At 61.5% G+C, this 49574-nt stretch carries 42 protein-coding genes and 1 pseudogene (1 of these 43 only partly in view); 15 read left to right on the forward strand and 28 right to left on the reverse strand.

What is annotated here, in order from left to right:
- The 3 genes from BX591_RS21365 to BX591_RS21375 all read right to left on the reverse strand — a co-directional run.
- Positions 1-630 carry the 5' portion of an efflux RND transporter periplasmic adaptor subunit gene (locus tag BX591_RS21365; protein ID WP_111933296.1) on the reverse strand. Its footprint begins 594 nt before the window's first position, so 630 of the gene's 1224 nt are visible here — the first part of the coding sequence; its start codon is at positions 628-630; its stop codon lies off the left edge, out of view.
- Between the two features lie 22 nt (positions 631-652).
- Positions 653-3907 carry an efflux RND transporter permease subunit gene (locus tag BX591_RS21370; protein WP_111933297.1) on the reverse strand — a complete coding sequence of 1085 codons (3255 nt, stop codon included), beginning with the start codon at positions 3905-3907 and terminating at the stop codon, positions 653-655.
- Between the two features lie 327 nt (positions 3908-4234).
- On the reverse strand, positions 4235-4669 hold the full coding sequence (locus BX591_RS21375) for a VOC family protein (protein ID WP_111933298.1): 435 nt from the start codon (positions 4667-4669) through the stop codon (positions 4235-4237).
- A 108-nt stretch (positions 4670-4777) separates the two neighbouring features.
- Between BX591_RS21375 and BX591_RS21380 the strand changes: the two genes are divergently transcribed.
- From BX591_RS21380 to BX591_RS21390, 3 genes are all read left to right on the forward strand, one after another.
- Positions 4778-5653 (forward strand): LysR family transcriptional regulator, encoded by an 876-nt coding sequence (locus tag BX591_RS21380; protein WP_111933299.1) that lies wholly within the window; start codon positions 4778-4780, stop codon positions 5651-5653.
- 176 nt (positions 5654-5829) lie between these two features.
- Positions 5830-6468, forward strand: a complete 639-nt coding sequence (locus BX591_RS21385) for a LysE family translocator (protein WP_111933300.1) — start codon at positions 5830-5832, stop codon at positions 6466-6468.
- An 80-nt stretch (positions 6469-6548) separates the two neighbouring features.
- On the forward strand, positions 6549-6908 hold the full coding sequence (locus tag BX591_RS21390; protein ID WP_111933301.1) for a hypothetical protein: 360 nt from the start codon (positions 6549-6551) through the stop codon (positions 6906-6908).
- A gap of 13 nt (positions 6909-6921) precedes the next feature.
- On the opposite strand, the gene BX591_RS21395 is transcribed toward BX591_RS21390, so the two are convergent.
- Positions 6922-8634, reverse strand: coding sequence for a SulP family inorganic anion transporter (locus BX591_RS21395; RefSeq protein ID WP_176343106.1), 1713 nt, complete (start codon positions 8632-8634; stop codon positions 6922-6924).
- Between the two features lie 488 nt (positions 8635-9122).
- Between BX591_RS21395 and BX591_RS21400 the strand changes: the two genes are divergently transcribed.
- From BX591_RS21400 to BX591_RS21410, 3 genes are all read left to right on the forward strand, one after another.
- Positions 9123-9506: a helix-turn-helix domain-containing protein gene (locus BX591_RS21400; RefSeq protein WP_111933303.1), complete on the forward strand. Its 384-nt coding sequence runs from the start codon at positions 9123-9125 to the stop codon at positions 9504-9506.
- Positions 9493-10749 carry a type II toxin-antitoxin system HipA family toxin gene (locus BX591_RS21405; RefSeq protein ID WP_111933304.1) on the forward strand — a complete coding sequence of 419 codons (1257 nt, stop codon included), beginning with the start codon at positions 9493-9495 and terminating at the stop codon, positions 10747-10749. The genes BX591_RS21400 and BX591_RS21405 overlap by 14 nt, the downstream gene beginning before the upstream one ends.
- A gap of 169 nt (positions 10750-10918) precedes the next feature.
- Positions 10919-11776, forward strand: coding sequence for a PA4780 family RIO1-like protein kinase (locus BX591_RS21410; protein ID WP_111933305.1), 858 nt, complete (start codon positions 10919-10921; stop codon positions 11774-11776).
- Here BX591_RS21410 and BX591_RS21415 read toward each other — a convergent pair.
- The 13 genes and pseudogenes from BX591_RS21415 to BX591_RS21475 all read right to left on the reverse strand — a co-directional run bounded on the left by BX591_RS21415 (position 11773) and on the right by BX591_RS21475 (position 25259).
- Complete coding sequence (locus tag BX591_RS21415; RefSeq protein ID WP_111933306.1) at positions 11773-12789, reverse strand: LacI family DNA-binding transcriptional regulator; 1017 nt, start codon at positions 12787-12789, stop codon at positions 11773-11775. The genes BX591_RS21410 and BX591_RS21415 overlap by 4 nt on opposite strands.
- Before the next feature lie 57 nt (positions 12790-12846).
- A complete protein-coding gene (locus BX591_RS21420; protein WP_111933307.1) occupies positions 12847-14001 on the reverse strand; it encodes an ABC transporter ATP-binding protein in 1155 nt (384 codons plus the stop codon).
- A 6-nt stretch (positions 14002-14007) separates the two neighbouring features.
- Entirely contained in the window at positions 14008-14925 is a 918-nt protein-coding gene (locus BX591_RS21425) for a carbohydrate ABC transporter permease (protein ID WP_111933308.1), read from the reverse strand.
- Entirely contained in the window at positions 14925-15890 is a 966-nt protein-coding gene (locus BX591_RS21430; RefSeq protein ID WP_111933309.1) for a carbohydrate ABC transporter permease, read from the reverse strand. The genes BX591_RS21425 and BX591_RS21430 overlap by 1 nt, the downstream gene beginning before the upstream one ends.
- An 11-nt stretch (positions 15891-15901) precedes the next feature.
- Complete coding sequence (locus BX591_RS21435; protein WP_111933310.1) at positions 15902-17140, reverse strand: ABC transporter substrate-binding protein; 1239 nt, start codon at positions 17138-17140, stop codon at positions 15902-15904.
- A 157-nt stretch (positions 17141-17297) separates the two neighbouring features.
- Positions 17298-18701 (reverse strand): GH1 family beta-glucosidase, encoded by a 1404-nt coding sequence (locus tag BX591_RS21440; protein WP_111933311.1) that lies wholly within the window; start codon positions 18699-18701, stop codon positions 17298-17300.
- 297 nt (positions 18702-18998) lie between these two features.
- Positions 18999-20213: a DUF2252 domain-containing protein gene (locus BX591_RS21445; protein WP_111933312.1), complete on the reverse strand. Its 1215-nt coding sequence runs from the start codon at positions 20211-20213 to the stop codon at positions 18999-19001.
- A 64-nt stretch (positions 20214-20277) separates the two neighbouring features.
- Entirely contained in the window at positions 20278-21045 is a 768-nt protein-coding gene (locus BX591_RS21450) for a bestrophin-like domain (RefSeq protein ID WP_111933313.1), read from the reverse strand.
- Positions 21046-21196: 151 nt separating this feature from the next.
- The gene (locus BX591_RS21455) at positions 21197-22129 is read right to left on the reverse strand and encodes a hypothetical protein (RefSeq protein ID WP_111933314.1); all 933 of its coding nucleotides are present in this window, start codon (positions 22127-22129) and stop codon (positions 21197-21199) included.
- A 180-nt stretch (positions 22130-22309) separates the two neighbouring features.
- A complete protein-coding gene (gene ftrA, locus BX591_RS21460; RefSeq protein WP_111933315.1) occupies positions 22310-23281 on the reverse strand; it encodes a transcriptional regulator FtrA in 972 nt (323 codons plus the stop codon).
- Between the two features lie 98 nt (positions 23282-23379).
- Positions 23380-23616, reverse strand: a complete 237-nt coding sequence (locus tag BX591_RS36175; RefSeq protein ID WP_146749805.1) for an NAD(P)-binding domain-containing protein — start codon at positions 23614-23616, stop codon at positions 23380-23382.
- 264 nt (positions 23617-23880) lie between these two features.
- A pseudogene (locus BX591_RS21470) lies at positions 23881-24687 on the reverse strand (PhzF family phenazine biosynthesis protein); the annotation flags it as partial.
- Between the two features lie 164 nt (positions 24688-24851).
- Complete coding sequence (locus BX591_RS21475) at positions 24852-25259, reverse strand: rhodanese-like domain-containing protein (RefSeq protein WP_111933318.1); 408 nt, start codon at positions 25257-25259, stop codon at positions 24852-24854.
- 468 nt (positions 25260-25727) lie between these two features.
- Here BX591_RS21475 and BX591_RS21480 point away from each other — a divergent pair, with 468 nt between their 5' ends.
- A complete protein-coding gene (locus BX591_RS21480) occupies positions 25728-27797 on the forward strand; it encodes a putative bifunctional diguanylate cyclase/phosphodiesterase (RefSeq protein WP_111933319.1) in 2070 nt (689 codons plus the stop codon).
- Between the two features lie 96 nt (positions 27798-27893).
- Positions 27894-28700 carry a hypothetical protein gene (locus BX591_RS21485; protein ID WP_111933320.1) on the forward strand — a complete coding sequence of 269 codons (807 nt, stop codon included), beginning with the start codon at positions 27894-27896 and terminating at the stop codon, positions 28698-28700.
- Here the strand turns inward: BX591_RS21485 and dapA are convergent.
- Positions 28697-29599, reverse strand: a complete 903-nt coding sequence (dapA, locus tag BX591_RS21490; protein ID WP_111933321.1) for a 4-hydroxy-tetrahydrodipicolinate synthase — start codon at positions 29597-29599, stop codon at positions 28697-28699. The two genes, BX591_RS21485 and dapA, sit on opposite strands and share 4 nt — an antisense overlap.
- 432 nt (positions 29600-30031) lie before the next feature.
- Between dapA and BX591_RS21495 the strand changes: the two genes are divergently transcribed.
- Positions 30032-31324 (forward strand): aspartate carbamoyltransferase, encoded by a 1293-nt coding sequence (locus tag BX591_RS21495; protein WP_111933322.1) that lies wholly within the window; start codon positions 30032-30034, stop codon positions 31322-31324.
- A 26-nt stretch (positions 31325-31350) separates the two neighbouring features.
- On the opposite strand, the gene BX591_RS21500 is transcribed toward BX591_RS21495, so the two are convergent.
- From BX591_RS21500 to BX591_RS21510, 3 genes are all read right to left on the reverse strand, one after another.
- Positions 31351-32202, reverse strand: a complete 852-nt coding sequence (locus BX591_RS21500; RefSeq protein ID WP_111933323.1) for an alpha/beta hydrolase — start codon at positions 32200-32202, stop codon at positions 31351-31353.
- Positions 32203-32404: 202 nt separating this feature from the next.
- Entirely contained in the window at positions 32405-33181 is a 777-nt protein-coding gene (locus BX591_RS21505) for an NAD(P)H-dependent oxidoreductase (protein WP_111933324.1), read from the reverse strand.
- Between the two features lie 1064 nt (positions 33182-34245).
- Positions 34246-35901: an ATP-dependent nuclease gene (locus tag BX591_RS21510; protein WP_111933325.1), complete on the reverse strand. Its 1656-nt coding sequence runs from the start codon at positions 35899-35901 to the stop codon at positions 34246-34248.
- A gap of 815 nt (positions 35902-36716) precedes the next feature.
- Here BX591_RS21510 and BX591_RS21515 point away from each other — a divergent pair.
- The 3 genes from BX591_RS21515 to BX591_RS21520 all read left to right on the forward strand — a co-directional run bounded on the left by BX591_RS21515 (position 36717) and on the right by BX591_RS21520 (position 41136).
- Positions 36717-39257 (forward strand): AAA family ATPase, encoded by a 2541-nt coding sequence (locus tag BX591_RS21515; RefSeq protein ID WP_167444592.1) that lies wholly within the window; start codon positions 36717-36719, stop codon positions 39255-39257.
- A 13-nt stretch (positions 39258-39270) separates the two neighbouring features.
- Entirely contained in the window at positions 39271-40041 is a 771-nt protein-coding gene (locus BX591_RS36180) for an HNH endonuclease (protein ID WP_146749806.1), read from the forward strand.
- Positions 40042-40605: 564 nt separating this feature from the next.
- On the forward strand, positions 40606-41136 hold the full coding sequence (locus tag BX591_RS21520) for an IS21 family transposase (RefSeq protein WP_111933327.1): 531 nt from the start codon (positions 40606-40608) through the stop codon (positions 41134-41136).
- 37 nt (positions 41137-41173) lie between these two features.
- On the opposite strand, the gene BX591_RS21525 is transcribed toward BX591_RS21520, so the two are convergent.
- The 6 genes from BX591_RS21525 to BX591_RS21550 all read right to left on the reverse strand — a co-directional run bounded on the left by BX591_RS21525 (position 41174) and on the right by BX591_RS21550 (position 46436).
- The gene (locus BX591_RS21525) at positions 41174-41500 is read right to left on the reverse strand and encodes a helix-turn-helix domain-containing protein (RefSeq protein ID WP_111933328.1); all 327 of its coding nucleotides are present in this window, start codon (positions 41498-41500) and stop codon (positions 41174-41176) included.
- Positions 41484-41738: a type II toxin-antitoxin system RelE family toxin gene (locus BX591_RS21530; RefSeq protein WP_111933329.1), complete on the reverse strand. Its 255-nt coding sequence runs from the start codon at positions 41736-41738 to the stop codon at positions 41484-41486. The genes BX591_RS21525 and BX591_RS21530 overlap by 17 nt, the downstream gene beginning before the upstream one ends.
- 450 nt (positions 41739-42188) lie before the next feature.
- Complete coding sequence (locus tag BX591_RS21535) at positions 42189-43094, reverse strand: LysR family transcriptional regulator (protein WP_111933330.1); 906 nt, start codon at positions 43092-43094, stop codon at positions 42189-42191.
- Between the two features lie 169 nt (positions 43095-43263).
- Complete coding sequence (locus BX591_RS21540) at positions 43264-44100, reverse strand: alpha/beta hydrolase (protein ID WP_244147078.1); 837 nt, start codon at positions 44098-44100, stop codon at positions 43264-43266.
- Positions 44101-44247: 147 nt separating this feature from the next.
- Complete coding sequence (locus BX591_RS21545; RefSeq protein ID WP_244147077.1) at positions 44248-45084, reverse strand: MBL fold metallo-hydrolase; 837 nt, start codon at positions 45082-45084, stop codon at positions 44248-44250.
- Between the two features lie 308 nt (positions 45085-45392).
- Entirely contained in the window at positions 45393-46436 is a 1044-nt protein-coding gene (locus BX591_RS21550) for a LysR family transcriptional regulator (RefSeq protein WP_244147076.1), read from the reverse strand.
- 83 nt (positions 46437-46519) lie between these two features.
- On the opposite strand from BX591_RS21550, the gene BX591_RS21555 reads away from it, so the two are divergent.
- From BX591_RS21555 to BX591_RS36185, 3 genes are all read left to right on the forward strand, one after another.
- Positions 46520-47488 carry an SMP-30/gluconolactonase/LRE family protein gene (locus BX591_RS21555; protein WP_111933333.1) on the forward strand — a complete coding sequence of 323 codons (969 nt, stop codon included), beginning with the start codon at positions 46520-46522 and terminating at the stop codon, positions 47486-47488.
- Between the two features lie 33 nt (positions 47489-47521).
- Complete coding sequence (locus BX591_RS21560; RefSeq protein ID WP_208459634.1) at positions 47522-48193, forward strand: glutathione S-transferase family protein; 672 nt, start codon at positions 47522-47524, stop codon at positions 48191-48193.
- Positions 48194-48380: 187 nt separating this feature from the next.
- On the forward strand, positions 48381-48644 hold the full coding sequence (locus BX591_RS36185) for a hypothetical protein (RefSeq protein ID WP_146749807.1): 264 nt from the start codon (positions 48381-48383) through the stop codon (positions 48642-48644).
- 430 nt (positions 48645-49074) lie between these two features.
- Here BX591_RS36185 and BX591_RS21570 read toward each other — a convergent pair whose 3' ends face one another.
- Complete coding sequence (locus BX591_RS21570; RefSeq protein ID WP_244147075.1) at positions 49075-49323, reverse strand: DUF790 family protein; 249 nt, start codon at positions 49321-49323, stop codon at positions 49075-49077.
- Positions 49324-49574 lie beyond the last annotated feature (251 nt).

Here is a 49574-nt window from a genome sequence, read left to right on the forward strand (position 1 = left end):
GACGATGCGCTTGAACGATTCCAGCTGCTGCAGACGTTTGACATTGGCATCAGCGGCGGCGAGGTTGGCGAGGTCTTGCGTGTACGTGCTCTGCCGTTCGTCCAGCTCCTGTTGCGACACCGCGTCGCGCTGCCGCAATTGCTGCCAGCGGTCCAGCGAACTCTTCGCAAGGCCGAGACTCGAGCTGGTTTGCTGACGCTGCGCCAACGCCTGCGCCAACTCCTGATCGATTTCCGGCGTGTCCAGATCGGCCAGCAGTTGCCCCTGCTTCACTCGCGCGCCGATATCGGCGTACCAGTGCAGCAGATAACCGGTCGAGCGCGCATAGATCGGCGACTCCACGTTGCCGCGCAAGGTGCCCGGCAACAGCGTGTCGCCGCCACCCGCGGTCTGCGTTGGGCTCACCACGTTCACGTATTGCGTGGCGTTCTGTTTGGTCGTCTCCGCCACCGAGCGGCTTTGCAGCACGTCCGCGATCACGGTACGCAACGCGCCCACGGCGAGCAGCACCAGCACGATCCAGATGGCGATTTTGGCGCGCTTCCATTCGCGATGGCGCGGCGGTAATGCGTGCCCGCCTTCGGTCTCTCGCGCGGGGATCGCTAGCGATGCATGGGTTTTTTCGGTCATTTCAGTCAGCCGTCATTTAACTTTACGCGGGCTTGGCAGCGCCGCCGTGGTCCGGCGCGGGGCCGTCGTTGCCATTACCGTTACCGTTGTCATGGTCGCCGTCGTGGCGGCCCGAGTGAGGCGTATCGTCGTCGTTGCCATGGCGCCGTGCGAGCCGGGTATGGATACCTGCGAACACCAGCGGCACGAAAAACAGCGTGGACACCGTGGCAAACAGCAGACCGCCGATCACCGCGCGGCCGAGCGGCGCGTTCTGCTCGGCGCCTTCGCCGAGACCGAGCGCCATCGGAATCATGCCGATGATCATGGCGAAGGCGGTCATCAGCACCGGCCGGATCCGGCTGGCGCCGGCTTCGAGCGCGGCGGTAAGCGGCGGTGCGCCGGCCGAGAGCCGCTGGCGCGCGAACGAGACCATCAGAATACTGTTGGCGGTCGCCACGCCCATCGTCATGATCGCGCCGGTCAGCGCCGGCACGCTCAGATGCGTGCCGGTCAGAAACAGCATCCACACAATGCCCGCGAGCGCCGCCGGCAACGCGCTGACGATGATCAGCGGATCGACCCACGACTGGAAGTTCACCACGATCAACAGGTACACCAGCACGATCGCCATCGCCACGCCAATACCTAGCCCGAAGAACGAACTACGCATGGTCTGAACCTGGCCACGTACGACGATCTGACTGCCGCGCGGCAGCGACGCGCGCGCGTCGTTCACCAGCTTGTCGACCTGGCTCGCCACGCTGCCCAGGTCGCGGTTTTCCACGCTCACGTACAAATCGATCACCGGCTTGATGTTGTAGTGCGTGACTTCCGCGAACTGGCTCTGCGGCGACACGCGCACCAGGTTGCCCAGCAGTTGCGTCGGACCGTTGGCCGAGCCCGACACCGGCGTGCGCAGCAATTCGTCGATCGACGAAACCTGGTACTGCGGCGTCTGCACCGCGACGCTATATTCGACCCCGTTGCGGTTGTTGAACCAGAAACCCGGCGACGTTTGCGAACTGCCCGACAATGAAATGAGCACGTTTTGCGCCACGTTGCTCGCGCTCAGATTGAGCTGCTGCAAACGGGTGCGATCCATCTGAAGATTGATGGTCGGTTCATCCAGTTTCTGCTGGACGTGCGTGTCCACCGTACCCGGAATCATGCGCACCTGCTTGAGCAGTTTGCGCGCGACGTCGAAGTTGCCCTGCTGATCCGCACCGGAAATCTGCACGTCCACGGCGGCGGGCAGACCGAAGTTCAGGATCTGCGTGACGATGTCGGCCGGCTGGAAGAAAAACTCCACGCCCGGAAAACGTTGCGGCAGGATCGTGCGCAACTTGTCCATATAGATTTGCGTCGGCTTATGGTCTTCGTTCAGCGCCACCTGGATCTCGCCGTCGAGCGTGCCGATCGTGCCGGCGTTGCTGTACGAGAGATTGATACCGCTATACGGCAAGCCGAGGTTGTCGAGAATCGTGCCCAGTTCCTTCGCGGGGACGACCTCGCGAATCGTCTTCTCGACTTCGTCCGCGAGACGCGCCGTTTCCTCGATCCGGGTGCCGGTCGGCGCACGCATATGCAGGCGGATATCGCCCGCGTCGACACTCGGGAAGAAGTCTTCGCCGAGCACGAAAATCAGCCCCATCGAGACGACGCAGAAGCCGAGGAACAGGCTGCCGAAGCGCCCGCGCCGCACCAGCACGCTGCTCAGAATCATGATGTAGCCGGCCCGCATGCGCTCGAAGCCCTGGTCGAAGCGGTGATAGATGCGCATGAACGGATTCGGTTTCGCGCCTGCTTTCGGCTTGTGCGCGTGCCCCATCAGCAGCATCGCGAGCGTCGGCACCAGCGTGCGCGACAGAACGTACGAGGCGAGCATCGCGAACACCACCGCTTCGGCGAGCGGCACGAACAGATAACGCGCCACGCCAGTCAGGAAAAACATCGGCACGAACACGATACAGATACACAACGTCGACACCAGCGCCGGAATGGCGATTTCGCCGGCGCCGTCGAGAATCGCGTCGTGCAGATTCGTGCCCATATGCAGATGCCGTTCGATATTCTCGATCGTCACCGTCGCATCGTCGACCAGAATCCCCACGGCGAGCGCCAGGCCGCCGAGCGTCATGATGTTGATGGTCTGCCCGAGCGCATGCAACGCAATCAGCGAGGACAGAATCGACAAGGGAATCGAGATCGCGATGATGCAGGTGCTGCGCCAGTTGCCGAGGAACAGCAGAATCATCGCGGCGGTCAGCGCGGCGGCCACCAGCGCCTCGCGCACCACGCCCTGCACGGCCGCCTTCACGAACACCGACTGGTCGAACAGCGCCGTCACGTTCAGGTCCGCCGGCAACGACGCGCGCGCGTTCGGCAGCAGATCGCGCAGCGTATTGACGATCGACAGCGTCGATGCACTGCCGTTCTTGAGTACCGAGATCAACACGCCGCGGTGGCCGTCCTGACGCACGATATTGGTCTGCGGCGAGAAACCGTCGCGCACGTGCGCGACCTCGCGCAGATAGGTGGTCGCGCCGTTGAGCGTACGCACCGGAATGTCGTTGAGCCCTTCCACCGTGGCGGGCGAGCCGTTCATGTTGATGGTGTATTCCTTCGGCCCGATCTTGGCTGTACCGGTCGGCAGAATCAGGTTCTGCGCGTTGAAGGCGCTGACCACGTCCGAAGGCGTCAGGCCTTTGGCCAGCAACGCGCGCGTATCGAGGTCGACCGAGATCAGACGCGATTTGCCGCCGTACGGATACGGCACGGCCGCGCCGGGAATCGTGACGAGTTGCGGACGCAGGAAGTTCAGCGCGGTGTCGTTGAGCGCCTGCTCCGAAAGCTTCGGGCTCGACAGGCCGAGCTGGATCACCGGAATGCTCGAGGCCGAATAGCTGATCACGAGCGGCGGCGTCGCGCCCGGCGGCATCTGCTTGAGCTGCGCCTGCTCCACCGCGACGGTCTGCGCGATCGCGGTCTGGATGTTCGCAGTGGGTTGCAGAAAGATCTTCAGAATCGCGATGCCCGCCAGCGACTGCGACTCGATGTGCTCGATGTCGTTGACGGTGGTGGTCAGACTGCGCTCATTGACCGAGGTGATACGGTTGGCCATGTCTTCGGCCGACAAACCGGTGTAATTCCAGATGATGCTGACCACCGGAATATTGATTTCCGGCAACACGTCGACCGGCGTGGTGAACAGCACGAACGGCGTCGCCAGCAAGATCAGAATGGCCATCACGATGAACGTGTATGGCCGTTTAAGCGCAACGTTGACGATCCACATGAAACGCGCCCGAGAGAATGCTGGTAAGGGATGGTTGAATCCAGCGCATATGCTAGATCGGTAGCACCAACACCTGCATGGCGTGAAAATGGCGGAACTGTCAGGAAGGTTAATGTAAGGCGAAATGCGTTTGAAACACGGCCGAAGTTGGCCATTCGCAAACGTTTGTTGAATGAAGATGGGCGCCGTTGGCGCGATTTGAAATCGCCTGCCTCGCGCGCAAACGGCGAGACAGGCGCTCAGAACAAATTATGACAAGCAAATACTTAATCCGTCTTTCAAAACGGGTTCAGTCTCGAAGCCGAACTGCATTACATCCGTAAGAAACTACTTCGCGAACAACGACGACATATCGGCAAACGCCTTGAATTCCAGCGCATTGCCCGACGGATCGAGAAAGAACATGGTCGCCTGCTCGCCGACTTCGCCCTTGAAACGCACATGCGGTTCGATGATGAAATCGATGCCCGCCTGTTGCAGCTTGTCCGCGGCGGCCTGCCATTGCGCCATGGACAGCACGGCGCCGAAGTGACGGACCGGCACGGCGTCGCCGTCCACCTTACTGGTGTGACGGTGGCCGATTTCCTCCGGCGCGAGGTGCGCGACGATCTGATGACCGTAGAAGTTGAAATCGACCCACGCCTCCGAACTGCGGCCTTCCGGACAACCCAGCAGGTCGCCGTAAAACTCGCGCGCGGCGGCGAGGCTATGAACAGGAAACGCCAGATGGAACGGCGGCAGACTGGTTTCGGCAACGCTCATGGCAGGAAGGCTCTCGGTTGATATGGGAAGGCCATTTTAACCATGACCAAATTTGCTTGAAAACCATATATATTTGATCTGACCAACACTAAAATCGATCAATCGAGCATGCTGAGGGAACTCAAAACCTTTATCGCCGTCAGCCAGTACGGCACGTTTTCCGGCGCGGGCGCGCGTATCGGCCTGACGCAATCCGCCGTGAGCGCGCAGATGCAGCGGCTCGAGGAAGAACTCGGCTTCGCGCTGTTCGACCGGACCGGGCGCTCCGCCACGTTGAACGACGCGGGCCGCGAAACGCTGGCGCTCGCCGGGGAAATGATGACGCTGTACGCGCGGCTCTCGGAACGCGGCGCGGTAGCGGCCGAAAGCGGCATGCTGCGGGTGGGCGCGATCGCGTCCGCGCAGGTGTCGTTTCTGGCCGATGCGCTCGCGCGCTTTCGCGACGACCGCCCCGGCTGGCGAATTCGCGTGGTGCCGGGCGTGTCGCTGGGCTTGCTGGGCCAGGTGGATTCCGGCGAACTCGATCTGGCGGTCATCATCCGGCCGCCATTCGCGCTGCCGTCCGAACTCGAATGGCGCACGCTCGCCAGCGAGCCGTTCGTGCTGCTCGCGCCGAAGGCGCTCGCGCGCAACCAGCCCGCCTGGCGCGAACTGCTTAGGAGCGCGCCGTTTATCCGCTACGACCGCGCGTCGTTCGGCGGGAGGCTGGTCGACCGGTTTCTGCGGCGCGCGCGGCTGAATGTGCAGGACGTGATCGAGCTCGACGAGTTGCAGGGGATCGTCCAACTCGTCGCGCGCGGCATCGGCGTGGCGTTGATTCCGAAGACGGCCGGCCTGGGCAAGTGGCCCGCCAATGTCGTCGCGCTCGAACTCGGCGACGCGACTTTTCACCGTGAGATTGGCCTCGTGCAGCGTCCGCGGCACAGCCGGCAGGCGGTGGCGGATGCGCTCGCCGACTGTATCGGCACGGCGGCCTGCGCGTGAACGATCACGCCGACACCGGCATCGACGCACACGTGCGATTGTGCTGTTGCGCTCCATGACAACTGTATCTGTAAGCGTGGCGTGGAAGCGCTCAGAATCGTTGCTCGCGCATCGAGTCGCCGTTTTCCCAAGTTCGTGTCGAGCGGCACGGTTTGCCCGCCATCGAGGTTTAACCCATGATCACCAGCCCCCTCCTCAGCGCCGATGTCCTGATCGCCTACGGCGCGTACTTCGTCGGCACCGCCAGCCCCGGGCCGAGCAACCTCGCGATCATGTCGCTGGCCATGAGCGCGGGCAGGCGCGCCGCCCTTACTTTCGCGCTCGGCGTGGTGTCGGGTTCGTTCTTCTGGGCGCTGCTGGCCTCGCTGGGGTTGTCGGCCGTGCTGGCCTCTTACTCGGAGGGTCTGGTCGCGATCAAGATTGCCGGCGGACTCTATCTGCTGTGGCTCGGTTTCAAGTCCGCACGCTCCGCCTTCAGCACCGAAGCATTGCCGACCTCCTCGGCACGCCCGGACGAGCCGCCGCAACGTCTCTATCTGCGCGGACTGTTGCTGCACCTCACCAATCCGAAGGCGGTTCTGGTCTGGCTATCGATCGTGTCGCTGGCCATGTCGCCCGCCGGCGGCGGCTCGCATACCTTGCCGGTGGTGTTGGGGTGCATGTGCATCGGCGTTTCGGTGTTCAGCAGCTACGCGGTGCTGTTCTCGACCGCGTCGGCACGCCGTATCTATCTGGCAATCCGGCGCTGGCTCGACGGTTCGCTGGCGATCATGTTCGGGATTGCCGGTCTCAAGATGCTGACGTCGAAAAGCTAGCCGCGCGCCGGGCGTTCATGACGCGCAGCGCTGCTCTGCGATACTGTCGCCACGAAAAGCCAAGCGGATGCACGAACACCATGAGCGGTAACGACGATTCAAACCCGGGCGCGCAACGCCCGTCATCGCGGAAGCGGTTTTATCTGGCGGGTGCCGCGGTGCTGACCGGCAGTCTGATCGCCGCGCTGATTCTCCATGCAACCGCCGCGCCGCCCGACAGCGCCGTCTCCCAGTACGGCATCGCCGATCCGCGCTACCAGATCGAGTTGCAGCGTATTGGCGGCACGGCCGAAGTGCTGATGGCGCAGCTTCACGACTGGTTCGACGGACTGTGGCACGGCCCCACGCTCGCTTATACGGTGGCCGTGCTGGGCGCCGCCGTTGCCGGTGCGTGCTTCTTTATCGGCCATTTCTTTTTCGACGACGAACCGCAGCGCTAAACGGAACCGGCCGCTAGGTGGCTTCCTTGACGTGACGATCCGGCTTCTCCACGCCCGCCGAGCGCAGCGCCTCATGCAACGTGCTGAAAATGCAGCTCGTGTGGATCACCGGTGTGATGCCATGCCGGTCCATGTCCGCGCGCAGATAACGGTTCACGCGGGCAAAGATCACCTCGATGCCGCTGGCCTTCAACGCCTGGCACAGCTCCCCGACCGAACGCGCCGCCGAATAGTCGAGGTCGGTGATCGCGCTCGCGTCGACCACGAACCAGCGCACCTTGCTCGGCGCGTGATCGATCAGACGGCGCGAATCGTCGACGAAAAAGTGGTCGTTCGCGTAGAACAGATCGGCGCCGAAGCGATAAACGATCAACCCCGGCGCGGTCTGCATGCCGGGGGCGGCTGGCACCGGCACCCAGACGCCGTCGTCGCCGGGCGCGAGGATCATCGTGTGCGGCCGGTAGCTGTGGCGCACGTGGCGCAGCAGCGAGAGCGCCACGGCCACCAGAATGCCGTGCTCGACGCCGATCAGCACGACAGCCAGCGCGGTGAACACCGCCAGCGCGAATTCACCCGGACTTTCACGGCGAATCGAAAACAGCGCCTGCACGTTGATCAGGCCGACGGCGATCGTGAAGACGATGCTGGCGAGAATGCAATGCGGCAGATACTGCAGAAAACGACTGAAAAATAGTAGTACGACCACCACCACCGCCGCGAATACGACCTGCGCGAACTGGCTGCGCGTCCCCGCGCGATCGCCCATGGCCGTTTGCGTCGGGCTGCCGTTGACCACGAAGGCGCCCGTGAACGCCGCCGCCGCGTTGGCCGCGGCAATGCCCAGCAGGTCGGCGTTGGTGTCCACGGGTTCGTGATAGCGCTCCGCGAACACGCGGCTCGCGGCGGCGCTCTGCGCGACGATCATCACGAAACAGGAGGCCGCGACGGGTAACAGATCGAGCATCTGCTGCCAGCTTACTGAAGGCATACGCAACGGCGGCAGTCCGCCCGCCACCGGCCCCAGCACGGAGATGCCATGTGCCGCGAAACCGTAGATATCGCTGGCGGCGATGCCCGCCACGACCGCGAACAGCGGCATCGGCGCACGCGGCAAAAAGCGTTTGCACGCAAGAATGGCGACGACCACCAGCAGCGAAATGGCGAGGGTCGGCAGATGGATCTGCGCCGCTTCGCGCACCACCAGCGCCAACTGCGCGACGCTGCTGGCCGCATGGCCGGGCACGCCGAACATGTCGCCGAGCATGGCGATGCCGACCTGCACGCCGACCCCCGCAAGGAAGCCGACCAGCACGGTGCGCGACAGGAAGTCGGCCAGAAAGCCCAGTTTGAAAATACGCGCGACGAGCAGCAACGCGGCGGTCAGCAACGCGACCATCGCGGCGAGCGACGCATATTCCACGCTCGACGCCGGCGCCATGGTGGAGAGCCGGCTCGCAAAGATGGTGGCGGTCGCGGAATCGGCGGCGACCACGAGATGCCGTGAGGCGCCGAAAAACGCGAAGGCGAGCAAGGGCAGGAAAACGGTGTAGAGCCCGGCCACCGCGGGCATGCCGGCGATACGCGCGTAGCCCAGCACTTGTGGAATGTCCATCGACGCGAGTTGCACGCCCGCCAGCGCATCGCGCGCGGCGCCACCGCGCGTCAACGGAAGGACGCCCTTCAGCACGCTTATCCGCGCCGTCATACCCGCCAGAAAATCTCGCATACGCGATGCTGCCCCATTCTTGATGGTAATCGCGCATCGTGCTGCGATTCGGCACACAAAGGCAAGCGCCGGGCTATCCGGCTTCTGGATTTAACGCTTGAAGTGGCCCGTGACCGGATCGACATGACGCGCGAAATTGAACAGCACGACGATGCAAAGCGGACAGGCAATGAAGAATGCGGTCAACATCTCGGGCCCCGTAACAAATTGTTACCGGCAAGTTTAAGCTGGGCAAAAACAAACCGCAGGAGGGGAAACAGCAAAACACTGTTGCAGACGATTACAGCGCCGTTACGGCGACGGGACGCGTTTCGAGCATAGTTGATGCATTGAAACGTCCGATACTTCAGACACATGACCAATTTTTGCCTTAAATATCGGACGTTATCTCCATGAAACGGCGTTATCACGATGCCCAAGGCATTGAAAGAACAGCCATTTGTCCGATACTTTTGACATATCCGATCTGTTTGACTAATCTATCGGACATGTCCCGCACCCTTCAGCGCCCCTTTCCGTCCGTCGAGAAGCAGATACGCGCGCTCGGCGAACGCCTGAAACTGGCCCGCCTGCGCCGCGAACTGCCCGCCACGCTGTTCGCCGAACGGCTCGGCATTTCACGCGACACGCTGCACCGTCTCGAGAAAGGCGATCCTGGCATCGCGCTCGGCACCTATATGCGAGCGCTGCGGGTCCTGGGACTCGACAAGGACATGGACGTCGTCGCCCGCGACGACGCACTCGGCCGGAAACTGCAGGACCTCAAGCTGGCGGGTCAACGCAAGCCGCGCGCGAACGCGCCGGGCGCCGCTCGCGGCAAGGCCTCGCGGCCGGCCGGAAAACCCGCCCGGAAAACCGATGGCCAGCAATAAACCTCGCGACACCTTCAAGGTGTTTCTCGACGACGTCACGGTAGGCAGCCTGCAGCAGGTCGGCACGCTGTATCGCCAGACCACGCGCACTGACTTACCCGCTTCGTTTGCCTACGAGCAGAACTGGGTGGACGGACGCCACGCCTTCATGCTCGACCCGCGCCTCGAGTTGTGGACCGACGAGCAATACCCGCCCGCGAAAGCCGTGGCGTTCGGCATCTTCATGGACTCGGCGCCGGACCGCTGGGGCCGCGTGTTGATGGAGCGTCGCGAAGCCGCCGCCGCGGATCGGGAAGACCGGCCCATGCGTCATTTGCAGGAAATCGATTTCCTGCTCGGCGTTCACGACCTGACGAGAGTCGGCGCGCTGCGGTTTCAGAACACCGCCGGCGATTTTCTCGACAACAGCGCCGAGGCCGCGCCGCCGGTCACCGATCTCGCCACCCTCGCGTATATCAGCCTTCGCATCGAAGAGGCCGACATCGAAAAAATGCCGGAATACGAGCAATGGCTGGCCATGCTGATCGCGCCGGGCACGTCGCTGGGCGGCGCGCGTCCGAAAGCCAATTTCACCAGCCTCGGCCACGACCTGTGGATCGCCAAATTTCCGGCAAAAGAAGACCGCTACGACATTGGCGCATGGGAGTACCTCCTTCATCGGCTGGCAAGCAAAGCGGGCATCTGGGTGCCTGCGTCCGAGCTCAAATACGTGGGCGCGCGTTACGGCACCTTCTGCGTCGAACGATTCGACCGGTACGACAGCCGCCGGCGTATGTACGCGTCGGCCATGACCTTGCTCGAGCGGCAGGACGGCGATTCGGACGCAAGCTATCTGGACCTCGCCGAATATCTGGCGAACAACGGCGCGCAAGGCCATATCGACAGCGATCTCGCGCAACTCTTCAAACGCGTCGTGTTCAATGTCATGGTGGGCAATCGCGACGATCATCTGCGCAATCACGGCTTTATTCGTGAAGCGTCGGGCTGGCGTCTGTCGCCCGCCTTCGACATGAATCCGAACCCGAGCAAGCGCGAACATGCGTTGACGCTGGACTCGATGAGCGCCCTGCCCGATCTCGACGCCGTGATCGACACAGCCGAGTTCTATCGCGTCGACGCGGCCCAGGCGCGGCAGATCGTCGGCGAGGTGCGGGATGCCGTCGAAACATGGCGGGACGAGGCCGCCGCGCTCAATCTGTCGCGGCCCGAAATCCAGCGGATGGAAAGTGTCTTTCAGGTCTGATGCAACGTCGGCACGACCATTTGCTGGCGAAACCCCGCGCCTTGGCGCCCGCGTTCCGGTCACGACCGCCTAACCCTTTATAATCCGGCATGATCCGAATCTCGCTCGATACCCTCTCCCAACCGGCCGCACACGGCCGCCGCGCCGCCTTCCGCTCGAAGGCCGCCGCATGAAAACACCGAAACGTCTGCTCCCGCTGGTCGAAGAAGGCCTGATCGACGAAGTCATCTCGCAGTTGATGAGCGGCAAGGAAGCCACCGTCTACGTGGTGCGCAGCGGCGACGACATTCGCTGCGCGAAGGTCTATAAAGACGCCAAACAGCGTAGTTTCCGCCAGGCCGCGTCGTATCGCGAAGGCCGCAAGGTCAAGAACAGCCGCGAACAGCGCGCCATGGAAAAAGGCAGCCGTTACGGGCGCGAAGTGCAGGAACAGGCATGGCAGAACGCCGAAGTCGACGCGCTGTTCCAACTCGCCAACGCGGGCGTACGCGTGCCGCAGCCGTTTATCTGCACCGACGGTGTGTTGCTGATGGAGCTGGTCACCGACGCCGACGGCAATGTCGCGCCGCGTCTGAACGACGTGGAGATGAGCGAAGCACGCGCAATCGAACTGCACGCCGTGCTGGTTCGGGAAGTGGTGCGCATGCTGTGCGCCGGCATGATTCACGGTGACTTGTCCGAGTACAACATTCTGCTGGCCGCCGACGGTCCGGTCATCATCGACCTGCCGCAGGCGGTGAATGCCGCCGGCAATCTCGAAGCGCCCGCCATGCTGGAACGCGACGTGAATAACCTCGCCACGTATTTCGGGCAGTTCGCACCGGCATTGCTGGAAGCCAGCTACGGCAAGGAAATCTGGGCGCTGTACGAAGCAGGCGCGTTGCATGTAGAGAGCGAGTTGACCGGCCGCGTCGAACTCGACACCACGCCGATCGATCTGGAAGCGGTGCTGCAGGAACTCGAGGACACGCGGCTCGAAGAGGAAGCCCGTCAGCGCCACGAACAGTCGCTGCGCAGCGGTACCTAAGCCACGCCCGGTGCCCGCCCCACCGACTTGCGCATCGTCACGCTCACCGGAAACTCGCGGAAGACTTCCCATGTGGTCCGGTAGCACTGATTGAGCAACCACCGCACCGCGTTCTGCGTCAGTTCCGCGGTCGGGATATGCACCGAGGTCAGCCCGGGCGACGCATAAGCGGCCGAGTAATCGTCGTCGTAACCAATCACCGAGACCTCGTCCGGCACCGCCACCCCCGCCTCGTGCAGGTACGCGAGCGCGCTCACCGCCATCGTGTCGTTCGCGCAGAACAGCCCTGTGAAGCGCCGGGTCGTGTCGAGCAACTTGCGGGTGGCGGCGTAACCGCCCTCCGGCGAGAAGTCCGATTCGATCAGCGTGACGTCCTCGCGCGCAATGCCCTCCCGCGCCAGTTCGGCGAAGAAACCCGCAAGCCGGGTCTGGTTGTCCGACGCGCTGAACGGCCCCGAAATCACCGCGATATGCCGGTGCCCATGATCGAGCAGCGTGCGTGCCGCCAGCTCGCCGCCACGCCGGTGATCCGCGCAAAACGACGCCTCCGGCAGCTGATCGAACGCGCGGTTCAGAAACACCATTTTCGGATGCATCTTGTGCAGCATGATCAGGTCTTCGTCGTGCAGATCGTGACTGATCACCACCACGCCGTCGCAATCGCGGCCAATCAGAAAGCGCACCGCCTCCATGGCCTGCTCGCGCGGCGACACTTCCCCGCAGCCGGTCGCCACCACCACGTGACGGCGCACCGCGCGTAGTTCGGTATCGGTCTGTTTGAGAATCGTGCCGTAATACGAGCCGAAGAAAGTCGGCACGAAAATGCCGACCATGCCGAGCGACTGCGTTGCCATGGCGCGCCCGATCGACGACGGGCGGAAGTTCAAAGTCTCGATGGCAGCCTTCACGCGGGCGGCCGCGTCGGCCGAGATCGGCCCTTTGCCGGAAATGGCGCGCGACGCGGTCGACATGCCCACGCCGGCGAGTGCCGCGACATCTTTGAGTGTAGCCACGCGGATCTCCGTCAAGCCTTGTTGTATTCAAGAGCGCCGTTGGCGTCGCCAAACGCGCTATAACCGCTCGCCCCCCGCTTCGTCGAACAGCGAGACCTGTGCGCTATCGAACGCAAACGCGACCGTGTCCGCGAGCGCCACCGGTGTCTTCGTCTGATCGATCGAGGCGACCTGTACGCCATGATAGTCGAGCCAAATGACGCGGTGGTTGCCCATCGGCTCCACCAGCGAAACTTTCGCGCGCTCGCTCTGCTCCGCGCCGACCTTGACGTCTTCCGCCCGCACGCCGAGCACGCAGCGCAACGCTTGCGCGGGTGCGTGTTTGAACGCATACGCCGACACATCGAGCCGCCATTGCGGCGTGCGGAAGTAGACCGCGCCGTCGCGCGTTTCCAGCGTGCCGGTGAACAGGTTCATGGCGGGCGAACCCAGGAAGGTCGCGACGAACAGATTGTCGGGCCGCGCATAGACTTCGGCGGGCGTGCCGAACTGCTGGATCACGCCGCCGCGCATTACCGCCATGCGGGTGGCAAGCGTCATCGCCTCGACCTGGTCGTGCGTCACGTAGATCATCGTCGCGCCCAGACGCTGATGCAATTGCTTGAGTTCGCGGCGCAGCTCGGTGCGCAATTTGGCGTCGAGATTCGACAGCGGCTCGTCGAACAGAAACACGTCTGCTTCGCGCACGATCGCGCGGCCGATCGCCACGCGCTGCCGTTGGCCGCCCGACAGCTGCGCCGGTTTGCGCCTGAGCAGCGGGCCGAGTTGCAGCATGTCGGACGCACGCGCCACGCGCCGCGCAATTTCCGCCTTCGGCGTACCGTTGATGCGCAACGCGAACGAGAGATTACGCTCCACGCTCATGGTCGGATACAGCGCGTACGACTGAAACACCAGCGCGATGCGACGATCTTTCGGATCGGCCCACGTCATGTCTTCGCCGGCAATTTCAATGCTGCCGTCGCTCACGTCGATCAGTCCGGCAATGCTGTGCAGCAACGTGGATTTGCCGCAACCCGAAGGGCCGAGCAACACCACGAACTCGCCGGCACGCACGTCGAGATCGAGATTTTCGATCACGGTGTTCGCGCCGAGGCGGATGGTGAGATTGCGCACCGCCACGTTGGCCGGATTCGCGAGACCCGCCGTATCGGCAATATCAGCCGCACCTGCTGCGTCCGCCATGTCAACCGTAGTCGCAAGATTTGCCATAGCCGTCTACCCCTTCACCGCGCCGGACGCAATGCCGCGCACAAACCAGCGGCCCGAAACGAAGTACACCGCCAGCGGCACCATGGAAGTCAGAATGGTCGCCGCCATATTGACGTTATAGAGCCGCTCGCCGGTCGTCGTGTTGATGATGTTGTTCAGTTGCACGGTCATCGGCAGATTCTTTGTGCCGGCGAACACGAGCCCGAGAATGAAGTCGTTCCAGATGCCCGTCACCTGCATGATGACCGCCACGACGATGATCGGCGTGGACATGGGCAGCATCAGTTGCATGAAGATACGCCAGAAGCCGCCACCGTCGATGCGGGCGGCCTTGAACAGTTCCTGCGGAATCGACGCGTAGTAGTTGCGGAACAGCAGCGTCATGACCGGCATGCCGAAGATCGTGTGAATCACCACGATGCCCGGCAACGAACTGAACAGATGCACGCTCGCCAGCACCCGCACGAGCGGATAGACCATCACCTGCACCGGAATGAACGCGCCCATCAGCAGCACGCCGAACAGCAAGCCCGCGCCGCGCGGCCGCCAGAACGACAACGCATAGCCGTTCACCGCGCCGATTGCAATCGACAGTATCGTGCTCGGCACGACGATGCGCACCGAGTTCCAGAAGCCGACCTGAATGCCGTTGCAATCGAGTCCGGTACAGGCGGTTTGCCACGCTGCGCTCCACGCGTCCAACGTGAAATGCGCGGGAAACGCCAGCAGATTGCCGAGACGAATCTCGCTCATCGGCTTGACCGACGTCACCAGCATCACGTACAAAGGCAGCAGGAAAAACAGCGCGGCGGTGAGCAGAAACGCGTAGACGCCAAGGCGCGCCGGCGTGAATGCGGCACGCTTGCGCCGTGGGCGTGTACCACTCGGCGGGCCGTTTTTCAGCGGCGAACTGAGCGTGTTCATCACGCCTCCTTGCGCAACGCGGCGCGGCTGCGGGCATAGAAGAACGGCGCGAGAATCGCCAGCACGGTGGCCAGCAAAACGATGGACGCCGCCGACGCGAGGCCGATATTGGCGCGTCCGAACAGATAGTCCATGATGAACTTGGCCGGTACTTCGCTGGCGGTGCCGGGACCGCCTTGCGTCATCGCGACCACGGCGTCGTAGAGCTTCACGACCATCACGAACAGCAGCACGAAGGCGGTGGACAGCGACGGTCCGAGCATCGGCACCACGATGCTCGCATACACGCGCCAGCGCGGAATACCGTCGATACGCGCGGCTTTCCACAGTTCCTCGTCGATACCGCGCAAGCCGGCAAGCAGTAACGCCATCACCAGACCGGAGGCCTGCCACACCGTCGCGATGACGATCGTGTAGATCACCCAGTCCTGATCGACGATCCAGTCGAAGCGCGCATGCGCGAAGCCGAGCCTGTGCAACACGGCCTGCGCGCCGAGCTCCGGATTCAGGATCCATTGCCAGACGAGACCGGTCGCGACGAACGACATGGCGTACGGATAGAGAAAGATCGTCCGCAACGCGCCTTCCGCGACCACGCGCTGATCGATGAAGATCGCCAGCAGCAAACCGATCACCATGCACGCGACGATAAAGCACACGCCGTAGATCACGACGTTCTGCAGCGACAGCAGCCAGCGGTCGTTATTGAACAGCCGCGCGTATTGCGAGAGGCCCGCGAAATCGCCGGAAGGAAACGTGCGCGAATTGCTGAGCGACACGCGCGCGGTCCAGACCATTGTGCCGAGGTACGCGAACACGACGGTCAGGACCATCGGCAGCAACGCCAGCCACGCCGCGAACGGAAAGCGCTTTTTCAGCGGCTTGCGGCGTGGTCCGCTGTGCGGCGCATTGCGCAACGGCGCAGCAGACTTCGACCCGGCGGCGGGCACCTTGAGCGCGTGCATGCTGCGCCCCCCTAGCTCTTCAACGCGCTGGCAAAAGCTTTCTGCGCGTCATCCACCGACTGGTTCTTGTTCCAGAAGTTGGTGATGACGTCGATCAACGCGCCCTGCGTGTCGGGCGACAGCAGCATTTCCGGATTCGGCAACTGGCGCGACTTGTCCTTCATGATCGCCATGCCCTCCTTCGCGCAGATGTCGAGACTGCTCACGTCCACGTCGGGACGAATCGGAATCGAGCCTTTCTTCGCGCTGAACGCGACTTGCGCGGCCGGCGAGGTCATCACCGTGGCGAGCAGATTCTGCGCCTTGATGGTGGTGGGATTATCCGTCTTCGGGAACACGAACACGTCGCCCGCGACCAGATACGGCGAATGCGGACCGAAACCCGGGAAGCAGCCGAAGTCCTTGCCCGCGACCTGTCTGGCCGCCGAGAATTCGCCCTTGGCCCAGTCGCCCATGATCTGCACGCCCGCCTTGCCGGAAATCACCAGTGCGGTCGCGTCGTTCCAGTTGCGGCCCGGCGAACCGGCATCGACGAAATCGTGCAGGCGCTTGAACGCGGCGAGCACCTTCCTGAACGCATCGGACTTCACGGCGTTCTGGTCGCGATCGCGATACACCTTCAGATAGAGATCGGGACCACCTACGTCGGCGAACACGGCGTCGAAGGTGATTTTTTCCTGCCACGGCTGACCGCCGAGCGCGAGCGGAATCACACCGGCGGTTTTCAGTTTGCCGAGATCGGCGAGGAATTCGTCATAGCTCTTCGGCTCGGCGGCAATCCCGGCCTTCTGGAACACCGGCTTCGAATAGAAGAACCAGGCGGGCATATGAATGTCGACGGGCGCGGCATAGTAATGCCCTTTCACCTTGATGCTGTCGATGATCGACTGCGGGAATACGCCGTTCCAGTTTTCCTTGGCGGCGACGTCGTCGACGTTGTTCAGCAGGCCCTGATCGATCAGGTCGTGAAACTGCTTGGACGTATTGAACTGCGCGGCGGTGGGCGGATCGCCGCCGATGATCCGGTTGATCGCCGTGGAGCGCGCCTGATCGGCGCCGGCCACCGCGTTGTCGACCCATTGGCCGCCGGCCTTGTTATACGCATCGGCGAACTGGCGAATCGCGGCCGACTCGCCGCCCGAGGTCCACCAGTGAATCACGTTGGCCTTCAAGGGATCCGCCTGCGCAACGACGCCATACAACGCCATTGCCGCCACGATGCCTCGCAAGGCGATTTTTTTGCTGTTCATTCCGTCTCCTGTCGGTCGGCGTCAGCGCGTTCGCCGCGTGGGCCAAGCGTTGGCACCGATCCCATGCAACCTAGTTGCGCCAGGCCTGGCGCCCGTGTTTCAAGTCGACATGCAAACCAGCTCTACTGCTTTTAACCGCGTGCTTTATGAGCGTGCTCTATGTTCGTGCCTTGCGCTCCCGCAGAAATTTCGCCACCAGCTCCGCACTGCGTTTGATCGTGCGTTTCTGCGTAGCGTAGTCCACATGCACGACCCCAAACCGGCGCTCGTAACCGAACGCCCATTCGAAGTTATCCATCAGCGACCACAGGAAATAACCGCGTACGTCGACACCCGCCTTGATCGCCTGATCGACCGCGGCGAGATGGCGTTTGAGAAACGCAATGCGCTGCGTGTCGTCCACGTGGCCGTCGGTCACCTTGTCGTCCGACGCCATGCCGTTTTCGGTGATGTAGATCGGCGGCAGGTTCGCATACGTTTTCTTGAAGCCGGTCAGCAGATCGTACAAGCCATCCGGATACACCTCCCAGCCCATCTGCGTGCGCTCCACGCCTTCCGGCGGCACTTCCCTGAAACCGTGCGCGCCGTCGCTCGCCAGGTTCGTGCGGAAGTAATAGTTGACGCCGAGAAAATCGAGCGGCGCGGCAATGGTCTGCATGTCGCCGTCCAGCACCAGCGGTTCGGTGCCCGGCCACAACTCGAACAGATCGGGCGGATAGGCGCCCTTGAGCAGCGGATCGAGAATCCAGGCATTGTGCTGCACCTCGAACAGATACGCCGCGCGCCGGTCGGCGGCGCTGTCGCTATTTGCCGTGCCGCGCCCCATGTTGGCGACGATCCCCTTCTGCGAGGCTGGATCGTTGGCGCGCAGCACCGGTATCGCGAGACCGTGCGCCAGCAGCAGATGATGCATGGCCTGCGTGGCAAAGCGCCCATCGGCGAGACCCGGCGCGTGATGACCGTTGCCGTAGCCGAGATACGCGGAGCACCAGGGTTCGTTGAGCGTGGACCAGGCGTCGACGCTGCCGGCCAGTTCGCGGCTCATCAGATCGGCGTAGTCGGCGAAGCGGTACGCGGTATCGCGATTCAGCCAGCCGCCACGATCTTCCAGATGCTGCGGCAAATCCCAGTGATACAGCGTGACGGAGGTCGCGATGCCCTTCTCTTTCAGGCGCGCCAGCAAGCGCTTGTAAAAGTCGAGGCCTTTACGGTTCGGCGCGCCGGACGCGTCCATCACGCGCGGCCACGCAATCGACAGCCGATAGGCTTCGAGGCCGAGCCCCGCCAGCATGTCCACGTCTTCTTGCCAGCGGTGATAGTGGTCGCAGGCTACCGCGCCGGTGTCGCCGGCGAGCACCTTGCCGGGCGTGGCCGAGAACGTGTCCCAGATCGACGGCAGGCGGCCGTCTTCAGCCACCGCGCCTTCGATCTGATAAGAAGCCGTGGCCGCGCCGAGCAGAAAGTTCTTGCGCCACAGCGACGAGTCGGCGGGCGGCGTGAACGGGTCGGCGAGCGATTGGGGGGAGCGTGCGTCGGATACAGCGGGTGCGTCGTTTGCCACGGATTCTCCTGCGCTGAGGTCATTGAACCGGGTACGGCGGAAGGCGCGACGCCAGCGAGGCCGGCGAAGCCAACGTGCAAGTGGAAGCGCTTCCACATCAGTCCAGCGAACGATATCAGCGGGGCAATCCGCGCAGCAATCAGGGTTTGTCTGGAGCGAGGCTGGCATGCACGGCACTGTCATGCGCCGTGCATTTGGCGATGCTGGTTGAAGCGCGGCGGCGCGCGAGTCAAACCAAACGAATGGGTTAAGCGAGCCGGGCGCTCCGCATGTCATGCACCGCAGCGCGCGCGAATCTCAATGGGCTGCGGGCACCTTGAACTCGCCGCGATCATAGGCTTCGCAATACGCTTTCCAGTCGGCGGTGACCTGAGTCTCGCACTGCGTTGCCACTTCGATCAACGGCAACTGCCAATCCTTGCGATTGCCGAACGCGATCAGTTCGTCCGCAATCGACGAGTGCTGCCGGCCGCCGCTGCGAAGATGCGCCCACGCGCTCAGTTGGGCCATGCTGTTGACCACTTCCTCGAGGCGCGGCAGCTTGCCGTCCCAATCGCTGAGCGCCACGCGATCCTCCGACGGTTGCAAACTGCGCAACACGTAGGAACGCTGATTGAAATCGACTGCATGCAAAAACGCCTGCGAGACCGCCTGATTGCGCCGCTGCACGTCGACGACGCGTTGCGCTTCGCTCTGCCACTTCGGCTGCGTCGTACGCACATGCGGCATGACCGAAGACGGCAACGCTTCTTTCAGATCGATCAGAAAATTGCCGTCCGGCGAGCCCTTGCCTTCCACCAGCATCACGTAGCGGTCCACGCCGAGACTGCCGGTGCCGGCAATGCGCCGCGCGACGTCGAGAATGCGATAGAACTCCGGATTCGGCTGGCTCGCCGCGAACTTATTCATGAATTCCGTGACCGCCGCGCGTTGTTGATCGCTGACCGGCAACGCCTTCTTGCCGTCCACTTTCAGCACGCGGGTCTTGCCCTTCAGAACGCTGCGCCGGTCCAGAAACGCGGCACGCGGGCGGCTCGCCAGCGCGTCGAACAGATCGCGGACCATGCCGACCGACGTTTCCGCTTCGATCCAGCGTGCCTTGCCAAACACGAGCGCCGCGCCGTATGAATCGAGCGCGGTGTGACAGAGCGCGAGCGCCTGCGCGCGGCTCACCTTGAGGTCGGCGGCGCCGACCAGCACGCTCGTCAGGAGGCGCGCCAGTTCGTAGAGATTCGGCGCGAGGCAGGCTTCGTCGAAGTCGTTGTTGTCGAAGTAGACGAGGCGATTGTCGCCCTTGTAGCTGCCGAAATTTTCCAGATGCATGTCGCCGCAAATCCAGACCGGCGGCGCTTCGTCGAGCACCTTTTCGCGCGGCAAACCCGCGTAGAACAGATGACAGGTACCGCGCAGAAACACGAACGGCGAACTGCGCATGGCCTGGTATTTCATGGCGAGCCGTTCGGGATCGCGGCCGGCGTTGAAACGGGTAATCGTCTTGACGATATCGGACATCACATTCCTCTCGAATACGGTGCGGTGCGCACGTAGCGGCGCGATACCGCCGCTACGTCAGCAATCAGGGCGCGCGGAACGAATCCGCCAGCGCATGAAGATTGAGAGGCTTCACACGAATCACGCCGCCACGCGGGCTGTCGATATCCGCGATCAGCGTGAACGACAACGACACCGCCAGCGGCACGATCAGCAGCAGGCCGGCGCTCGACTTCAACGCGCGTGCGCCGTAGCCGACCAGCACGTTGGCGCATACCGCCATCAAGGTCATCAACGCCCACGCGGCATACGGTATGCGGTTCCACCACGCTGCCTGCGTATAGCCCTGGCTATTCAGCACGTCGTTCATGCCGGCCACGGCCAACGCGGCAACCGGCGTGGGTTGTGCGACGGCGGCGTTCTTCACGGTCGCCCACATGGCGTTCTGCAAGCGTTCGGTTTCGCGGTTGACCTTGGCGAGTTCCTGGTCGTCGCGCGTGGTGTAGAACAGCACGCGCTCGTCGAGATAGACCTTCAGCAAGCCGCGCACGGTGGCCGCGTCGGCCGCGGGCAGCAGGTCGGCGCGGACGTATTCGGTGCCGATCGCATTCGCCTCTTCTTCCTCGTAGTTCTTGCGCTGATCGTAGCGCCCCACCGCCATAGAGAACGTAAAGCCGATAATCAGCGCCAGCAGGGTGAGCGTGGCGGCCTGAATGACGCTGAAGTCTTCGCGGGCGTCGTCCTCGATTTTTCTGAAGCGCCGCAGCAGCGCCGCGCCGATGCGCGCCGCCAGCCACATGGAGACCAGGGACACGATGAACACAAGCACGGGATAGTCGAGGATGCTTTGCATGGGCGAGCGTTTTTCTCTGAGCGGTTGATCGGGAAACGCTTTCTGACAAGCAGGAAACCTAGGCTACCGCTGCATGATAAGCGCCGCCGCCCGCGCCTGGAAGCTACGCGCGATCAACGACGCGGTGCGCGGCGCCGTGGGCCGCCGCGGTTCAGGAACCGGTCACCAGATAGTAGCGGCCGTCGGCGCTCACATTGACGCCGAATCCGCACGCCAGCGCTGAACCATGCGTGAGCACGTCGAGCGTTTCCGGCGCGGAGAGCCTGAACTCGAGCAGGCATTTATCGTCGCGCCTGTCGTAGGGTGCAAGGCTGACGATCTTCGCGGTGGCCTCCAGCGGCGCGTCGCCGCCGGCCTCGCTCACCGGCACGCGCGCCACGCCGTCGTAGAAGCGCACGTAGGCCGACAGATTGCCGGTGCTCGCGCCCGGTTGGCCGTCTTCGCCGACGCTCGGATGCATGAAATCGCCATCGATCCGATAGACGCCGTGGCGCCCTTTCACCGGCTTCAACGCAATGCTGTTCCACGCGTCGAACGTCACGTAGTGGATAAAGCGCGCGCCTTCCGGCGGCACGCCGTGCACGACCGCCTTGCCGGCGATCGCTTCGAGGCGTTCTCGCGCGGCCGCCACGGCACGCCCCAGCAGCGCATCGCCGGGATAGTCGTCGCCGCGGCTCACCGCGGTGCGATAAGAGGCGCGCGCGTCGGGCAACTCGCCCAGCTTCAGTTGCACGTCGCCCTGATGCACGTACGCCATGGCAATGCGGGCGCGCGCCGAACTGCTGGCCTTCGGCGAGTTCTCTTCTTCGGCCTGCATCGCGGTGGCCTCGGCGAGCGCGCCTTCCATTGCGACCAGGGTTTGTGCTTCCTTGATGCGGCCCGCATCGAGCGCGACGACACCCAGCGCTGCGCAGGACGCGTTGGTCCGGCACGGCACGTCTTTACCCGACAGCAGGTTGCGGCGATACAGTTCGGCACGCGAGTCGCCGCGCGACATCTGAGCCGCGACGAAGCCGGGCACGAGCGCGGCGCACGCGCCGCAGACGACAACGACAGCACAGGCGAAGACAGTTTTGACGTTCATTGGAAGGGGCGGGACGGTGGCCATGACGCTGTTCGAACAACGCGTTTCGAGAATCTGCTTCGCTGAGATGTATGCGTGGCACATGCCCTTCAGCCAACGCAGACGCTGGCCGTGATGCTGACAGAAAAACGGCGATTGTGCGAACCCGTTGCGGATAGTCTCGCGCGGCGCCGCTTTGTGCTAATCGGTGCTCACGCCTTGCGCGCCGAACTTCTTGCGATACGCGCCCGGGCTCGTCAACGCGATACGCCGGAAATGCCGCCGCAACGATTCCTCGGAGCCGAACCCCGCCAATTCGGCGACGCGCGGCATCGGCAACGGCCCCGGCGCTTCGAGCAACTCGCGGGCAATCGCCACGCGCTCGCGCACCAGCCACGCGTAGGGCGCCATGCCGGTGGCATCGTGGAACTGCCGCTGCAAGGTACGCGGACTCATGGCCGCGCGCTCGGCCAGCGAGCGCAACGTGTGCGGCAACGCGGGGTGAGCGCGAACCCAGTCCATCAGTTTGGCGAGCCGGCCGCTTTCGTCATGCGGCATGGGGCGCGGCACGAACTGCGCCTGACCGCCCTCGCGATGCGGCGCCACCACGAGCCGTTGAGCGACCTGATTGGCGATCGCGCCGCCGTGATCGCGCCGCACCAGATGCAGCAGCATGTCGAGCCCCGCCGCCGAGCCTGCCGACGTGATGATCTGCCCCTGGTCCACGTACAGCGCATCGGCTTGCACGCGCAAGTTCGGATAGCGCTCCTGCAGCTTCGCGGCGTAGCGCCAGTGCGTCGTCACGGTTTTGCCGTCGAGCACGCCGGCGGCGGCCAGCACGAAGACGCCCGAGCAGATCGAACAGAGCCGCGCGCCGCGTGCGTAGGCCGCGCGGATTTTCTTGAGCAGCGCGGCGGGCGGCACTTCGTCCGCATCGCGCCAGCCGGGAATCACGATGGTATCGGCACGCGCCAGCAGCCTCGGGGTGTAGGGTGCGGCGACGGTGATGCCGCCGGCCGCGCGGATCGGGCCGGGTTCGATGGCGCAGACCGCGAAGCGATACCAGTCCACCTCGAGTTCGGGACGTTCGAGCGCGAACAGCTCGGTCACGCAGCCGAATTCGAAGGTGCAAAGCCGGTCGTAAGCCAGCGCGACGACGAGATGATTGTGCATGGCGTGATGTTACCGGAGATCGCTAATTGCGCCATCGATACGAATTGCCATGAGTCAGGCCGCGCCGGTCGCCATTGGCAGCCGGCCAGCCTGCCCGCTCAGCCCAGCCTGACCAGGTTCTGAATGGCCAACTGGCCACCGGGGATCTGGAACAGCGGACCACCGGTTTTGATCGAGCCCAGGTCGACGCCGAAGAATCCTGCCCGTTCGATCAGGCTCGACACCGTGGCATTCGCCGCTGCGTCGTCGCCCGCGAGGAACAGCACCCGTTGTCCGCCTTCAACGCCCGTGTCGCCGGACACGAGTGCCGCCGGCAGATGATTGATGGCCTTCACGACACGCGCGCCCGGCACGAACTCCGCGAAGACTTCGCTCGATGAGCGCCCGTGCAAGTCGAAAGGTGACGGCCGTGCGTCACCTGCTCGACGCACTGGTTGCAGGATGCGACGGGTTGAACCGGCCGCGCCAGGTTTGCGCTCCACACGCCGGAGCGCGATGCGGCCGGTCCGCATCCATCGCCAGGGCGATCACACGCCGGGGACCTCGATCGTGCCTTCAAGATACTGCACCGCATGACCGGAAACGCGAACCCGTTCGCCCTCGACCTCGCAATGCAGGACGCCGGAACGTTGCGACGCCTGCAACGCGACCAGCTTCGTCTTGCCAAGACGATCCGCCCACAGCGGCGCGAGCGCGGCATGAATCGAACCGGTCACGGGATCTTCCTTCCCGCCGTTTGCGGGCCAGAAATAGCGCGAGACGAAGTCGTGCCGATCGCCGCGCGCGGTGACCGCCACGTCGCGCGGCGCAAGTTGCGCGATCAGGTCGAGATCGGGCACCACGGCGCGGACCTCGTGCTCCGAGTCGTAGACCGCGATGAAGGCCTGCTGGGTGACGAAAACTTCCGTGGGCCGGATGGAAAGACCATGCACGAGTTCGCCGGGGATTTCGCTGACCGGTTCGACCGCGCGCTGCGGAAAATCCATTTCGATCAGGTCGCGCGGACCACGACGCACGGTGAACGCGCCAAGGGCCGCTGCGTGCAAGTCGATCTGCTCGCGCTCGGGGAAACGCTTGAACAGCAAGAACGCGCTGGCGAGCGTCGCATGGCCGCAAAAATCGATCTCCGTGATCGGCGAGAACCAGCGGATATCGAATCCGCCGCTCGCATTGGGAATGAGGAAGGCCGTTTCGGAAAGGTTGTTTTCCGACGCGATGGCCTGCATCAGGGGCGCCGGCAACCAGCTATCGAGCGGAATGACTGCGGCATAGTTGCCCTTGAACACTTCGCTGGTGAATGCGTCTATCTGGTGGATCGGCAGCTTCATATTTAAAGTTCTGGCCGCTCGGGTACGGCGCTCTGCGTTGAGATGGAGACTCATTCTGGCAAGCTTTGCCGGCAGCATACAGGCACAGTTCGGCCGCGCGGCACGAGGAATTGACAGCTAGCGGCCCCCAAAAAACGTCGCGGCTTCGAGCACTGAAAGTGCTACGGCTAATGCGGCACTTCCGCACTTCGACGCGGCGCATGGTCATGCGCCGGAATCTCGCGCCGCGACGTGCGCCGCAGTCAGGCAGGCTCGACGACCGCCAGCTCGAAACCCTCGTCGAGCCATCCGGTCACGCCGCCGATCATGATCTTCACGGGCCGTCCCAGTTCCGCCAGCCGGATCGCGCCACGGGTCGCGCCATTGCAATGCGGGCCCGCGCAGTAGGTGACGAAGAGCGTATCGGCTGGGTAGCCGGCGAGCTTCGACGCGACGATCTTGCCGTGCGGAAGATTCACGGCGCCCGGCACATGTCCCTGTGCGAACAGGGCGGGGCTGCGAACGTCGAGCAGCACGAAGTCGACCGCAAGCGGATCGCGCGCGAAGGCGGCATGGACATCGCTGCAGTCGGTTTCAAAGGCCAGCGACGCGTGGTAATGAGCAAGGGCAGCGGCGCTGTCTGCTGCAGGAACGGCGGATACGGACGACATCTTCGGACTCCTCGGGTGGGTTGCGTGAGACCGATTATCAAACCCGGCACCTCTCCACGACAGTGGCCATATCGACAACTTCCGGCAACATCACGCCATCGCTACGATCTGGCTCAGGCGTCGTTATGCGTCCGCGTCCGCCAGGGGCGACGTTGCGTCTTGCCGGAAAAACGACGCATCGCTCGCCGCAATGAAGTAACGCAATGAAGTACCGCAGAGGTCTGAATTCGATGCTGTACCAGGATGGAAACGATCGGGTCGCCCGCTCCTCGCAACCGGCAGGAACAACGCAAAAACACGCGATTGTCGTGCAACAACGCGCTATCTCCAACACTTGCCGTCTCGCCCTCATCCGGCCTCGTCGCAGTAGCCGGAACGAATGGCAAACATATTCAAAATCAATTAAATAAATGCCCCGAACTGTCGATAACAAGTTCAGCCGCTTCCTTCCCAGCGGTGGGACTTAACATGCAGAGCTCATACAATTTTTGGCTGGTCGGCATTTCGTTCGTGGTCGCGACTCTCGCGTCGTACACGGCGCTCGATCTGACCGGCCGCATTTTCCTGCTGGCGTCGGCACGTCTGCGGCACGCGTGGCGCCTGGGCGGCGCCGCGGCGCTCGGCGTCGGCATCTGGTCGATGCACTTCGTCGCCATGCTCGCGTTCTCGCTGCCGATTCCGCTCGGCTACGATCTGGCCACTACCACGTGTTCGCTCGGGCTGGCGATCGGCGCGTCGTATCTGGCGCTTTTCGTCACGACCCGCGAGCGACTCACCGCCGCTCACCTGCTGGCCGGCGGCGTGCTGATGGGCGGCGGCATCGCGGGCATGCATTACACCGGCATGGCCGCCATGCAGATGTCGCCGGGCATCGACTACCAGCCGGCCTGGTTCGCCGGCTCGCTCGCAATCGCGGTAGGCGCCTCGACCGCCGCGCTGTGGATGGCGCGCGCGCTCAGCAACGAGAACGCCGGCCATGTGGTGCTCAAGCGACTGGGCGCGGCGTTCGTGATGGCCGTCGCGATCAGCGGTATGCACTACGCCGGCATGGCCGCCGCCGAGATTCCGCTGGGCGCCGTGTGCGGCGCGGCCAACGGCGTCAACGCGCCGTGGCTCGCCAGTTCGGTGATTCTGCTCACCTTCGCGATTCTGATCGTCACGCTGATCCTGTCGCGTTTCGACGCGCGCACCACTTTCCTGGTGGGCGCGGTGTCGAATCTGAACGGCCAGATCGTGCGGCTCGCGACCCTCGACACGCTGACCGGCCTGCCGAACCGCAGCACGCTGACCGAGCGCATCGAGCGCGCGATTCAGAACTCGCGGCGACAGCGCACCGTGTTCGCCATCCTGTTCATGGACCTCGACGGTTTCAAGACGATCAACGATTCGCTCGGCCACTCGGCCGGCGACCAGGTGCTGACCGCCTTCGCGCAGCGCCTGCTGCAATGCGTGCGTTCCAGCGACACCGTGGCCCGCTTGGGCGGCGATGAATTCGTGGTGCTGTCCGAGAACCTGAGTTCGCGCGAGGACGCCGGCACACTTGCCGAGGGCGTGCTCGAACGGATGCGCAACGGCGCCTGGGGCGACTCTCAGCCGCTGCAGGTCATGCCGAGCATCGGCATTGCGCTTTATCCGTACGACGGCGACACCGTCGATGAATTGCTCAAACACGCGGACGCGGCCATGTACGAAGCCAAGCGCGCAGGCCGCAGCACCTATCGCTTCTTCGAGCAGAGCATGAACGAAGCCGTCACGCGCACGCTGCAAATCCAGAATGCCTTGCACGATGCGCTCGCCGCCGGTCACTTCTCGCTGCACTTCCAGCCGAAGTTTCACGGCGGTAACGACGCGCTGGTGGGCGCCGAAGCGCTGATCCGCCTGCATCATCCCGAACTCGGCTCGCTCGCGCCGCTCGAGTTCATTCCGATCGCCGAACGCTCGGGTCAGATCGTGCAGATCGGCTACTGGGTCGTGCGCGAGGCGTGCCGGCAGATTCGCCTGTGGGTCGCGCAGGGTCTGCCGTCGATGAAAGTGGCGATCAACCTGTCGCCGCGCCAGTTGATGCAGCCGAATCTGGTGGCGAACATGCTCGAAATCGTCGAGGCCGAAGGCGTGGCCTGCGACCAGATCATGTTCGAAATCACCGAAACGGTGGCCATGCAGGACGCGCCCAAAACCATCGAAATGATCCGTGAATTCCAGGCGAGCGGCTTCGAGATCGCAATCGACGATTTCGGCACCGGCTATTCCAGCCTCGCCTATCTGCAGCGCTTTCGCGTCAAGCAGTTGAAGATCGACCGCTTCTTTACCAACGGACTCGACGAACACGGCCCGGAAGGCAGTGCGATCGTATCGGCGATCATCGCGCTCGCGCACTCGCTGGAAATGGACGTGGTGGCCGAAGGCGTCGAAACCGAAACGCAACTGGACATGCTCAAGGCGATGATGTGCGACGAGATGCAAGGCTTCCTGCTCGGCAAACCGCTCAGCGCCGACGACTTCGGCGATCTGCTCAAAACCCGGATCGTGGCCGCATGAGCCCGGCACTCTTCTGAAATAGGTTGCGTCGCGGCCAGTAACCAACCGTCGTTCCACGAATGAAGAACAACAAGCAACTCAGGTGCTGGAGATTTCATGAAATTCGATGTAGCGACGTTCACCTCGCTGTGGTTGATCACGTTCCTGTGCTGCGCTCTTATCACGACCGCCCTGTCACGTATGTTCACGCGAGTCGGCGCGTTCCGCTTCTGGGCCATCGGCTTCTATCTGCTCACCGCGTCGTCGGCGTGCTTCGCGTTGCATCTCACGTGGCGTAGCGATCTGCTGCTGGTCGCCACCGCAACGCTCGCGTTGCAAAGCCGCCTGCTGATCTGGGCCGGCACGCGCGACCTGTTCGGCAGCGCCGCGTTCTGGCGCACCGGGCTCGCCATTTCAGCCGTGTTTTGCGTGCTGTATGGCAGCGCGTTGCAGTTCAAGGCGCCGCTGGTGTTGCGCGCCTTGCTGCTCACGCTGTTCTTCCTGCCTTGCCGTGCCGCGACGCTGTATGAAGTGTGCCGCCGCCGTCGTCCGGAACTCGGGCCGGCACGGCTGATCGTGGTGATCGGCAGCACGATCGCGATGCTCAACGCGATCGTCCCGCTCACGCTCGTGCTGCTCGATCGGGCCAACCTGTCGTTGCTGCTCGGCAATCCGCAAACCACTTCGGCGTTGTACGCGGTGGTGTTCGCGGGCGACCTGCTGCTGGCGGCGGGCCTGATCGTGCTGGCGTTCAAACTGCTGGTGGTCGAGCGGGACATGCTCGCCACGCTCGACCGCGGCGCTCTCGACCGCCTCGCCCACGCGCGGCTGGCGCGCGCCGAACGTGAATCGCACGGCGCCCGCGGCGAGGCGCTGGGCCATGACGGATCGACTCAACGGCAGTCGCTGCCGGGAACGATTTAAACCGCCAGTTCCGCATCCAGCGCCCTGAGCCGGTCGGCGAGCGCCGCACCGGCACGCGTCATCGGCATGCGCAGTTCGTCGCGGATCAATCCCTGCGCCGCCAGCAGCGCCTTCACCGGCGCCGGGTTCGGTTCGGCGAACAGCGCCTCGATCAGCGGCGCGAGCGCGTGAAACATGCGCCGGCCTTCCGCGAGCCGGCCCGCCGCCAGCGCGTCGTACAGCGCGACGAAGCGCTCCGGGTGCCCATGCGCGGACGCCGCGATCGCCCCGCTACCGCCCAGACACAAGCTATTGAAGATCTGCATGTCCTCGCCGGTCAGCACCTGCAGGCGGCCGTCGCGAATCAGCGTGAGCGTGGTGTCGAGCGAACCGGCGCAATCCTTCACGGCCTGAATTCGCGGATGCGCGGCGAGCGTCAGCAGCGTGTCCAGTTCGAGCCGCACGCCGGTGCGATACGGAATGTCGTACAGCACGACCGGCTTGTCGCTCGCATCGGCCAGCGCGGTGAAATGCCCGACGATGCCCGCCTGCGACGGCCGGATGTAATACGGCGCGGCCATCAGCACGCCGGCGATAGGCAGCGGGTTCAGTTGCCCGATGCGCTCGAGCATGCCGGCAGTGTGATTGCCCGACACACCGACGAGCACCGGCAACGGTTGACGCCGCTCGGTGGCATGCGTGCGCGCATAGGCTCGCACCTCGTCGAGAATGGTCGCCAGCACGGCGTCCTGCTCCTCGGCGTCGAGCGTGGCCGGCTCGCCGGTCGTGCCGAGCGCGCACAAGCCGGCCACGCCGGCGTCGGCATAACGGCGCACCAGTGCGCGCAACGCGGCGTGATCGACCGCGCCGTCGGCAAACGGCGTGATCAGCGGAACCCAGATACCCGAAAAAATAGACATGTCCTTACCTCGATGACGACCGTATCGATTCCGTGCAGCGGTGCGAAGGAGGAAAAACAGGGAGAGGCCGGGGGTGGCTTGACCGCTGTTCCGTCGCACATCTGACGGAACAGCGTGCTCCGGTCAGATGAGCGGCTGTTTTTTGGCTTTGGCGCTAACGGCCTGATTGCGACCCGACGCGCAAGCCGAGAGGCGAACCGCCTGACGGCTCAAGCGACGCGCACGTGCACCGGCCCCGCTCGCCAAAGCGAGTTGAGCGACGGTCGACGAACTGGGTCGGAGCGTTAGAGCGGCATGCATGAGGCTCAGTGTAACGGCCACCGGCGCGGCTTGGCAAAGGCCATCGCAAAATTGCTTGACTTCTGCGGCAGGGAAACTAATATACGCACCGCGTACATCCGCACGCCCTCCCTTTCCCCGACAGGTGCCCTCATGAGCGTCCCGCAGCAAGCCTTCCTCCGCGATGCGATGCGTCGTCTGAACATGACCCGCGATACCTTCGCCAGCCGTATCGGTGTGTCGAAACGGGCGCTGGACACGTGGCTGCTGCCGGACGACTCGCAGGAATCGCGCGCCATGCCGGAGATCGTCGAGCGTTTCGTGTCGGAAATCGTCGTGCACGGCGAGCCGGGCGACAAATATACGCAAAGCGTAGATTCGCAATCGCTCGCCAGCCAGATGCTGTTCGAGGGCAAGGCGCAGTTGCTGTCGGTGGATCAGTTCTCGCGCGACTCGGTGGAGGCGCTATTTCGGGTGGCCGACATCATGCAGCCCATCGCGCGGCGCCGCAAAATCTCGCGCGTGCTGGAAGGCGCGGTGCTCGGCAATCTGTTCTTCGAGGCCAGCACGCGGACCCGCGTGAGCTTCGGCGCGGCCTTCTGCCGGCTGGGCGGCTCGGTGTGCGACACCACGGGTTTCACGTTTTCGTCGATGGCCAAGGGCGAATCGATCTACGACACCAGCCGCGTGATGAGCGGCTACGTGGACGCGCTGGTGATCCGCCACCCGGAACAAGGTTCGGTCGCCGAATTCGCGCGCGCCACCAACGTGCCGGTGATCAACGGCGGCGACGGCCCCGGCGAACACCCGAGCCAGGCGCTGCTCGACCTCTACACGATCCAGCGCGAGTTTTCGCGGCTGGGCAAGATCGTCGACGGCGCCCACATCGCGCTGGTCGGCGACCTGAAATACGGGCGTACGGTTCACTCGCTGGTCAAGCTGCTGGCGCTGTACCGCGGCATCAAGTTCACGCTGATTTCGCCGCCCATGCTGGAAATGCCGGGCTACATCATCGAACAGATTTCGCGCAACGATCACGTGATCGAACAGACCAGCGACCTGCGCACCGGCCTGCGCGGGGCCGACGTGGTGTACGCCACGCGGATTCAGAAAGAGCGCTTCACCGACGAATCGTTCGAAGGCTACACGCCCGACTTCCAGATCAATCAGGCGCTGATGGACAGCGTGTGCGGCCCCGATACGCTGGTCATGCATCCGCTGCCACGCGACAGCCGGCCGGGCGCGAACGATCTGAGCGTGGATTTGAATCACGATTCGCGGCTGGCGATTTTCCGCCAGACCGACAACGGCATTCCGGTGCGGATGGCCATTTTCGCGGTGCTGCTGGGCGTCGAAAAACTGGTCCAGCACTCCATGCGCGACGCCGCCTGGCGGCCGCCGGTCTATCTCGGTCCGGACGACGCGGTGTTTCACGGCATCGATTGAGATGCCTGCGGCGCGGCCGTTCGAGATCAGGCCGCGGTGCTGCCCGCGGCGCTGCCGTTCCGTTTAAACGTGCCGGCGAAGAACAGCACCTGGTACTGCACCGCGTTGGCCCAATAAGTCCACGTATGGCCGCCGGGCCGCTCGGCGTAATCGTGCGGCACGCCGAGTTCGACGAGCCGCGCGTGCAGCATGCGGTTCGATTGCACGAGCGAGTCGTTCACGCCGCAATCGATCGTCAGCGCGATATGCGCGTTGCCGAACGTGCGCGCGTTCGCGACGATCGCCTCGTTGTTCCAGAAATCCGCATGCCGGGTCGGATCGCCGAATACATCGTCGATACCGGGCTCGTCCTCGCAGCCGCGCGGATCCACCGCGCCGCTGATACTGCCCGCCGCGCCGAATTCGTCCGGCCGGTCGAGGGCGATATGCAGGGCGCCGAAGCCGCCCATGCTCAAGCCGGTAATCGCCCGTGCCTGGCGTGTTGCGATGGTGCGGAAATGAGCGTCGATATAGCCGACCACTTCGGTGCCCACATAGGTTTCGTAACGACTACGCGGATCGACCGGACTGTCGATATACCAGCTCTCGTGGCCGCCGTCGGGCATCACGAGAATCACGTGGTAGCGGTCGGCGAGTTTGCCGATGTGGGAATTGCTGGTCCAGTCGGTGTAGTCGCCGCCCGAGCCGTGCAACAGGTAGACCACGGGGAAGCGGTCGGCCGCCTTGCCGCGCCGGTATTGATCCGGCAGCACCACCGTCGCTTCGAGCGACTTGTGCATGGCGGCGCTCGGAATGGTCACGACCCTCGACTGAAACGCCCATGCGGGGGCCGTGACGAGCAACATCAGAATGAACCAGAACGCACGCGCTTGAATCATGGTTTGTCGCTCTTCTGTCGACCCGAGTCAGCGCGTTGGCGCCGACTCCGGTCCCATGCAAGGAAGTTGCCCGAGGTGTTCGAGGAACACCGTCTGTCTGGCATCCGGCGGCAAAATTCTGTCGCCGACTCTAGCAAGGAGGACTTACAACCATATTTCAACCAACCCTACGGCGTCGTCAGCTTGGGGTTCCGGCAGCACCCTATTCCATGTGCGCCGCAAACCCGACCCGATCCGGCGCGATGTCTGACCGCAGCGTGAGATCGGGAATCGTATAGGCGCCGTCGTTCTGCGGCCGGAACGGAATCGGCGTGGTCGTCCACAGTGTGTCCAGACGCTGCCCGAGCGCATCGCTCACCTCGGCGTATTTCGCCGCATCGACCCGGCTCGTGCGATGAATCACGAACGGCGGCAGCACGTCGAAACCGGGGTAATACAGAATGCCGTGCTGAATCGGAAACAGTATGTCATTCATCGGCCCGTTGATGCCGCGCGAACTGTAGTGCGACTCCCATCCGCCGGTCGTGACCACCAACATCGCGCGTTTGCCGGCGAACATGCCTTCGCCGTAGCGTTCACCCCAGCGCGCGTCAGAATGCTCGCCGACGCCGTACGCGAAACCGTACGCATAAACGCGCTCGACCCAGCCTTTAAGAATGGCCGGCATGGAGAACCACCAGAGCGGAAACTGCAGGATGACGGCGTCCGCCCACTTCAACTTCTCCTGCTCGCGTTCGATATCCTTGCTCTGCAATCCATTGGCATACGCATGCTTCGACTCGCGCGATGCATCGAAGCGCTCGCCTTCTTGCCGTTCGAGGGTGTCGTGCGCATCGAGCGGCGCTTTCCAGTTCATCGCATAGAGATCGGAGACCTGTACGACGTGCCCCGCCGCTTCGAGACGTTTGACCGAAAAGTCCTTGAGCGATCCATTCAACGACTTGGGTTCCGGGTGGGCGTACACAATGAGAATGTTCATGACCGTGCCTTCATGGCTAAAAGAAACCACGATAGATGCCGCTCCGGTATATTGGAAATGAATTCCCAATATGACAGGTATTGCCGTGCTTAATCTCAGGAGGCTGGACCTGAACCTGCTGGTCACGCTCGTGTTAGCGCACAAATAAAATGAGAAAAGAAAACAAAAAAAGAAAAAACGTCAGAAACGCAATTCAATAAAAACATAAAAACGAAAGCTTAATGAAAGGCACTGGCGAATCAAAAATTACACAGGAAAGTGCCCCGTTGTTACAGTGCCGTCGCGTAGGCAGGCCGAGTGGGAACGATCGGCCCGCCCGCCTCGCCGCTCCGGACCATAAACTCAACCGGAAGCGCCGCATCGCAGGTTCGGGGAATCGCGATTTAACAGCAGGTTTCTGGGTCGGAATGGTCATACCCCATCCTAATCCAGAGACCAATTGTCTTGAGGTTTGTTCGACGTCTGCCCATGTCCGTGGCCTCGTGGGGCTCGCCCCGGCATGTGCGGGCAGGCGTTGAATAAACCTCAAGAGTAGTGTGCTGAGCCGGTTGCACTCGCAACGACTCAGGTTCGGCCTTAGCCGACATTCGAGTATCGGCGTTGGACAGGCGGCTACGAGGCGCTTTCCTGACATTCACAGGTCCGAGTGCGCGAATAACCAGTGTCACGGGAGCCGAATTCGTACTTTCGAACAGTTGCCGTCGGCACAGCTGGAGTTGGAACGACCGGTTTCAGATTTGGAGCGATCGGTCAATACCGTCACGCAATGACAAGAACAAGAACTCTGCCAGTGCGGACATTCGACTTCCACGTGGTGATGAGCGCTAGTCTCCCGCATTAAACAGTCGTTCCCATGAGTCGTCGGTCAGCCGCTCCAGCATCGAAGCCGCCCCGTCTTAGTCGGGACGGTCACGCTGGCCCATAGGGGTTCGCGATACTCGCCCTTGGTTAGGCGCGCAGCCACGCCATCGCATCGCATACCGACTGATAGTCTGGGATCGCGGCCCTATAAACGTCATCTGCAAGCCCAGCCATAAGGGCTCTTTGGGCTGCACTGGTCTTTGCTATTCCAAGGTGAGCCTCAATCGCGCCCTTTTCCATATCCACACGCCAATGGTCTTCAGTTCCTGATGAAGCCTTGCGATGGGGGGAATCGCGTTAGTGTGCCTCGCAAGTATCTCGAAGGCGGCGGCAGCCGAGACTCCGTTGTGCTTGGTGGGAAGCCCATCCGCATCTAGCCCGATATGACCATCGTCCCTCAACTCAACGAGAATCGCCTTGCATACGGCAAGGTCCACATGCGCCGGATCGAGGAGTCCTTTGACCGGAGCTATCCTAAATGCGAAATCTAGGTCGACGATCGTCTTGCAGGGCACTCCCATTGCTCTGAGAACCTTCATCGTGTCGGGGATATTGGGTGTGCCTCCTACATCCACTAACCCGATCTTGTCTTCGTCAGGTGTAACCCCAAATGCATCGTGAAAGGCTGCGGGCAGGATGGTGCGCTCAGTCTTACCCTCCGTGATTACGACACGCTCAGAGAACAAGATTTTGCTCGAGTTCGAGAGGGCGAAAAGCGTTTCCGATTGATGATCAGCATCATCAATCGCTTCCATCACTGCGTCCTTGATCCGCGGATAACATTTTGTTCCTCCCGCAGCGCTCCTGCGGATCAGGAGGGTGTTCGGCGCGTCTGAACGCGAAATCATGTTAGCCGAATGCGTCGTGATGATCACCTGATAGCCGTCCCCGGCTAGGCGACTCAAGGCTGCACGCACGACTTCTATGGCCTGTGGGTGCAAGTAGAGTTCGGGCGCGTCGATGAGGAGAAGCGCCGTTCTACCAGCGTTTCCTCCGCCTACCCTTCGAACCTCGGCCAGGCACTTGATGAGCGCTATCTGGATTGAGCGCTGCGTACCGTGTCCGAATGACGAGACGTCGCGGCCCTCCGGATCCTCGTATCCTTCTTCGAAAATCCGGATTGTCGCTGATTTCATAAAATCAGAAAACTCTGGAACGGGTATGTGTGTTTTTGCCGAGACGCCCGGGAATAGCTTCGACAGTTCGACTGCAATACGTCCGTCGAGGTCGACCAGAGTTTCATCTTTTTCGTTGGCATTGGCGGATAGTCTTCTTCCAACCTCCCGGAGCGCCTCAGCAACGGCCGGCGAGTGTCTGTCTATGACCGGCGTCATGATCTCTTTTAAGAGTTTGCCGATTGTCGTGCCACTGCCGAACTTTGCCACGTCCTCAGTCGCGTTCTCCATCGCGCCGACAAAGATGGGATCTGGAAACAAGGCGCCGATTGCGGCGTCAATGCCCGCTGGATTCACCACCCATTCGTCTTGGCCGTTTTCCCGCTTGAGCACCTCGAAGCGTATTGTCGTAGCCGTCTGACTGGGTGTCATTTGAGTACGCCGAATACGTATGAGACCATCTACCACCAGCGGCTCGATGCGTCCCCGATGCGCGTTTCCGATCGCATCTAGGACCTCGCCCGTTATTCCGCATATCTCTGCCTCGACAACGACGGGCTGGTCTACCTGATGAAAATCTTCTGCGGGAAGGCTGGATCTTTTTATGATCCAGCCGATGGCTCGAATGATGTTCGTCTTGCCAGCGTTGTTGTAGCCAACCAAGGGCGTGTAATGTGAGAGTGGGAACGATCCATTAGATATGGATTTAAAGTTCTCAATTAGGACCTCTGAAATGTGATGCATGCATTCCTCCTGCGGGGGTTGAGCAATTTACACAGTCATACTCAAGGGAATTTAATAATTTTTCTCGTTGTCCTCGCCGGTGCACGCACGAATAGCACGCTATACAGTTTTTCGTGAAGGCGTATTGGGGAAACTACCAAGTGCGTCCTCCTGTGGCTCCGTCGCGAGCGCAGTCAACGTCGGCAAAGCGCTAGTCGTCGACCGGCACCGCGTAACCGGCCTGCCTGTGACAGGCCGACCCCACCCGGCGCGCAGCAGATACGCCCCGGGGCGCGACGGGAACTATGTCCATGGATTGTCAATTGGCTCGCTCAGGAGCGAGGGAAGTGGCCCAAGGCGAGGCACCGTCCGTAGCCCGAACTGCTAGCGATGGTCGCTACTCGAGACGAAAGCAATTATCATGAGTGCGGTTTCGCCTTCCCGCCTATCAGTGGGCTCCGGTGCCGAACCGGCAACGGGGCCAGCGCCCGGCGAAGGGTCGCGCCGACGGACGTATTAAACTGCTTCTCAGCAGATGCATGTTCGATGGTCCCTGAACGTTGGTGCATACCGATGGCGAGCGAGCTTGCCGTCGTGATGAAGATGCAGAATATATCGATCAGAAGGCATCGATCCCACGGTCGCTCGCTGTGCCCCTCGGGGGACGGGGTGGTCGGGGGACGTGATAACGCAGACATGGAGCGGAGCGTTGGATCAGGCGCAGAACCGTGAGCTTGGCCGCTTGATCCTGCAACTAGCACCCTGTGAATAAAATTGGCAAGCGACCGGTCAGCATTTGAATGCTCACGTCGCCTCCATACATTACCCAAAATTCCATGGATAATCTTCGCGAGAAGGACATCGTAGCCACCCGATTCTGGGACGATTTTCTGAGGCAGTCATATAACAACAGCGACACTCAGAAGACCAATACCTACCTGGAGGCATTGGTATGCCTCTATGTTCATGAGATTAGCCACCGGGCGCCAAATGGGAGTGACCTGGTTGAAGGACTACGCCAGGCGCGTATGTTGGAGCTTGAGCCATACTCAGATATCTCCAGTGACTCACAGATTCTCGGGTGGCTTCATGCCAGCGATCCGACCGAATTCCGGGCGCGCATGAATTGCGTCTTCTTGGTCGTCAGAACGGCGTTGACCCGCGACAAAGGCGATGAATTTCTTGTCGCGCAAAATGATGAGAAATCGGCAGTCAGGCGATTCGAATTCGTGTTCCGATGGCTGCAATCCCGGGACGAGACGTTTATTGTGCCCACGTTCGATCTCGGCCTGACACGTCTAGCCGGATCTACCGTCGACGTCGCCCGGGAGGCTTTCTGCGCTCGATTAGCGGCAGAGCTTTTACCTCGTGGTAGCCGGACACTCGTAGATATGTTTGGAGTAACAGGTCAGTTCCCGATCCAGGCCTCACAGGCGCTCAGCGATGACATCCGAGTATTGACGACTGCACGCATCGATCGGCTCGGTCTCGCTCTGGAGATGCGTTTTCACATGGGCTCCATCCAGCATGAAGGGCTGGAATCCTCATCAGGGGCGCGTGGATTGTTCCATTGGCCGTACCACCACGTGGATCTGGCACTGATCAATCCTTCTTCGACACCCGCCCGCCGGGACGAAATGTATTCTTTGATGGGCGGGCGACCGTGGGAACGACCGCCATCTGCACTGAGTTATGCTTACGACGCTATCTCCACTCAGGCACCGTTCGAGTTGATGCTTGTGATCGTCCCTCAAGTCGACGGTCGGTCAGTGCGTTGGCAGCTCAATGCCCGGCGGGAGCTTGTCAATCAGGGTTTCCTGGTGGCGGTCATTGATCTTCCGCAAAGTGCGAGTGATCAGAAGCGTGCACGGTTTTCGGCGTGGCTGATTCAGAGGGAGCGCCGGTCTTCCTCGTCGCATGACGGGAAGATTTTGTTCATCGACGCCGAGCCATTGGCGCGTCTTACGTTCAGTGATAGTGGGAAAGCCGTGGCAGCATTCATTGGACAACTGGTCACCATGTGCACCGACAATATCGCCTTCAAACGTTTGCCGTTTGAGCCGTCGGGGAAGGGCGAACATCTCCTCCAAAGCATATTCGCTCGTGAATTTAGCTCGGGATATCGAGATGTCCCCGGGCTATGCCAGTTGGAAAACGTACACGCAATCGCTGACAAGGAATACAAACTTGTTGCACACGAATATCTGCAATCGGTTTACGAAACAGACTTCTTGGCGAGAGTTGACAGAGCAAAGCTGAATTCGTGTCTTGACGAACCTGTTGTTACCGGGAAGCGGATCTACGTGATCGGAAACAACGGAGAAGGAAAGAGTCTTTTACTTCGGGATATCGCGCAGCAAACAGCCGTTGAGAAGAGGAAGGTGGTCGCGATTTCTTTCGGAGCGATCGATCGCTTCCCACGTTCGCTGAAAGGAGATGGCGCAAATTACTATACCTACATGGGGGCTCGTACGTCGGTTGCCGGAATCAACATTCGCGATACTGCGATAAGCGCCGGAAGACTGATGCTCGATATCCACATGAATCCGGAGAAAAAAGAAATATTTGACGAGATCGCACAACTGACCGGATTCGAATCTGAGCAGTACCTTATTCCCATCAGCATCGGGAAAAACGCTCACGCAGACGGCGGTCTAATCGGCGGCATCGTTCGCTTGAACGCATACGAGCCAATGGACCAGCAGCATGTCGCTGCATTGCAGCAATCCCGGGAGGAATCGCGCAAGTACAAATTGGGACTCAAACGTAAGCTCGACCACGGCAGCATTACGCCGTTCGATGAGCTCAGCTCAGGGGAGCAGCAGATCGTTATTCTCGCCGCAAAAATGGTTCTGCACGCGAACACAAGCACACTCTTTCTCATCGACGAGCCAGAGATCAGCCTCCACGTCAGTTGGCAGCGAGCTATCCCGAAGATCTTCACGACGATAGGGCGCAGGTTCCGTGCTGACGTGCTCGTTGCAACGCATTCACCTATCCTCATCTCGGGTGCGCTTGAAATCGACGATTATTGCTTTGCGCTCCGCGATGGTACTGTTCAGCCGCTCGATCAGGAATCCCGGCGATCAGTCGAGACAGCCCTGTTCGAGGGATTCAGGACCTACACGACAAACAACAGAGAAGTTCACGAGCGATGTGCATCGCTCGTCGCCGAATTTATCGACGTAGCTAACCGCGATCATGTTCCTGAAGATGTCGAACGAGACGTTCTCGGCCGGCTTGGTGAGATGAGACGCATAATCGAAGATGGCAAAAGCTTCGACAGCCGAGATACCGCGGAAACAGACATTGATCTGATTGAGAAGGCCCGGGCTGCCATAACGGAGATCAGAAACATACAAGCGTCCCGTAACTAAGGCTACAACGAGAATGAAAACAAAAAGCCAGCGACTTCGGCAACTTGCCGATGAGGGAAAAGTATTTTTTAAAACACCACATGGGACAAAGAAGCTGTCCAAAAGTGCCAAGAAGCTGTGGCGGCGTGAGCGAAAAATTTCGGAGAAGGGAAATGTTGACCGATGGGCTGCATTGCGGGACGTCAAACTGACCAAGAGCAATGGAAAGTCTCGCTCTTTTGGCGTCGAGATCCAGAAAGCTCTAAGAGATCACCTTGCTCGCCTTCAAAAAAACCGATGCTGCTACTGTCGTCGTTGGCTCCAAAATATTGCTCACGCGCGCCCCGTAGAGCACATATTCCCGCGTGATACATATCCGCGATTCTCGCTGCATTATTGGAATCTCGCGGCGGCCTGTCATGACTGCAACCAGCACAAGACAAACCATCCATGGGGATCGTGGCACAAACAGCGCTATCCTTCACCGGAATGCATAACCGATTTCTTTCATCCGAAATTTCACGACTACGACGCTCACATCCGGTATGTGCGTGTGGAAACGAACAGCATTTCCGTTGCAGTATATCTGGGTCTTTCTCCTCAAGGCCGGCAGCTTTGTCGCGATCTCCTTGGGTTCATTTCGCAAGTCGACGCGCTAGTTAACAACAACCGTAGAATGTCGGAAGCCATCGTTAAGATCCAAGACTATGGCGGCAAGAGTGAGAACAGGATGGCAACGCAACATGTCGATGAATTCCTTGGCGCGCTGAACAGCGCTGTGCACAGGCTAGCTCGCAGGCGCTGAGGCCGACCCCGCTACTTTTCGGCTGTGCAATGGCCAACTAGGTACGACACGTCGACCAGCAGGCAATAACGATCGAGAGAAATCATGCTTGATTCGTGGGGCGGGTGCGGACGGCGCTCCGGTAATGAGGGAGGTTTGAGCAGCACCCTCGAGTAAAACTTGAAAACCAAATGGCGGCTTCGCAGTCTCTTGTCGCCGTCCCAGCCGGAGAAAAACTGCCGTTTGACCTAATCTCGGGCGATGTCGACAAAGCAAACCATAGCAGCCGTTCACCGATGGTCGCGCGAGCGGCTGCAATGGCCGATCAGCCGACGGATTCTGCGCTTCCCTCGCACGCCGCGGCACCCGCCCTAGGAGGATTACCGTGATAAGGCGCGGGTTATCGCGGCTGGTACCGGACATTTGAATTCAGCTCAGACGTCGTGTCGCGCGAGCGACAAATTATGTTATGTCAAATGAACTTGCTAACCTTGGCTCGACGTTTCTTACAATTTGTAGCATTCCCTGCAATTTTGCAATGTTTACGTTAGATTTCGCGCCCTTCAAACTTCCAAGGGTCTCCGAGTGTTCGCAGAACAACTACATGGCGGTCTGCATGAGTTTCTGGAGCTGACTGGCGGCCTCTCAATCGCCGAGATCGCCAGAAAGCTGCGCTGTTGCTCGCGAACCATCCGCAATTACGTCGCCGGTCGCTCGCCAATCCCCTGGCATCGCATCGAACTGCTCCGCCTGCTAGCGCTTGACGCGCGCACGGCGCCTGAAAATCAGACCGTCCCGACACCTTCCGACGAACCTGCTGCAATCGCCAACATTGATCCAGACCCGGCAGCGCCAGACGTCCCGCCGGCTGAACTGCTCGCGGGGGTCGGCGTGTACGCGCCGCATTTCCTGTCGAGCCGACGCAGCTTCGCGCTTTACGTTCGTGGATGGAATGTGGTCGAGAAAATCCGGTGTGCCAAGCGCGAAGGCAGGTTTTCCGCCGTGCTTGCGCGTTGGCATGAGCAGGCTGTCGAGCTGCCGCGCATGTGGCGCTCGGGGAGAATGTTTGCGGGCATCGGGCCGCCCGCTTACGTGGATGGAAAAACGGATTTATGAGTCGCTGACGGTGCCGGATCTGGTATGCGTTACCCGCTCAGAAGTCGAGCTGGTCCGCCGTGATGCCGAGCGCCGCCGCAATTTTTTCGCGCGAAGACTTACGCAACTTTTCGCTGCTTTCCTGTTGCGCGTAAGCCGACTGGCTGACGCCCATACGCCTAGCGACTTCAACCTGCGTCAACCCCAGGTGTTCACGCCATGCGCGAGCCGGCGTTGCACCGTCCACGGTTGCGCTCACGACTTCATGCGGGATCAGTTCGCGCTCGGCATCATGCCGGGCGATATATTCGGCGTATGGGATCACCACGTAGGCCGGCTTGCCGTCCGGGCCGTTGATCACCTGAATGTTAGTACGTGCGTTCATTGCGTTTCCTCACTTCCTCAATCTCGACGACGCGGATAGCGCCGTCCCAGTTGAACAAGACCCGGTAATTGCCGACACGCAGCCGGTAGCCATGCTCATGATCGGTCAGGGCTTTGACGCTCAGGCAATCAGGCATTGCCGCCAGCGTACTGACTCCGTCACGAACCGCCACCTGGTGCTGCCGGTCAAGCTTGCGCAACTGTTTGGCCGCTTTCTGGGTCCACTTGATCGTGTTCATGAAACGATTATAAGTTTATTATAAGTTTTATCAAGCGAAAACTTCTTTCTGGCCGTTATCGCATGCAGCATCGACGACATGGGCGCACTGCCAAAGCTGTTCGCTTCGGCTCACGCGCCGTACGTCCGGTTACCCCGATATTTTGGAGACGGCGGCCTGCCCGCTTTTCAGAACGCCGCCTACTAAACCTTAGGCGCGGCGGCCGTCTGCCGCCACCGGCAGCGAACGCCCCTGAAGAGACGATCAACTTTCTGCATAGCGGACATTCACGACTCGCCGGCAGCAGATGAAGGCCGTGCATCCCGCCCGGAAAGGGTCACCTCTCGATGTCGACGCTTCGTTCCATCGCTGCGTTTTCTAACGATATCGCCGGGCTGATCTTCGACCTAGCTCAGGCCGGTTGCCCCCATGGTGCCGACGTTCGAGAACTGGACGGCTCAATGTGCGCCGTCACACGACTTGCATAGCCCGGAGCAGTTCGATTGCCCAGTCGACGAATGCCCTGACCTTGGGCGCCAAATGCCGGTTCGTTGGATACGCGACGTGAACGGGAATCTGGTCGCCTTGCCAGTCGGGAAACAAGCGTTGCAATGCACCGGATTGCAGATGCGGCGCGACCAGAAACGCATACGTGGTCAGGACGCCAAGCCCGGCGAGACCGGCGGCGAGCGCAGCGCCCGAGTCGTTGACTGTGATCTGATGCGATCCGTGTATCTCGGTGGTCATCTCTTCGCACGTGAGGTGGAACACGAAGTCCCTGCCCGAGCGTGGCGATGTCATCCGCACAATGGTATAGCTGTCACCCAGATCGGCTGGGTTCTCAGGTGTACCATGCCGCGCGAGATAAGCAGGCGATGCACAGGTGATCAACGGCAACATACCCGCGGGCCGCGCAATCAGTGAGTCGTTGAGCAACGGTCCGAGTCGCAACACGCAATCGAGATTTTCGGCGATCAGATCCACCGAGCGGTTCCCGATATTCATCTCCACCTGCACGTCCGGATAGCGCGCAAAGAAATCGGGTAGCGCTGGCACAACGACATGATAGGCGAGCGAGCCGGGCAACTCGACTTTAATCTTGCCTTTCGGTGAACGCGTCGTGCTCAACACGCTCGCGTCGAGCGAACCCACTTCGTCGAGTACGCGGATCGAACCTTCATAGTAGGCGTGGCCTTCCTGAGTCAGCGTGAGTTGGCGGCTCGTTCGATGCAGCAGTCGCACGCCAAGTTCTTTTTCGAGTTCCTTGATGAGACGGCTGACTGTGGATTTCGGCACGTTCATCAGGTCTGCGGCGCGGGTGAAGGTGCCGGAATCGATCACGCGGACGAACGTCTGCATCGCGGCGAATTTATCCATTCGAAAGATCGGTCAAGGTGCCGTGTTGGGATGGGACAGAGATGGGGCGCATTGCCCGCCATGCGCTGCGGATGCGTCGGCATTTTCGCATATCGGCATGCGGGTTTGCTGCCGTCGCGAACAGGCCGCCGCTACGGTCGTGCGACCGTAGCGGCGCGGCATCTGCTCGTCACACCTCGCTCAGAAAGCCGGCGAGTGCGTCGTAAGCTTGCACCCGGTTTTTCTCGAGCATCAGCATGTGCGTGGCTTCGCCGAGTTCAAGCCATCGCTTGTTCGGGGATCCTGTAAGGTGAACAAAATAGTCTTGCATCAAAGCTAGGGGCACGTCGATATCCCATTCGCCGTGGATCAGTAAAACCGGCACTTCGATCTGGCCCGGGTCGTAAAACGGCTTGCCAGCAGCCCAGAACTCGCGAATGTCCTGAACCGGTCCGTTGACCGCACGGATCGACTGGTTCTTGCGCAGTTCGTCATCCGGCTCCGACCGGAGGGTGTTGTTCAGCCACGCTGTGAACCCGCCTTCGGGGATCAATGTGTCGCGTTTCCATTCTGGTGCGGCGCCGACCCATCGCTCCCTAGCGTCGGCGGCACGAACTACGCGATATCCGCCGAGCGAGCCACCGGCATCGAGCGGGATCGGCCGGTCGCTGATCCATTGCGGCGCGACGAGGCCGAGCTTCCGTACCTTGTGGCCGTTGCGAGCCGTGAATGCCCCGGTCACGCTGCCGCCCCACGACATGCCGATGACATTCAGTCGTGCGATACCCGAAGTGCGTAGCACGAAGTTCACCGCCGTAGTGAAATCGCGAATGCCCGATTCGGTGCGTCCTATTGGTTCACTTTGGGACGAAGGCAGGTTCATCTGCTGCGGACGCGTGGATTCGCCATAGCCGCGTGCATCGACGGCATATACGTCAAAACCGGCGCACGCCAGGTAGTCCATGAACGAATAGCCGCCGATCGCCGTGTCGTAGAGACTGCCGGAACCGTAGGTCGCGCCGTGCATCAACAGTACCGTGCGCGCTTCTCCGAAACCGGATTTCCCGGCCGCGCGCTTGTTGCGGATATGCAGTTCGATGGCCGGCGTGTCGCTCTGGATCATGAAATCTTGCGTTTGAATTGCCGTGTCGGTGGTCATGATGATCTTTGAGATTTAAAGGGGCAGCCAGCCGAAACCGTCGTCTTCACGGCTGACGATGCCCGCCGAGGTGCCGGGAAAATGGCTGCTGAAGAACGTCGCGCCATGGTTGGCTGCATAGTTCAGCGCCCACAAACGGGAGGCTTGCGCGTCGTCCTGGAACTCGCAGAACACGGAGTTCCACTCGGGCTTCGCGACCTGCACCGGATGATGCACGACATCCCCGGAAAACAGCGCGTGCTCGCCATTCGACTCCAGACTGATCGACAGATGATCGAAGCTGTGGCCCTTGGTGCGGTGGAACGTGAATCCGTCAATCGGCTGTTGATGTCCGGCGTCAATTAGTAGCGCCTGACCTGCATCGACGATGGGCTGCACGCTGTCTTCGAACACGCCCGCGCTCGGCGTCTGCACATGTTCCACGTCGGCATAAAACCGGTACTCGGCTTCGGAGAACACGTATTTCGCGTTCGGGAAGGTCGGCACCCAGCGCTCGCCTTTGCGTACCGTGTTCCAGCCCACGTGATCGACATGCAGGTGGGTCACCAGCACGAAATCAACGTCCTCGGATCGTATGCCGGCCGCGGCGAGCCGCTCGAGGTACGGCGTTTCGAGTCGGTCGAAGATGGGGTTGAGCGGCCGGCTTTTGCCGTTGCCCGCGCCGGTGTCGATCACGACCGTGTGACGGCCCGTCTGAACGATCCAGCTATGCACACTGAGCGTGAGTGTCTCCCCGTCGGTCGACACGTTTTCCGGCCCGATCCAGCTTGGCCGGCAATGAGTCAGGACCGTGCGATCCCGGTCAGGAAAAAGAAATGCTGAAGGAACTTCAGAAAGAATCAGTTCGGTCACGCGAGTGACGGTGGCGTCGCCGATCCGGTAGCGTTGAATGGTGTCCACTTAAATGGGGTTCCTGTCGAGGGGGCCGGCGGGTGCCAAGGCATGGACGTCATGGTGCCGTCTCCCGCCTCGTCGAAGAAGTGGGTCAGGACAAATGCATTGTTGCTGAAAAGCGAACGTTGGAGGCGTATTGAGGCAGGAACTCGTTAGCAAACCTGCCGGGGTTGTTGACGATTCCGGCGGCGCCGACGAAAACCGGCCATTCACGCGAGTAGTCCGAGTAGCTCCTCTCGGTCGAGCATCAAAACCGAGGGCGGGAATCAGGCAAGGCGCGTTAATGGCTTGCCCTGGCGGGCTTGCGTTGGTGAATCTGGGTGTGCCTGGCGGACGTCTGTTCGGATATCGCCCGCCATACGATCCCAATACGGAGGAGCACCAATATGGGCGCGCACGTGGTCGAGGAACAGACGCGCTCGCGCGGCGTGCGAGCGTCCGGGCAGACGCGCTGCGTAGATGGCCGGCGCCCCCTTGACCGCGGTACCGTCTTCGGAAGGGAACAGTTGCACAAGCCGACCATCGCGCAAATGATCGCCGACCAGCCAGCTGGCAAGGTGTACGACGCCGAGGCCCGCAACCGCCGCGTCGAGCAAGGTCTCGGTATCGTCGCATTGAAATCGCCCGTTGACCTGCAGCGGTGCACCCCGGTTGAGCCCGGGGAAAGTCCACCAGCCCGGCGGAGTCGGCCTAGATGAGACCGTGAGGCATTCATGTTCCAGCAGTTGCTTCAGTGTTTCCGGCCGACCCGCCCGCGCCAGATACGAAGGTGCGGCGCATACCAGCCGACGCAACGGTGCAATCTGCGTCGCAATCAGATCGCCACTCAGATCGCGTCCAATGCGAATGGCGAGATCGATTCGTTTAACTGAGAGATCCGTTACCCGATCGCTCAGATGCAGATCGACCTGCATCCGTGAATATTCCTCGAGAAATGTACGCACTGCCGGTGCGATATGGCGCCTGCCAAACGATGCTGGCGCTGTGATCGTCAGCAGGCCGTGCGGCTCTCGATCACGACTCGATAGCTCATCACGCGCATCGGAGAGCTCCGCGAGTACGTTGCGCGCGGTGCCGAGAAAGTGTTGCCCGGCATCGGTCAAGACCAGCTTACGGCTGCCACGCAGGAACAGCGTGCAGCCTAATTCCTCTTCCAGACCTTCGATCCGGCGCGTGATCGACGACACCGCGACATCGAGCGCGCGCGCGGCCAGTGAGAAATTGCCGGCTTCGGCAGCCGCAACAAATACCTCCAGATCCTTCAGCATTGCCGCCTTATATTTTGCGTTTATCGCAAACTTAAATTGCATTGGCGCTCATTGTTTAGCGAATCAGGCAAAAGCACAATCCCTCCCGTCACATCACCGGCCTGGTGCCGAAACAGGGGAACTTTATGACAACGCCAAACCTTCGCAAGCGTTCAGTGCGGTTTATCGGCGGCATGGCGCTTACAGCCGCCCTGCTCGCTCCGAATCTCGTCAGCGCGGCAGACATCACGTTCAAGGCCCCGCAGGCCTTTCCGGAAAGCATCACCTGGTCAGGCCGCCAGCATGTCTTTATGGTGGGATCGGTGCGGTACGGTACCGTGGGCAAGATCACGCCCGATGGTCACTACAAGGAATTCATCCATGACGACCGTCTGATCTCGACGCTGGGTCTGTTCGTCGATGATCGCCGCAACACGCTGTGGGTTACCAACTCGGATCCGGGTATCGGCGGGCACACCAATGCGGGGACCAAAGGCAAACTCGCGGCCATCGCGACTTACGACGCGACCACCGGTCAGCCGCGCGCCTACTACGATCTGTCGTCGATCAATCGGGGCGCGCACCTGGCCAACGATCTTGCGCTCGACGCCGATGGCAATGTCTACGTGACCGACAGCTTTGCACCGATCGTCTATCGCGTCGATACGCATGGACAGATGTCGGTATGGGCTCACGACCCGCGCTTCATGACCGGCGACGGCTTCAATCTGAACGGGATTGCGATGCACCCGGACGGCTATCTGATCGTCGGCAACTACAACTCTGGCGTACTCTTCAAGATCGATACCCACGATCCATCGAAAATCGAGCAAATCACACTGCCCGAAGCGCTGAAGGGTGCGGACGGTTTCGATCTGGTGGATTTGCAGCACCTGATCGTCGTGCAAAACCAGGGCATCGATCGCATCGTCGAACTCGTATCCACTGACGGCTGGCGAACCGCCACGATCGGGCGTGTACAGAAGAGCGAGCACTCGATGCCGACCGCGGCCGTAACCAGAAACGGCAAGGTGTACGTACTGAATTCACGGATCGACACGCTGTTCAAGCCGGGCTCTCCGAAGATCGATCAATTCGTGCTGCAGCAATTCTAAGCAGCGTTCATCATTTCATCCAAAGGAAACACTATGCTGACGCTTTATTTTCATCCCACGCCGAACGGCAGCAAAGTCGCCCTGTTGCTCGAGGAGCTGCAACTGCCGTTCGATATCAAGGTCGTCGATATTTTCCGCGGCGAGCAGCACCAGCCGGAATTTCTTGAGATCAATCCAAACGGCAAGGTGCCGGCCCTAGTCGATGACGGCATCACGGTGTTCGACTCGCAGGCGATCCTGCTGCATCTGGCAGAAAAACACGCAGCATTCATGCCGACCGATGCAGCCGAACGCGCCGCCGCGCTGTCCTGGCTACAGCTCGTCGCCACGGGGCTGTCGCCGTTCAGCGGCCAGGCCGTGCACTTTCTGCACTACGCGCCGGAGCCGATACCTTACGCCTGCAATCGCTATTTCAAGGAAGTCGAGCGGCACTACCGCGTGCTCGATCAGCGCCTGGCGAAGGCGCCGTACCTGGCCGGCAGCACATACTCGATTGCCGATATCGCGCTGTGGGGCTGGGCCTGTTCGGCGGGTTACATCTTCGGCGAGCACGGGTTGACCGACTATCCGCACGTACAGCGCCTGGTCGCCGAGATTTCGGCACGCCCGGCGGCCGTTCGGGTCATCGCACTGAAACAGCGCATGACCCTCAGCACCGAGATGAATGTGGAGGCTCGCCGCGCCTTGTTCCCCCAAAACCAGTAACGATCGGCTGGACCGTCGCGCACCGTCGGATATGGATTGCTGCGCGATGAATACGCGCGTAGCGCGAATCGTGCTCAAGGGACGGTCGCGTTTAGCCTAAGCGGACATTGACGAGCTGCGTCGACGAGGACTAATGCTCCTATGCCACAATGGCTACACACCAGCTTGCGCGCGACGACGTATGACTATGACTCACACTCAATCAGCCGCCAATGCTGCCCAATCGAGTTCGTTGATGACGGCATCTCCTTCGGCGCTTCGCCCCGAAGTGAGTGTCGTCGCCGATTTGATCCAAGGTAGCAACGCCACTCATCCTGGATTGCCTGTCGTTGTTCGAGGCGAGTCGCTCAATATTCCATATCGGATTCACCACGATTCCGACGAAATGCTGTTCGCGCGGCTGAACGAATCCCAAGCGATCGCGTACGCGCGTGCTAACGAGACATCATGATGGGCATATGCGCCTGCCCCAGATTGGGCGACTGGTTACGTTGACTGAACCTTGGGTAGCGCCATTCGTGATGCAACTCTGCGGCGAGTACGTCATTGAGATTCTCGATGCTATCGAGGCGCACTGGCCGGCCACGCGTCAACGCAATTACGGAACGTTCTTCCGGGAAAATCCGCTATTTTTTCCAAGAACGCAGGATCGCATTATTAGCTACTGGGATTGCTATTACCGTTGGCTATAAAAGCGAAAACTCGACTATGTTGGCTTCCGATTATTCGACCGATTCCGTGAATGGAGTGCTGCTGTCTAGCCAAGTCGTCTCATCGAACGCCTGAACCGGCCAGACTCCGCGATCCCCTTACTCGCAGAATCGTCCCGCCATTAGAATGTCCGCGGCGCGTCGCAAAGAGTTCCCAAGAGGGACGTAGAACTAGAGTGCATTCTTGGACGCTTTGGCCCATGCGCCGGCGGCCCCAAGAAATGCGCCAATGGTCCCATTCTCCCAGCCAAGCGCGCCAATGGAGTGCGGGGGCGACGGCATGGCGGCCTCTATCTCCCGTTCAACGGTCCAGTCGCCCGCGAGAGCACTCAGAAAATCGACGAAGGATCGTTCATCGAAAACGCGATCCAATGCCTCGCGCAGCTTACCCGCCATCCCAGCTTGAAGTTTATTGTTCACAGGCCCCTAGGCCGAACGCTCTGCAATGGATTGTCGACGTTCTGCCAACGCAAGTCGAGTGTCGCTTCGTGGCCGAGCCTGTGTGGAAACTCAGTTTTGGCTCTGAGGGCGAGGTTGCCGGTCGGTCGATAAAGCTAGATGCGTTTCGCTTGCGCCAATCAAACATCCGCGGGCGCAAGAAGCCCCTTGAGGCTTCAGCTTGCAGTCATCCTCATCGCCTTCATCATCCCGGCAACCCCAAGTATATTCAT

It is taken from the genome of Paraburkholderia bryophila (assembly GCF_003269035.1).
In the GTDB taxonomy this organism is placed as follows: Bacteria; Pseudomonadota; Gammaproteobacteria; order Burkholderiales; family Burkholderiaceae; genus Paraburkholderia; species Paraburkholderia bryophila.

What these genes read in the sequence shown, in the direction of transcription:
- BX591_RS21550 (WP_244147076.1), bottom strand. Translation starts at nt 46,436, where the DNA reads ATGCAATTTAAGTTTGCGATAAACGCAAAATATAAGGCGGCAATGCTG.
- BX591_RS21380 (WP_111933299.1), top strand. Translation starts at nt 4,778, where the DNA reads ATGCTGAGGGAACTCAAAACCTTTATCGCCGTCAGCCAGTACGGCACG.
- ftrA (WP_111933315.1), bottom strand. Translation starts at nt 23,281, where the DNA reads ATGCACAATCATCTCGTCGTCGCGCTGGCTTACGACCGGCTTTGCACC.
- BX591_RS21450 (WP_111933313.1), bottom strand. Translation starts at nt 21,045, where the DNA reads ATGCAAAGCATCCTCGACTATCCCGTGCTTGTGTTCATCGTGTCCCTG.
- BX591_RS21530 (WP_111933329.1), bottom strand. Translation starts at nt 41,738, where the DNA reads ATGAACACGATCAAGTGGACCCAGAAAGCGGCCAAACAGTTGCGCAAG.
- BX591_RS21375 (WP_111933298.1), bottom strand. Translation starts at nt 4,669, where the DNA reads ATGAGCGTTGCCGAAACCAGTCTGCCGCCGTTCCATCTGGCGTTTCCT.
- BX591_RS21425 (WP_111933308.1), bottom strand. Translation starts at nt 14,925, where the DNA reads ATGAACACGCTCAGTTCGCCGCTGAAAAACGGCCCGCCGAGTGGTACA.
- BX591_RS21385 (WP_111933300.1), top strand. Translation starts at nt 5,830, where the DNA reads ATGATCACCAGCCCCCTCCTCAGCGCCGATGTCCTGATCGCCTACGGC.
- BX591_RS21540 (WP_244147078.1), bottom strand. Translation starts at nt 44,100, where the DNA reads ATGCACGGCGCGACCTACGGTTCCGGCAGTCTCTACGACACGGCGATC.
- BX591_RS36185 (WP_146749807.1), top strand. Translation starts at nt 48,381, where the DNA reads ATGACTCACACTCAATCAGCCGCCAATGCTGCCCAATCGAGTTCGTTG.
- BX591_RS21455 (WP_111933314.1), bottom strand. Translation starts at nt 22,129, where the DNA reads ATGAACGTCAAAACTGTCTTCGCCTGTGCTGTCGTTGTCGTCTGCGGC.
- BX591_RS21405 (WP_111933304.1), top strand. Translation starts at nt 9,493, where the DNA reads ATGGCCAGCAATAAACCTCGCGACACCTTCAAGGTGTTTCTCGACGAC.
- BX591_RS21480 (WP_111933319.1), top strand. Translation starts at nt 25,728, where the DNA reads ATGCAGAGCTCATACAATTTTTGGCTGGTCGGCATTTCGTTCGTGGTC.
- BX591_RS21555 (WP_111933333.1), top strand. Translation starts at nt 46,520, where the DNA reads ATGACAACGCCAAACCTTCGCAAGCGTTCAGTGCGGTTTATCGGCGGC.
- BX591_RS21485 (WP_111933320.1), top strand. Translation starts at nt 27,894, where the DNA reads ATGAAATTCGATGTAGCGACGTTCACCTCGCTGTGGTTGATCACGTTC.
- BX591_RS21515 (WP_167444592.1), top strand. Translation starts at nt 36,717, where the DNA reads ATGGATAATCTTCGCGAGAAGGACATCGTAGCCACCCGATTCTGGGAC.
- BX591_RS21500 (WP_111933323.1), bottom strand. Translation starts at nt 32,202, where the DNA reads ATGATTCAAGCGCGTGCGTTCTGGTTCATTCTGATGTTGCTCGTCACG.
- BX591_RS21430 (WP_111933309.1), bottom strand. Translation starts at nt 15,890, where the DNA reads ATGCACGCGCTCAAGGTGCCCGCCGCCGGGTCGAAGTCTGCTGCGCCG.
- dapA (WP_111933321.1), bottom strand. Translation starts at nt 29,599, where the DNA reads ATGTCTATTTTTTCGGGTATCTGGGTTCCGCTGATCACGCCGTTTGCC.
- BX591_RS21400 (WP_111933303.1), top strand. Translation starts at nt 9,123, where the DNA reads ATGTCCCGCACCCTTCAGCGCCCCTTTCCGTCCGTCGAGAAGCAGATA.
- BX591_RS21395 (WP_176343106.1), bottom strand. Translation starts at nt 8,634, where the DNA reads ATGCGAGATTTTCTGGCGGGTATGACGGCGCGGATAAGCGTGCTGAAG.
- BX591_RS21370 (WP_111933297.1), bottom strand. Translation starts at nt 3,907, where the DNA reads ATGTGGATCGTCAACGTTGCGCTTAAACGGCCATACACGTTCATCGTG.
- BX591_RS21525 (WP_111933328.1), bottom strand. Translation starts at nt 41,500, where the DNA reads ATGAACGCACGTACTAACATTCAGGTGATCAACGGCCCGGACGGCAAG.
- BX591_RS21435 (WP_111933310.1), bottom strand. Translation starts at nt 17,140, where the DNA reads ATGAACAGCAAAAAAATCGCCTTGCGAGGCATCGTGGCGGCAATGGCG.
- BX591_RS21445 (WP_111933312.1), bottom strand. Translation starts at nt 20,213, where the DNA reads ATGTCCGATATCGTCAAGACGATTACCCGTTTCAACGCCGGCCGCGAT.
- BX591_RS21475 (WP_111933318.1), bottom strand. Translation starts at nt 25,259, where the DNA reads ATGTCGTCCGTATCCGCCGTTCCTGCAGCAGACAGCGCCGCTGCCCTT.
- BX591_RS21410 (WP_111933305.1), top strand. Translation starts at nt 10,919, where the DNA reads ATGAAAACACCGAAACGTCTGCTCCCGCTGGTCGAAGAAGGCCTGATC.
- BX591_RS21420 (WP_111933307.1), bottom strand. Translation starts at nt 14,001, where the DNA reads ATGGCAAATCTTGCGACTACGGTTGACATGGCGGACGCAGCAGGTGCG.
- BX591_RS36180 (WP_146749806.1), top strand. Translation starts at nt 39,271, where the DNA reads ATGAAAACAAAAAGCCAGCGACTTCGGCAACTTGCCGATGAGGGAAAA.
- BX591_RS21535 (WP_111933330.1), bottom strand. Translation starts at nt 43,094, where the DNA reads ATGGATAAATTCGCCGCGATGCAGACGTTCGTCCGCGTGATCGATTCC.
- BX591_RS21510 (WP_111933325.1), bottom strand. Translation starts at nt 35,901, where the DNA reads ATGCATCACATTTCAGAGGTCCTAATTGAGAACTTTAAATCCATATCT.
- BX591_RS21505 (WP_111933324.1), bottom strand. Translation starts at nt 33,181, where the DNA reads ATGAACATTCTCATTGTGTACGCCCACCCGGAACCCAAGTCGTTGAAT.
- BX591_RS21495 (WP_111933322.1), top strand. Translation starts at nt 30,032, where the DNA reads ATGAGCGTCCCGCAGCAAGCCTTCCTCCGCGATGCGATGCGTCGTCTG.
- BX591_RS21560 (WP_208459634.1), top strand. Translation starts at nt 47,522, where the DNA reads ATGCTGACGCTTTATTTTCATCCCACGCCGAACGGCAGCAAAGTCGCC.
- BX591_RS21390 (WP_111933301.1), top strand. Translation starts at nt 6,549, where the DNA reads ATGAGCGGTAACGACGATTCAAACCCGGGCGCGCAACGCCCGTCATCG.